The sequence below is a fragment of the Actinoplanes nipponensis genome (assembly GCF_016862275.1).
GTDB lineage: Bacteria > Actinomycetota > Actinomycetes > Mycobacteriales > Micromonosporaceae > Actinoplanes > Actinoplanes nipponensis.
Genome location: NZ_BOMQ01000085.1, coordinates 1 through 45,356 on the forward strand (window position 1 = coordinate 1; position 45,356 = coordinate 45,356).

49 protein-coding genes, 3 tRNA genes and 1 pseudogene are annotated in these 45,356 nt (G+C 72.2%); 30 read left to right on the forward strand and 23 right to left on the reverse strand.

Annotation, left to right across the window (positions count from 1 at the left end):
* Positions 1-298: 298 nt before the first annotated feature.
* The gene (locus tag Ani05nite_RS34970) at positions 299-1,153 is read right to left on the reverse strand and encodes a Rieske (2Fe-2S) protein (RefSeq protein WP_203775564.1); all 855 of its coding nucleotides are present in this window, start codon (positions 1,151-1,153) and stop codon (positions 299-301) included.
* Between the two features lie 90 nt (positions 1,154-1,243).
* Between Ani05nite_RS34970 and Ani05nite_RS34975 the strand changes: the two genes are divergently transcribed.
* A complete protein-coding gene (locus Ani05nite_RS34975) occupies positions 1,244-2,101 on the forward strand; it encodes an MEDS domain-containing protein (protein WP_203775566.1) in 858 nt (285 codons plus the stop codon).
* Positions 2,088-2,558 (forward strand): ATP-binding protein, encoded by a 471-nt coding sequence (locus tag Ani05nite_RS34980; protein WP_203775568.1) that lies wholly within the window; start codon positions 2,088-2,090, stop codon positions 2,556-2,558. The genes Ani05nite_RS34975 and Ani05nite_RS34980 overlap by 14 nt, the downstream gene beginning before the upstream one ends.
* Here the strand turns inward: Ani05nite_RS34980 and Ani05nite_RS34985 are convergent.
* The gene (locus Ani05nite_RS34985; RefSeq protein WP_203775569.1) at positions 2,555-3,916 is read right to left on the reverse strand and encodes a dihydrolipoyl dehydrogenase family protein; all 1,362 of its coding nucleotides are present in this window, start codon (positions 3,914-3,916) and stop codon (positions 2,555-2,557) included. The two genes, Ani05nite_RS34980 and Ani05nite_RS34985, sit on opposite strands and share 4 nt — an antisense overlap.
* 39 nt (positions 3,917-3,955) lie before the next feature.
* Between Ani05nite_RS34985 and Ani05nite_RS34990 the strand changes: the two genes are divergently transcribed.
* Together Ani05nite_RS34990 and Ani05nite_RS34995 are read left to right on the forward strand one after the other, a co-directional pair.
* Complete coding sequence (locus Ani05nite_RS34990) at positions 3,956-5,047, forward strand: serine hydrolase domain-containing protein (protein ID WP_203775570.1); 1,092 nt, start codon at positions 3,956-3,958, stop codon at positions 5,045-5,047.
* A 91-nt stretch (positions 5,048-5,138) separates the two neighbouring features.
* Entirely contained in the window at positions 5,139-5,972 is an 834-nt protein-coding gene (locus tag Ani05nite_RS34995; RefSeq protein WP_203775571.1) for a hypothetical protein, read from the forward strand.
* A 149-nt stretch (positions 5,973-6,121) separates the two neighbouring features.
* On the opposite strand, the gene Ani05nite_RS35000 is transcribed toward Ani05nite_RS34995, so the two are convergent.
* The gene (locus tag Ani05nite_RS35000) at positions 6,122-7,456 is read right to left on the reverse strand and encodes a cryptochrome/photolyase family protein (RefSeq protein WP_203775572.1); all 1,335 of its coding nucleotides are present in this window, start codon (positions 7,454-7,456) and stop codon (positions 6,122-6,124) included.
* Position 7,457: 1 nt separating this feature from the next.
* Positions 7,458-8,363, reverse strand: coding sequence for a phytoene/squalene synthase family protein (locus Ani05nite_RS35005; protein ID WP_203775573.1), 906 nt, complete (start codon positions 8,361-8,363; stop codon positions 7,458-7,460).
* A gap of 65 nt (positions 8,364-8,428) precedes the next feature.
* Between Ani05nite_RS35005 and Ani05nite_RS35010 the strand changes: the two genes are divergently transcribed.
* From Ani05nite_RS35010 to Ani05nite_RS42000, 9 genes and pseudogenes are all read left to right on the forward strand, one after another.
* Positions 8,429-9,586 (forward strand): polyprenyl synthetase family protein, encoded by a 1,158-nt coding sequence (locus tag Ani05nite_RS35010; protein ID WP_203775574.1) that lies wholly within the window; start codon positions 8,429-8,431, stop codon positions 9,584-9,586.
* Between the two features lie 29 nt (positions 9,587-9,615).
* Positions 9,616-11,121: a phytoene desaturase family protein gene (crtI, locus tag Ani05nite_RS35015; protein WP_203775576.1), complete on the forward strand. Its 1,506-nt coding sequence runs from the start codon at positions 9,616-9,618 to the stop codon at positions 11,119-11,121.
* Positions 11,118-11,732 carry an isopentenyl-diphosphate Delta-isomerase gene (gene idi, locus Ani05nite_RS35020; protein WP_203775578.1) on the forward strand — a complete coding sequence of 205 codons (615 nt, stop codon included), beginning with the start codon at positions 11,118-11,120 and terminating at the stop codon, positions 11,730-11,732. The genes crtI and idi overlap by 4 nt, the downstream gene beginning before the upstream one ends.
* A pseudogene (locus Ani05nite_RS42475) lies at positions 11,722-12,081 on the forward strand (MerR family transcriptional regulator); the annotation flags it as partial. The gene idi and the pseudogene Ani05nite_RS42475, both read left to right, overlap by 11 nt.
* A gap of 909 nt (positions 12,082-12,990) precedes the next feature.
* Positions 12,991-13,875 carry a B12-binding domain-containing protein gene (locus tag Ani05nite_RS35030; RefSeq protein ID WP_239130962.1) on the forward strand — a complete coding sequence of 295 codons (885 nt, stop codon included), beginning with the start codon at positions 12,991-12,993 and terminating at the stop codon, positions 13,873-13,875.
* A 140-nt stretch (positions 13,876-14,015) separates the two neighbouring features.
* A tRNA-Glu gene (locus tag Ani05nite_RS35035) sits at positions 14,016-14,088 on the forward strand.
* Between the two features lie 49 nt (positions 14,089-14,137).
* Positions 14,138-14,211, forward strand: a tRNA-Asp gene (locus Ani05nite_RS35040).
* A gap of 36 nt (positions 14,212-14,247) precedes the next feature.
* Positions 14,248-14,321, forward strand: a tRNA-Phe gene (locus Ani05nite_RS35045).
* 173 nt (positions 14,322-14,494) lie between these two features.
* A complete protein-coding gene (locus tag Ani05nite_RS42000; protein ID WP_275410694.1) occupies positions 14,495-14,620 on the forward strand; it encodes a hypothetical protein in 126 nt (41 codons plus the stop codon).
* Between the two features lie 429 nt (positions 14,621-15,049).
* On the opposite strand, the gene Ani05nite_RS35050 is transcribed toward Ani05nite_RS42000, so the two are convergent.
* Complete coding sequence (locus tag Ani05nite_RS35050; RefSeq protein WP_203775580.1) at positions 15,050-15,823, reverse strand: DUF3800 domain-containing protein; 774 nt, start codon at positions 15,821-15,823, stop codon at positions 15,050-15,052.
* A 200-nt stretch (positions 15,824-16,023) separates the two neighbouring features.
* Here Ani05nite_RS35050 and Ani05nite_RS35055 point away from each other — a divergent pair, with 200 nt between their 5' ends.
* The 3 genes from Ani05nite_RS35055 to Ani05nite_RS35065 are packed head-to-tail and all read left to right on the forward strand — an operon-like array spanning position 16,024 to position 19,716.
* The gene (locus Ani05nite_RS35055; protein WP_203775582.1) at positions 16,024-16,947 is read left to right on the forward strand and encodes an ABC transporter permease; all 924 of its coding nucleotides are present in this window, start codon (positions 16,024-16,026) and stop codon (positions 16,945-16,947) included.
* Positions 16,944-17,942: an ABC transporter permease gene (locus Ani05nite_RS35060; RefSeq protein WP_239130953.1), complete on the forward strand. Its 999-nt coding sequence runs from the start codon at positions 16,944-16,946 to the stop codon at positions 17,940-17,942. The genes Ani05nite_RS35055 and Ani05nite_RS35060 overlap by 4 nt, the downstream gene beginning before the upstream one ends.
* Positions 17,943-17,973: 31 nt before the next feature.
* The gene (locus tag Ani05nite_RS35065) at positions 17,974-19,716 is read left to right on the forward strand and encodes an ABC transporter substrate-binding protein (protein WP_239130954.1); all 1,743 of its coding nucleotides are present in this window, start codon (positions 17,974-17,976) and stop codon (positions 19,714-19,716) included.
* A 13-nt stretch (positions 19,717-19,729) separates the two neighbouring features.
* Here the strand turns inward: Ani05nite_RS35065 and Ani05nite_RS35070 are convergent, their stop codons facing one another.
* Positions 19,730-20,692 carry an ArsR/SmtB family transcription factor gene (locus tag Ani05nite_RS35070; RefSeq protein WP_203775584.1) on the reverse strand — a complete coding sequence of 321 codons (963 nt, stop codon included), beginning with the start codon at positions 20,690-20,692 and terminating at the stop codon, positions 19,730-19,732.
* 403 nt (positions 20,693-21,095) lie between these two features.
* Between Ani05nite_RS35070 and Ani05nite_RS35075 the strand changes: the two genes are divergently transcribed.
* The 8 genes from Ani05nite_RS35075 to Ani05nite_RS35110 all read left to right on the forward strand — a co-directional run bounded on the left by Ani05nite_RS35075 (position 21,096) and on the right by Ani05nite_RS35110 (position 27,944).
* Positions 21,096-21,869 carry a YbaB/EbfC family nucleoid-associated protein gene (locus Ani05nite_RS35075; RefSeq protein WP_203775586.1) on the forward strand — a complete coding sequence of 258 codons (774 nt, stop codon included), beginning with the start codon at positions 21,096-21,098 and terminating at the stop codon, positions 21,867-21,869.
* 2 nt (positions 21,870-21,871) lie between these two features.
* Positions 21,872-22,192, forward strand: a complete 321-nt coding sequence (locus Ani05nite_RS35080; protein WP_203775588.1) for a hypothetical protein — start codon at positions 21,872-21,874, stop codon at positions 22,190-22,192.
* A gap of 14 nt (positions 22,193-22,206) precedes the next feature.
* Positions 22,207-23,007 carry a hypothetical protein gene (locus tag Ani05nite_RS35085; protein WP_203775590.1) on the forward strand — a complete coding sequence of 267 codons (801 nt, stop codon included), beginning with the start codon at positions 22,207-22,209 and terminating at the stop codon, positions 23,005-23,007.
* Positions 23,008-23,032: 25 nt separating this feature from the next.
* On the forward strand, positions 23,033-23,506 hold the full coding sequence (locus tag Ani05nite_RS35090; RefSeq protein ID WP_203775592.1) for a hypothetical protein: 474 nt from the start codon (positions 23,033-23,035) through the stop codon (positions 23,504-23,506).
* Between the two features lie 85 nt (positions 23,507-23,591).
* The gene (locus Ani05nite_RS35095) at positions 23,592-24,980 is read left to right on the forward strand and encodes a hypothetical protein (RefSeq protein WP_203775593.1); all 1,389 of its coding nucleotides are present in this window, start codon (positions 23,592-23,594) and stop codon (positions 24,978-24,980) included.
* Positions 24,981-25,100: 120 nt separating this feature from the next.
* Positions 25,101-25,472 carry a YciI family protein gene (locus tag Ani05nite_RS35100; RefSeq protein ID WP_203775594.1) on the forward strand — a complete coding sequence of 124 codons (372 nt, stop codon included), beginning with the start codon at positions 25,101-25,103 and terminating at the stop codon, positions 25,470-25,472.
* Positions 25,460-26,704, forward strand: a complete 1,245-nt coding sequence (locus tag Ani05nite_RS35105) for an RNA polymerase sigma factor (RefSeq protein ID WP_203775632.1) — start codon at positions 25,460-25,462, stop codon at positions 26,702-26,704. Before Ani05nite_RS35100 ends, Ani05nite_RS35105 begins: the two co-directional genes overlap by 13 nt.
* Positions 26,705-26,870: 166 nt before the next feature.
* Positions 26,871-27,944 (forward strand): SGNH/GDSL hydrolase family protein, encoded by a 1,074-nt coding sequence (locus Ani05nite_RS35110; protein ID WP_203775595.1) that lies wholly within the window; start codon positions 26,871-26,873, stop codon positions 27,942-27,944.
* A 1-nt stretch (position 27,945) separates the two neighbouring features.
* Here the strand turns inward: Ani05nite_RS35110 and Ani05nite_RS35115 are convergent, their stop codons facing one another.
* Both Ani05nite_RS35115 and Ani05nite_RS35120 read right to left on the reverse strand, forming a co-directional pair.
* A complete protein-coding gene (locus Ani05nite_RS35115) occupies positions 27,946-28,248 on the reverse strand; it encodes an STAS domain-containing protein (protein ID WP_203775596.1) in 303 nt (100 codons plus the stop codon).
* A gap of 38 nt (positions 28,249-28,286) precedes the next feature.
* Positions 28,287-28,715, reverse strand: a complete 429-nt coding sequence (locus Ani05nite_RS35120) for an ATP-binding protein (RefSeq protein ID WP_203775597.1) — start codon at positions 28,713-28,715, stop codon at positions 28,287-28,289.
* Between the two features lie 184 nt (positions 28,716-28,899).
* Here Ani05nite_RS35120 and Ani05nite_RS35125 point away from each other — a divergent pair, with 184 nt between their 5' ends.
* Positions 28,900-29,217 (forward strand): hypothetical protein, encoded by a 318-nt coding sequence (locus Ani05nite_RS35125; protein ID WP_203775598.1) that lies wholly within the window; start codon positions 28,900-28,902, stop codon positions 29,215-29,217.
* Positions 29,218-29,241: 24 nt separating this feature from the next.
* On the opposite strand, the gene Ani05nite_RS35130 is transcribed toward Ani05nite_RS35125, so the two are convergent.
* Both Ani05nite_RS35130 and Ani05nite_RS35135 read right to left on the reverse strand, forming a co-directional pair.
* Positions 29,242-29,634, reverse strand: a complete 393-nt coding sequence (locus Ani05nite_RS35130; protein WP_203775599.1) for a hypothetical protein — start codon at positions 29,632-29,634, stop codon at positions 29,242-29,244.
* 37 nt (positions 29,635-29,671) lie between these two features.
* The gene (locus Ani05nite_RS35135) at positions 29,672-30,070 is read right to left on the reverse strand and encodes a PaaI family thioesterase (protein ID WP_203775633.1); all 399 of its coding nucleotides are present in this window, start codon (positions 30,068-30,070) and stop codon (positions 29,672-29,674) included.
* Positions 30,071-30,272: 202 nt separating this feature from the next.
* Here Ani05nite_RS35135 and Ani05nite_RS35140 point away from each other — a divergent pair, with 202 nt between their 5' ends.
* Complete coding sequence (locus tag Ani05nite_RS35140; RefSeq protein WP_203775601.1) at positions 30,273-30,521, forward strand: hypothetical protein; 249 nt, start codon at positions 30,273-30,275, stop codon at positions 30,519-30,521.
* A gap of 5 nt (positions 30,522-30,526) precedes the next feature.
* On the opposite strand, the gene Ani05nite_RS35145 is transcribed toward Ani05nite_RS35140, so the two are convergent.
* From Ani05nite_RS35145 to Ani05nite_RS35160, 4 genes are read right to left on the reverse strand one after another with little or no spacing between them, the layout of a single operon-like run.
* Positions 30,527-31,822 (reverse strand): PrsW family intramembrane metalloprotease, encoded by a 1,296-nt coding sequence (locus Ani05nite_RS35145; RefSeq protein ID WP_203775603.1) that lies wholly within the window; start codon positions 31,820-31,822, stop codon positions 30,527-30,529.
* Positions 31,819-32,388 carry a hypothetical protein gene (locus Ani05nite_RS35150; RefSeq protein ID WP_203775605.1) on the reverse strand — a complete coding sequence of 190 codons (570 nt, stop codon included), beginning with the start codon at positions 32,386-32,388 and terminating at the stop codon, positions 31,819-31,821. Before Ani05nite_RS35150 ends, Ani05nite_RS35145 begins: the two co-directional genes overlap by 4 nt.
* Positions 32,389-32,444: 56 nt before the next feature.
* Positions 32,445-33,008, reverse strand: a complete 564-nt coding sequence (locus Ani05nite_RS35155; RefSeq protein ID WP_239130958.1) for an RNA 2'-phosphotransferase — start codon at positions 33,006-33,008, stop codon at positions 32,445-32,447.
* Entirely contained in the window at positions 33,005-33,781 is a 777-nt protein-coding gene (locus Ani05nite_RS35160) for a class I SAM-dependent methyltransferase (RefSeq protein ID WP_203775607.1), read from the reverse strand. The genes Ani05nite_RS35155 and Ani05nite_RS35160 overlap by 4 nt, the downstream gene beginning before the upstream one ends.
* A gap of 18 nt (positions 33,782-33,799) precedes the next feature.
* On the opposite strand from Ani05nite_RS35160, the gene Ani05nite_RS35165 reads away from it, so the two are divergent.
* Positions 33,800-34,171 (forward strand): PPOX class F420-dependent oxidoreductase, encoded by a 372-nt coding sequence (locus Ani05nite_RS35165; protein WP_203775609.1) that lies wholly within the window; start codon positions 33,800-33,802, stop codon positions 34,169-34,171.
* A gap of 78 nt (positions 34,172-34,249) precedes the next feature.
* Here the strand turns inward: Ani05nite_RS35165 and Ani05nite_RS35170 are convergent, their stop codons facing one another.
* Both Ani05nite_RS35170 and Ani05nite_RS35175 read right to left on the reverse strand, forming a co-directional pair.
* Positions 34,250-34,459, reverse strand: coding sequence for a BldC family transcriptional regulator (locus Ani05nite_RS35170; RefSeq protein ID WP_014687221.1), 210 nt, complete (start codon positions 34,457-34,459; stop codon positions 34,250-34,252).
* Between the two features lie 303 nt (positions 34,460-34,762).
* Positions 34,763-35,602: a DUF8083 family protein gene (locus Ani05nite_RS35175; RefSeq protein WP_203775611.1), complete on the reverse strand. Its 840-nt coding sequence runs from the start codon at positions 35,600-35,602 to the stop codon at positions 34,763-34,765.
* Between the two features lie 168 nt (positions 35,603-35,770).
* Between Ani05nite_RS35175 and Ani05nite_RS35180 the strand changes: the two genes are divergently transcribed.
* Together Ani05nite_RS35180 and Ani05nite_RS35185 are read left to right on the forward strand one after the other, a co-directional pair.
* On the forward strand, positions 35,771-36,850 hold the full coding sequence (locus tag Ani05nite_RS35180; RefSeq protein ID WP_203775613.1) for a Glu/Leu/Phe/Val family dehydrogenase: 1,080 nt from the start codon (positions 35,771-35,773) through the stop codon (positions 36,848-36,850).
* Positions 36,851-37,028: 178 nt separating this feature from the next.
* On the forward strand, positions 37,029-37,247 hold the full coding sequence (locus Ani05nite_RS35185) for a DUF3073 domain-containing protein (RefSeq protein ID WP_203775615.1): 219 nt from the start codon (positions 37,029-37,031) through the stop codon (positions 37,245-37,247).
* 136 nt (positions 37,248-37,383) lie between these two features.
* Here Ani05nite_RS35185 and amcA read toward each other — a convergent pair whose 3' ends face one another.
* From amcA to Ani05nite_RS35210, 5 genes are all read right to left on the reverse strand, one after another.
* Positions 37,384-37,608, reverse strand: a complete 225-nt coding sequence (amcA, locus tag Ani05nite_RS35190) for a multiple cyclophane-containing RiPP AmcA (RefSeq protein ID WP_203775617.1) — start codon at positions 37,606-37,608, stop codon at positions 37,384-37,386.
* Positions 37,577-38,680, reverse strand: a complete 1,104-nt coding sequence (gene amcB / locus Ani05nite_RS35195; protein ID WP_203775635.1) for a cyclophane-forming radical SAM peptide maturase AmcB — start codon at positions 38,678-38,680, stop codon at positions 37,577-37,579. The genes amcA and amcB overlap by 32 nt, the downstream gene beginning before the upstream one ends.
* A gap of 160 nt (positions 38,681-38,840) precedes the next feature.
* Positions 38,841-39,989 (reverse strand): phosphoribosylformylglycinamidine cyclo-ligase, encoded by a 1,149-nt coding sequence (gene purM, locus Ani05nite_RS35200; RefSeq protein WP_203775619.1) that lies wholly within the window; start codon positions 39,987-39,989, stop codon positions 38,841-38,843.
* Between the two features lie 107 nt (positions 39,990-40,096).
* Positions 40,097-41,707 (reverse strand): amidophosphoribosyltransferase, encoded by a 1,611-nt coding sequence (gene purF / locus Ani05nite_RS35205; protein ID WP_203775621.1) that lies wholly within the window; start codon positions 41,705-41,707, stop codon positions 40,097-40,099.
* A 76-nt stretch (positions 41,708-41,783) separates the two neighbouring features.
* A complete protein-coding gene (locus Ani05nite_RS35210) occupies positions 41,784-42,146 on the reverse strand; it encodes a sterol carrier family protein (protein WP_239130960.1) in 363 nt (120 codons plus the stop codon).
* A 160-nt stretch (positions 42,147-42,306) separates the two neighbouring features.
* On the opposite strand from Ani05nite_RS35210, the gene Ani05nite_RS35215 reads away from it, so the two are divergent.
* The gene (locus Ani05nite_RS35215) at positions 42,307-44,394 is read left to right on the forward strand and encodes a carboxypeptidase regulatory-like domain-containing protein (RefSeq protein WP_203775623.1); all 2,088 of its coding nucleotides are present in this window, start codon (positions 42,307-42,309) and stop codon (positions 44,392-44,394) included.
* Positions 44,395-44,482: 88 nt separating this feature from the next.
* On the opposite strand, the gene Ani05nite_RS35220 is transcribed toward Ani05nite_RS35215, so the two are convergent.
* Both Ani05nite_RS35220 and Ani05nite_RS35225 read right to left on the reverse strand, forming a co-directional pair.
* Positions 44,483-45,073, reverse strand: a complete 591-nt coding sequence (locus Ani05nite_RS35220) for an HAD family hydrolase (protein ID WP_203775625.1) — start codon at positions 45,071-45,073, stop codon at positions 44,483-44,485.
* Positions 45,074-45,165: 92 nt separating this feature from the next.
* On the reverse strand, positions 45,166-45,356 hold a 191-nt coding region (locus Ani05nite_RS35225), incomplete at its 5' end, for a hypothetical protein (protein ID WP_377882273.1).

The window sequence follows — 45,356 nt, forward strand, 5'->3', positions numbered from 1 at the left end:
AGGTCTTCCAGGCCCTGTCAACCGGTATCTCCCGGTTCGTGCCGTTCGTCCCTAGCGCACCCTTCGTCCCGGGCTCGGGGCTCCGCTGCGCAGGGCAGCGTTGCTACGATCCCGAAGTTCGAAGGATTTGGCAGGACGGCCGGTAGCTGAACTCCCTGACCGGTGTCGCTTGGTCAGTTCGTCTTGCTTGCCTCGCCCGTTTCCCTGCCGGCTCGCAAAACATTACTCGCTCGTTTCCTGGGCTCCAAATCGGCCCCCCGTGTCCCGCGCCACAACGCGGTGACCTGCGAGAACGGGATCAGGGCGTGGCGATGCTCAGCACTCCGTCACAGATGCGGGTACGCAGCGTGGGCTGATCCCCGCCGGCCGGCCCGTGCACGACGAGCCCGTCCTTGAGGCGGAACGTGCTGCCGTGCCAGGGGCAGACCACGCAGGCCTCCTCGCCGGAGCCCACCACGTCGCCCTCGCCCAGGGGTCCGCCCTGGTGACCACAGCGCTCCACCATGGCGGTGACCTCGTTGCCCAGGCGGTACAGCAGAACCCTGACGTCGCCGATCGTGCGTACCGTCGGTTTGCCCTCGGGCAGCGCGGCGACCTCGCCGACCTCGGCCCAGTCCTCGGGCAGGCGCAGCACCTCGGAGGAACCGTGGTTCATCTGGGCACCCTGCTGGTACGAGAGATGCCCGCCCAGGTACGCCCCGGCGCCGGCGATGCTCAGGCCGGCGTACCCCAGGATCTTGCCCAAGCCCCGCCGCCCGGACAGGCGCGCCGCGAGCGACCCGGCATAAAGGCCCAGGGCCACCGTGTTGGCCGTCGCGTGCACCAGGCCGACCCGGCGCTGGTCGCGCGACAGGGACGACCAGTCCACGAAGCCGGCGGCGATCGCCGGGGTGGCGCCGGCCGTGCCCACGGCGATCAACGTCGTAGCCGCCCTGTCCTGCCCCGGCAGGGCGTCGAGGACGGCGGCGCTCATGAAGGCGCCGACCGGGAGCTGCACGAGCACGGGGTGCAGCGGATGGCCGAGCCAGGTGCCGTGCAGCAGGTCGCGGAGCCGCCGGGACTTGATCACGCTCTGCACGACGCCCTGGAGGCGGTCGCTGACGGCGTCCAGCGCCGATGCCTGTTCCAGCCGGGAGATCGTCTGCCGCACCATGTCGTCCTGGTTACCCCGGCACAGGTGAACAAACCTGCTTGAGGGCACCGGCTATCGGGTACCTTTCCAGCCCCGGCCTCAGGAGGAAGCATGGTCGCCACGACACCGGTGGATCGGCTCACCCCTGGCGACCACGCCTGCCTGACCTTCACCGATCCCGAGGAACGGCTCGACATCCTGGCCGCCTTCGTCGCCGCCGGGCAGGCCCGGAACGAGCGGATCATCTGCTTCACCGACGCCCCCGACGCCGACGGGCTGCGCGCCGAGCTGCTGGACCGGGGGCTGGAGGCGGGCGGCGAGCTCACCGTGGCGGGCAGCGACCGGCTCTGGGGCAGCGGCACCGGCCCGGACGCCGGGACCATGGTGGAGCTGCTCGCCCGCGAGCTGGCCCAGGCCGACCGGGACGGCCGGGCCGGCCTGCGGATCACCGCGGACATGTGCTGGGCCGCGCGGCCGCAGGCGAACGCCGAGCAGCTGCTGGTCTTCGAGTCGGAGGTGGGCCGGCTCTTCGCCGCGGGACGGCTGACCGCGATCTGCCAGTACGACCGGGAGAGCTTCGACCCGGTCACGCTCGCCTACGCCGCCCGGGTCCACCCGCGAACCGTGGCGGCAACCGTCTACCACGAGGACCCGGTGCTGCGGATCTGCCGGCAGCACGTGCCGCCGGGGGTACGGGTGGCCGGCGAGCTCGACTACGCGCGGGCCGACGTGCTGAGCGACGCCCTCGCCGAGGCCGTCCGGCTGGACCACGACGTGCATCTCAACCTGAACCACCTGCGCTTCATCGACGCCGGCGCGGCCGCGGTGATCCTGCGGACCGCGGCCCACCTGCCGGAGTCGCGCCGGATGATCGTGGTCTGCCCGGAGCCCATCGAACGCACGTTGACGGTCGCCGGCGCGGCCGAGGTGCCGACGCTGCGAATGCTGGTGCGCAATGGCGAACGGTGAGCGCACCGGCACCTCCATCGGGCCCCGGCCGGCTGACCAGCCGTCCCGGCCCGCCCCCGAGGCGGCGCCCCGGAAAGACCCGGAGGTCCTGCTCGAGCAGGGCTTCGACGAGGACAGCTTGTACGGCGTTCGGGCCGCCGTCGCCGCGCATGTCGCGACCGTGGCGGGCGAGCGGACCGTCGACACCCTGGTGCTGATCGCCCACGAGCTGGCCAGCAACGCCGTGCGGCACGGCGGCGGCGCCGGGCGGCTGCGGCTCTGGCTGGCCGACGGTGCCCTGCACTGCCAGGTCAGCGACGGCGGCGCCGGGCTGGAGGACCCCGAACTCGCCGGCCAGTGCCTGCCCGCACCGTCGTTGCCCGGCGGACGGGGCCTGTGGATCGCCCGCCAACTCTCCGACCTGCGCATCGACGCCTCCGCCGGCGGCACCACCATCACGTCGACAGTGCTTCTCTAGAGCGATCGCAGGGCGTCACCGATCGCCCGGTGGAACGTCGGATAGGCCCAGATCGTCGCCTGCAGCGTGGCCACCGGAACCTCCGCCTTGACCGCGACGCTCAGCGCTCCAAGCATCTCGCCCCCGGACGGGCCGGCGGACGTCGCGCCCACCAGCACGCCCCGCGACCGGTCGACGACGAGCTTGATGAACCCCTCGTTGCCGGGGCCGTGCACGAAGCCGCGCGACGACGACGGCAGGCTCGAGAAGCCGATCTGCACGTCCAGGCCCTGGTCGCGGGCCTGGCGCTCGGTCAGCCCGACGGCGCCGATCTCCGGGTCGGTGAAGGTGACGCGGGGCTTGGCGTGATAGTCGGCTCCGGGGCCGCCCTGGCCGAGGATGTCGCGCACGGCGACGTCGGCCTCGTACATCGCCATGTGGGTGAAGGCGCCGTTGCCCGTCACGTCGCCGACCGCCCAGACGCCCTCGGCCACGCGCATCCGGTCGTCGGTGGTCAGGAAGCGGGCGGAGGGGTCGAGCCCGATCGTCTCCAGGCCCAGGCCGGCGAGGCGGGCGGCGCGGCCGGTGGCGACCAGCAGCCGCTCGCCGGTGAGCGTCGAGCCGTCGGACAGCCGTACCGTGAAGCCGCCCTCGGCCTGGGTGACGTGCTCCGCGCGTACCCCGGTCAGGGTTTTGACGCCGTCGGCGGCCAAGGCCGCGGCCGCCGTCTCGGAGGACTCGGGCTCCTCCATCGCGAGCAGTCGATCGCTGCCCTCGACGACCGTGACCTGCACGCCGAAGCGGGCCATGACCTGCGCGAGCTCGAGGCCGATGGCGCCCCCGCCGAGCACCAGCAGGGTTTCCGGCAGGGTCTCGGCCTCGACGGCCTCGCGGTTCGTCCAGTACGGCGTGCCGGCCAGCCCGTCGATCGGCGGGATCACCGCCGTCGTGCCCGTGGCGACGACGATGCCGCGGCCCGCCACCCACTCCTGCTCGCCGACCCGCACCCGGCCCGGCCCCGTGACGGTGGCCCGGCCCCGCACGAACTGGCCGCCGTGCCCGGTGAAGCGGTCGACGGCGACCTTGTCGTCCCAGGTGTCGGTGGCCTGCTCGCGGATCCGGCGGGCGACCGGCGCCCAGTCGGGCTGCACCTGGGCCGCACCGGCCAGCCCGGGGATCCGGCGGGCCTCGGCGAGCGCGTTGCCGGCGCGGATCATCATCTTGGTCGGGATGCACCCCCAGTAGGGACACTCGCCGCCGACCAGGGTGTGCTCGACGCCGACGACGGAGAGGCCGGCCTGCGCGAGCCGCCCCGCGACCTCCTCGCCGCCGACCCCCAGGCCGACGACCACCACGTCCACTTGCTGTGCTTCGCCCATGGGCACCAGCTTTCCACCATCTGCGGGTACCGTGCGCCCATGTCAGCGGACCGTAATATCGACGGCTTCGTCGCGCCCGGCTACGAACCGGTCCGGGACGCCTTCGCGGCGCAGCCCCGCGGCGGATCGGCCCTGGCGGTGCACCGCCACGGCGAGCCGGTCGTGGATCTGCGCGAGGGCTGGGCCGATGCCGCGCGCACCCGGCCCTGGGGGGCGGACACCCTGGTCAACGTCTATTCGGTCGGCAAGCCGGTGGTCGCGCTGGCCGTGCTGCTGCTGGTCGATCGCGGCCTGATCGCGTTGGACGATCCGATCGCGCGGCACTGGCCCGGGTTCCGGACCGAAGCCTCCGTGCGCCAGCTGCTCACGCACACGGCCGGGCTGCCGTTCTTCCCGGTGCCGCGGGATGCCGCCGCGTGGAGCGACTGGGATCTGCTGTGCGCGGACCTGGCCGCGGCCGCGCCCGAGTGGCCGCCCGGCACGGTGGCCGCGGAGCACGCCCTGACCTATGGGCATCTGACCGGCGAGCTGGTGCGCCGCGTCGACGGCCGGTCACCGGAGCGCTTCGTGGCCGAGGAGATCGCCCGGCCGTGGCGGCTCGACCTGGGCTTCGGCACGACCGAGCCGCACCGGTGCGCCGACCTCGAGTTCGACGGGCCGGACCGGGCCGCCGAGCTGCTCGGCGCACCCGGCTCGGTGCACGCGCGGGCCGTCTCGAACCCGCACGGGGCGCGGGACCTCGCGGTCCTCAACAGCGATCTGTGGCGCCGGGCGGTCATCCCGGCGGTGAACCTGCACGCCACGGCGGACGCGCTGGCCCGCTTCTATTCCGGCCTGCTGGCCGGAGGCGTCCTCGACGGGCGCCGGCTGCTCAGCGCGGCGCTCGTGACCGACCTCGGGTCCGCGCACTTCTCCGGCCCGGACCTGTTCCTCGGCCGGGACACCACCTGGGGACTCGGCGTGCAGCTGGAACCGGACGGGACCTGGGGCATGGGCGGCCTGGGGGGCAACGCGGCGTGGGCCGACCCGGCGACCGGCCACACCATCGGGTACGTCACCCGCCGGATCGGCGACTTCGCCCGGGTCGAGGCCATCGACGGGGCTATTTCCTCGGTACGACTTCTCACCTGACCCCTGGCCCCGCCGATTCTGTTCCCTCGCGGAACGGAAAACACCACGGCAAAGGGGGCGGGTCATGAGGGGGCGATGGCAAGTTGGGCTGGTGTCGGCCATCCTCATGGCCGGCGCCACGGCGTTGCCCGTGGCTTCGTCGGCGGGCAGCGCGGGCCTGACCGCGGCGCCGGTCAACACCCGGGCCATGTGGCTGTGGGGCGCCGATCCGGCCGCCGAGGTGATCACCTGGGCCGTTCAGCAGAACGTCTCCGAGATCTTCGTCTACGTTGCACCCTCGGTGCTCACCGACGGCGGGCTGGGCCGGCTCCAGGAGCTGAAGGAACGGGCGGTCGCCCGGCGGATCAAGCTGCGCGCGCTCGGCGGGGAGACGGGCTGGGTGACCAACCACGCCGCGGCGCTGGCCTGGCAGCGGACCGTCGTGTCGACCGGCCTCTTCGACGGGATCCATCTGGATGTCGAGCCGTACCTGACCGACGGCTGGACCACGGACCTGCCGGCGACCGAGGCGGCGTACCTGAAGCTGCTGGACCGGATGCGCGGCGCGAGCACGTTGCCGCTGGAGGCCGACGTGCCGTTCTGGTTCGGGCAGTACCGGGTCGGCCGCAAGAACCTGGCCGACGAGGTGCTGCGGCGGGTCAACGGGGTCACGGTGATGAGCTACCGGGACACCGCGACCGGCCCGAACTCCCTGCTCGACGTGAGCAGCGACTGGCTGGCCCGGGGCAAGGCGGCGGGCAAGCGGGTGCGGCTGGCGGCCGAGACGGGCCCGCTGGCGGACTGCTCGTACTGCACGTTCCACGAGGAGGGCATGGCCGCGCTGACGCTCGAACTGGCCAAGGTGGACGCGGCGACGCGACAGACGGCGGCCTTCGGCGGCATCGCCGTCCATCACTACGGCACCTGGCGATCGCTGCCGGCCTGACTCTCCCAGCCGGCCGTGAGGTTTCCGGTGCGGCGCGGCGGGCAGTTTGTCGCGGGTCCTGCCGGCCTTCAACGGACGAACGCAACGGGTCGGCAGGACCCGCTTCCACATCCCGCCCGGCGAACCGGACGGGAAACCCACGGGCCCGGTCAAGGCCGCAACCACACCGCCTCGTCACGGTGCGATTCCAGCGGACCGGGATAGTCGAGACCTGAGCGAACCGTATCCGGTAGCCGCCAGGGCTGATGCACGGCTTTTCCGGGCACCGAAGCCAGCTCGGGTACGTACCGCCGAACGTACACGCCGTCCGGATCGAAACGCTCCGCCTGCCGGATCGGGTTGAACCGGCGGTAGGGCTTCGTGTCGTTCCCGGTGCCGGCCACCCACTGCCAGTTACCCGAATTGTTCGGCACATCACCGTCGATCAGCCAGCGGAAGAACCAGCGCACCCCGGGCCGCCAGTCCACCCCGAGATGCTTGGTCAGGAACGACGCGGTGATCAGCCGGGCCCGGTTGTGCATCCAGCCCTCGGCGCGCAGCTGGCGCATGCCGGCGTCGACCACGGGCACCCCGGTCGTGCCCTCCTGCCAGTGCCGCAGCGCCTCCGGGTCGGCGCGCCACTCGCCGTCGCCCGCCCGGCGGTAGGCCTCGGTCGAGATCGCCGGGAACGCCGCCGTGACCTGGTAGTAGAAGTCGCGCCAGCCGAGCTGGCGGACGAAGGCGGCCGGCCCCGGGCCGTCCAGCGCCCGCACCGCGGTCGCCACGGCCAACGGCGACACACAACCAAAACGGAGGTACGCGCTCAGCCGCGAGGTGCCGTCGGCCGGCATGTCGTTGTGCAAATCGTCGTACGGCCCGACGTGCCGCAGCCACGTCGTCAGCCGGCGCCGGCCCTCCGTCTCGCCACCCGCGGCCGCCGCAGGCGACTCCCCCGCCGGCGCTTCGGGCAGCTCGCCCGGGCTGACCTCGGGCGGCAGCACGACGCGCGCGGGGGTCGCCACCTCGTCGCGCCACTTGGCCGATTCCCACGCCCGGTAGTACGGCGAGAAGACCTTGTAATGGTCGGCGCCGCCGCCCGGGCGGACCTCGCCCGGCGGCACGACGGTGGTGCCGGGGAACAGCCGCAGAGAGATGCGGTGCTGTTCGCACTCCTGCTCGAGGCGCTGCTGCCGGCGCCGCGCGTAGCCGCTCACGTCGGCGCTCAGCGCTATGCCCTCGGCGCCGACCTCGGTGGCCAGCTTGATCGCCTCGGCGACCGGATCACCCGTGCGGATGACCAGGTCGCCGCCCAGCCGCCGCAGCGTCTCGCGCAGGTCGGCCAGGCTCTGGTGCAGGAACCGGGCGCGGTTGGCCGAGAGCCGCTGCAGGTGCGGGTCGAGGACGAAGAGCGGGACGACCTGCTCCGCGTTGGCGCAGGCGGCGGCCAGGGCCGGATGGTCGTGCACCCGCAGGTCGCGGGTGAACAGCACGATGGCGGTGTGCATGTCAGCTCCGCGCGAAGGCGGTCGCTGGGGTGCCCGGGCGGGTCAGCAGCGACCGGGCCACCACCGCGGCGCGACGCTGGTTGGGCACGGTCGCGCGCCGGGTGAAGACGTCGTAGTCCTCGGCGGCCACCTCGTCCAGGATGCCGCCGTACAGCTCGTAGGCCGTGCGCATGCACGCCTGGGAGCCGGGCAGCAGCAGCGGGATGCCGGGCGCGGCGGCCGCATAGTGCTCGTCGGCCCGGGCGACCTCGGCGCGGATCAGGGCCTTGATCTGCGGGGTGGACCGGCCGGCGGCGCGCGCCGCGAACAGATCGGCGCGGGTCACGCCGAACTCGGCCAGGTGGGAATCCGGCAGGTAGGTGCGGCCGCGGTCCAGATCCTCGGCCACGTCGCGGATGAAGTTGGTGAGCTGGAAGGCGAAACCGAGCTGGCGGGCCGGCTCACGGGCAGCGGCCGGGTCGGTCGAGCCGAGGATCGGCAGCATCATCGTGCCGATGACCGCGGCGGAGCCCTCCATGTAGTCGAGCAGGTCGTCGTAGGTGGCGTACGAGGTGACGGTCAGGTCCATCGCCATGCTGCGCAGAAACGACGCGAAGTCGGCGCGGTCCAGGTCGAAGACCGCGATGGTGTGCAGCACCGCCGGCAGCAGCGGGTCGTCGGTGGGCGCCCCGGCCAGGCCGGCCACGAACTCCTCGGACCAGGCGGTGAGACGCGCGGCACGCTGGGCGGGCGGGAGGTCCTCCGTACGGTCCACGATCTCATCGGCATATCGGGTGAACCCGTACAGAGCATGCACATGGCGACGCTTCCACCGCGGCAGCAGCCGAGTTGCGAGATAGTAGGTGCGGCCATGCCGTTTGTGCAGCTCACGGCACTTTTCGTAGGCCGCTGCCAGATCGACCTCCACGGGCCCTCCCAATTAAATCGACGCAACAATCGACGCAACTCGCAGCCTACGGTACTGTCGCCTTCGTGGCCAACGACATCCTCGAGGGAAGCCCCCGTATCGGGATACCTCGCCAGACCGTCCTCGCGGACGGATTGACGACGGCTGTCGAGGGCACTCTGGCCGAGTTCCTCAGCGGCCAGACCGCCGCGCTGGACGATCTCGACCCGGCGCTCGGCCGCTTCGCCCGCACGACACGGGATCTCGTGCTGGCCGGCGGCAAGAGGCTGCGCCCGACGTTCGCCTACTGGGGGTGGCGCGGCGTCGTGGCCGCGCGAGAGCCCGTCGAGCCGGTGCTGCCGGCCCTCGCCGCGCTCGAGCTGATGCACACCTTCGCGCTCGTCCACGACGACGTGATGGACGACTCGGCCACCCGGCGCGGCGGGCCCACCGCGCACCGCATCTTCGCGGCCCAGCACAGCAACGCCGGCCGGCGCGGCGACCCGGACCGCTTCGGCACCACGTCGGCGATCCTCGTCGGCGATCTCTGCCTGGTCTGGGCCGACCAGCTGCTGGCCCGGGCGGCGGTCTCCACCGCGACGCTGTTCGCGGTGCGGGCCTGCTACGACCGCATGCGGATCGAGGCTGTCGCGGGGCAGTATCTCGACGTGCTGGGCGAGACCGAGCCCGGCGCCTGGTCCGTCGACCGCGCCCTGCTCGTGGCCCGGCACAAGACGGCCAGCTACACCGTGCAGCGCCCGCTGCAGTTCGGGCTCGCGTTGGCCGGTCCCGCCGAGGCGGACGTGGCGGCCGTCGACGAGGCGTACAACCGCTACGGCATCGCGGTCGGCGAGGCCTTCCAGCTGCGCGACGACCTGCTCGGGGTCTACGGCGACCCGGTGCTGACCGGCAAGCCGGCCGGCGACGACCTGCTCACCGGCAAGCCAACGACGCTGCTCATGCTCGCCCACCAGCTCGCCTCTCCCGCCCAGCGGGCCGAGCTGGCCCTGAACCCCGCCGGAGCCGTCATCCCCGCCGACGGCTCCGGCGGTCTCAACTCTCCCGCCGGGCTCGCCCGCCGCGCCGAGGTCATCGCCGAGACCGGCGCGGTCGCGCGGGTCGAGGCGCTGATCCAGCAGCGGGTGGCGGAGGGCATCGAAGCATTGGCGGGCGCGCCGATCCACGACGACGCCCGCGAGGCTCTGACCAGCCTGGCAGCCTCGGCGAGCCATCGCCGGGCATGATGGACTTTTGACCCCCTGGAGCTGTTGACGTGCGAAAAGTGACCGGATCGACCGACCGGGTAGTCGTGGTGGGTGCGGGACTCGGCGGTCTCGCCTGCGCGCTGCACCTCGCAGCGGCCGGGCGGCAGGTGACCGTCGTGGAACGGGAGGCGGTGCCGGGCGGCCGGGCGGGCCGGCTCTCGATCGACGGGTACGACTTCGACACCGGCCCGACGGTGCTGACGATGCCCGAGCTGATCGCCGAGCCGCTCGCCGCCGTCGGGGAGAAGCTCTCCGACTGGCTCGAGCTGACCCCGCTGAACCCGGCGTACCGCGCCTTCTACCCCGACGGTTCCACGCTCGACGTCAAGACGGACACCGTGCAGATGGCCGCCGAGATCTCCCGCGTCTGCGGGCCCCGGGAGGCGGACGGCTACCTGCGCTTCGTGGACTTCGCCCGGGAGCTGTGGCGGCTGGAGCGCAACAACTTCATCGACCGCAACCTGGACACCCCGCTCGACCTGATGAACTCCAGCCTGCTGAAGCTGCTCGGCATGGGCGGTTTCCGGCGGCTCCAGCCGAAGATCAACCAGTACTTCAACGACCCGCGGACCCAGCGCATCTTCTCCTTCCAGGCCATGTACGCCGGCCTGGCGCCGCACGACGCGCTCGCCATCTACGCCGTCATCGCGTACCTCGACTCGGTGGCCGGCGTGTTCTTCCCGCGCGGCGGCATGCACGCGGTTCCCAAGGCGATGGCCGGCGCCGCCGAGAAGCACGGCGTCCAGTTCCGCTACGAGACGACGGTGACCCGTGTCGAGACCGCGAACGGCCGGGCGACCGGGGTGATCACCGACAGCGGCGAACGCATCCCGGCCGACGTCGTGGTGCTCAACCCCGACCTGCCGGTGGCCTACCGCGACCTGCTGCCGGAGTCCCGCCGCCGCCGCAAGCTGACGTACTCGCCGTCCTGCGTCGTGCTGCACATCGGGTCGAGCAGCAGCTATTCGAAGATCGCCCACCACAACATCCACTTCGGGGCCGCCTGGAAGGGCACGTTCGACGAGGTGATCCACCGGGGTCTGCTGATGAGTGACCCCTCGCTGCTGGTCACCAACCCGAGCCACAGCGACCCGAGCGTGGCCCCGGCCGGCCGGCAGACCTACTACGTGCTCGCGCCGACGCCGAACCTCGACGCCGCGCCGCTGGACTGGACGGGCGGTCTCGGCCGCCGCTACGCCGACGAGATCGCCGGCGTGTTGGAGCAGCGCGGCTACGTGGGCTTCCGCGACGGCATCGAGGTGGAACGCATCATCACGCCGGATGACTGGGCAGCGCAGGGCATGGCCGCCGGCACCCCGTTCGCGTCGTCCCACACCTTCACGCAGACCGGGCCTTTCCGCCCGAGTAACCTCCACCCGACTCTGCCCAACGTGGTCTTCACGGGCTCCGGCACCCAGCCGGGCGTGGGCGTGCCGATGGTGTTGATCTCCGGCAAGCTCGCCGCCACCCGGATCACCGGAACGGCGAAGGATCTGGTGGGGAGGGCTCTGTGACGACGTCCCGCGAAACGCACCTCGTCGAGCTGGTCGACCCCGAGGGAGCGCCGGCCGGCTCGGCCACGGTCAGCGACGCGCACCGCGCACCTGGCCAGCTGCACCGGGCCTTCTCGGTGTTCCTGCGCGACCCGTCGGGCCGGGTGCTGCTCCAGCAGCGGGCCGCGGTGAAGACCCGCTTCCCGCTGCGCTGGGCGAACACCTGCTGCGGTCATCCCCGGCCGGGTGAGACGCCGGCGACAGCGGCCGCCCGCCGGCTGGTCGAGGAGGTCGGCGTCGAGGACGTGGCGCTGATCGAGGTCGGCGTGTACTCGTACTACGCCGAGGACCCGACCACCGGGCTGGTCGAGTACGAGTACGACCACGTGCTGCTCGGCGACGTGCCCGCCGACACCCGGCTGCTGGTCGACCCGGACGAGGTGGCGGAGGTGCGCTGGACGTCCGTCGACGAACTGAGCGCGGGGCTGCGGGAGGATCTGCGGTCGTACGCGCCCTGGCTGCCCGGCGTCACCGAGCGCCTGATCCGGCACCTGGCCCTCGGGCCCCAGACCACCGCCGCGGATGTCCCGCGGTCCGCCGACGACGCACCGGAGCGGTCGGGTGGCCGATGAGGCCCTGACGGCCGGGGCGGTTGCCCGCCGTCTGGGCGTCGCCGTGACCACCTTGCGCACCTGGCACCAGCGGTACGGGCTGGGCCCGAGCCACCACGTGCCGGGCCAGCACCGGCGTTACACACCCGAGGACATGGACCGCCTGCAGGTGATGCGCAGGCTGACCGCGCAGGGTGTGGCACCGGCCGAGGCGGCTGCCTGGGCGCGCCGGGTTCCTGTGCCGATCGACGTTTCCACGCCGGTTCCTCCGGCGGGAGCGCCGGGAGTGGTCGGTCGCGGAGCTGAAAGGGCTCAGCGGGTGGGCGGCGGGGAGGATGAGCCAGCCTCCCCTTCTGCGGAGCGAGTTGCTTCGGAGACGGTTTCCGGGCGGTCGCCGGGGGCCGCGGGGTCGCCGGGATCCCTTGGCTCGTCGGAAACCGCTGCCTTGTCGGGATCGGCTGGCTCTGCCGGCTCGTCGGGATCCACGGACCATGCGGATCGGGCCGTGGGAGGGTCGACCGGTCTTGACCCGTCTGCCGAACGCCCCAGTGAGCGGGAGCTTGGCCGGCCCCGCAGGCCCGATGGGCACTCGGTGCGGAACTGGGATGACTCGGCCGCGCCTGGCCCGGCCCAGGGACGGGCCTGGGCGTCCACCGAACACGACGTCGCCGCGGATCTTGGAGATCTCGGACGCGCGACGCTCGGGCGACAGGGGCCCGACGAGGCCCTCGGACAAGACGCGACCTTCGGAGAACACGGACACGACGCGGTCCTCGGTGACCGCGGACACAACGCCGTCGTCGGAGGTAACGGAAACGACGCAGCCCTCGGAAGACACGGACACGACGCGGTCCTCGGTGGGCACGCTCGGCCGGATCAAAGCGGGCGCGGTTCAGGCGATCAAGGCGGAAACGCTCCGGGCGATGGACGCCGCAGCGACCGAGCCGGCGTTGCAACCGACCAAGCCGGCGCCGCCACTGCGGAACCGGGAGCGAGGCACGGTGGGCGCGGACGCGTCGACCAGCCCGCAACGTCCACCGGCCACGCCTCCAACGGGGAAGGCGCCCACGAGCCAGGACCCGGATGGCCGCCCCACGACGAGCGGCCGCCCCGGGGCCGAAAAGCCGACCTGCCGTCACCCGCGCGAGCCGCCGGGGATGACGACCATGGATCGCCCACGGCCCGCACCCAGCGCACTCCGGCCACCGCGCACTCCCGCCCGCCGCACGATCTGCCGTGGCACGAGCCGGACGGCGCAGAGCTCGGCCTGGACGAATCGGTGCTGCCGCCGGCCATCGACGACCATCCCGGCGCCGATCCCCTCGACCTGATCGAGCGGATGGGGCAGCGGCCGGCCGCCGATCAGCCCGGTTCCGGATCCCGGGCGCTCGATGGCGCCCCGGGGACTCCTCGCCCGTCCGACGACGTCTTCTTGAGGGTGGGCAAGCGACCGCCGACCCTCGACGCGGCGTGGCCCGAACAGCAGGGACCGATGTTCGTCGCCCGGGACGGCGGGGGGCATGCCATCCGTACCGGTCGGGCCGGCCCCGCCGCCCGGGGCCTGGCCCGGGCCGCCATGCGTCTCGACGGTCCCGCCCTGCGCGACATCCTCGAGATGACCGTCACCGACCGGGGCGTCGTCGCGGCCTGGGAGGAAGTGATCATGCCGGTGCTGATCGGTGTGGGCGAGCGCTACGCGGCGACCAAGCGCTACATCGAGGTCGAGCACCTCCTCTCCCGGGGCATCACCGAGGTGCTCGGTTCGGTCAGCCGACCACCGAGCAGCCAGATCCCCCGGGTTCTGCTGGCCGCCGCCGACGAGGAGCAGCACACCCTGCCCCTGGAAGCGCTCGCCGCCGCGCTGGCTCAGGCGGGGGTGTCGAGCAGGCTGCTGGGCCCCCGAGTGCCCGCACGGGCCGTCGCGGACGCCATCGCACGGACCGGGCCGGCCGTGCTGGTGCTGTGGTCGCAGCTGCCCGGCAGCGCCGATCCCGCCCAGTGGACGCACGTGCTCTCCGGTAAGCACCGACCCCTGTTGGCCGCGGCAGCCGGCCCGGGCTGGCTGCCTGATCAACTTCCCGACGGCGTCACGCTGATCGGCAGTCTCCCGGACGCGGTCCGGCTGGTCTCGGCGGCCGCCGTCCCCGCGGACTGGTCGCATTAGTGCAGGTCAGAGGTTTTCCGCCGGCCGCGGGCATACCGGTTTGGAGCTGGGGCAGGCGATCACGTATGCTTTCCAAGCCCCAGCGGGGCCGGTTGGGGCCCACGCCGCCGGAGTTGGAAATATGCAATGATGGCGGGGTTGCCCTCATCGTCTAGTGGCCCAGGACGCCGCCCTTTCAAGGCGGTAGCACGGGTTCGAATCCCGTTGGGGGTACGAACCGACCTCGGTCGGGGTAGTGGTAAGAAGTACGTAGCAAGAGCAAGGTCCTGTGGAGCAGTTGGAGTGCTCGCCGCCCTGTCAAGGCGGAGGTCGCGGGTTCAAGTCCCGTCAGGACCGCAACAAGCCGAGTCCGCGTGAACGACAGCGCGGCAAGGCCAGGTAGCTCAGTTGGTACGAGCGTCCGACTGAAAATCGGAAGGTCGGCGGTTCGACCCCGCCCCTGGCCACTCAAGCCTCTCGCCGGGCTTTGAGCATCGCCCACCTGCGGAAACGCACGGTGGGCGTTTTGCTGTCCGGCCAGAACCGGCCACCTCACGCCGGCGCTGTTGACCGCCTTCTGTCGCTGCTTGCCGCACGCGGATCGCCCGCCGCGGTTGTGCTCGCTCCCTACGCTCGGGCAATGGAAGTAGTCATCGTGATCGCGGTGCTCGCACTCATCGCAGTCGCGCTTGGCGTGGCCCGAGACAGGGGTCTGTCCCGACGCATCGGCCGAGAGGTCCGCAAGGACGACGGCGACGACAGCTGAGCCGGGCCGGCCAGTGCCCGCTGGAAGCGCTGCGTGGATCTGAGGCGGTCGCAAGGATTGAGCCAGCGCGCCGACCGGTGCCGCGCGGTGCGGTGCAATGGTCTTGGCACAGCGCTTTGTCCTCCGTCTCATGCGGCACCCTGTGCTTGACGCCGCCTTGGGTGCCCGGGACCGTTTGTTGCCGGTAGACACGCGGCGCACAGTTCAGAAATGGGACAGCATTCGAGGCGCCAATCCTCGCGAGCCGCGAGACGCCTTCACGGACCGGTCAAGGCCGCGCCCGGTGGCGGCACGCCGGAACAAGTCACAAGAGACACGCCGAAGAGGGCTTCACGGCGCAGGGTAGGCGAGCTACGGTGGCTCTAAGCGCTGAACCGTTGCTTATGCGCGGTGTAGGCACTTTCCGCCCCCCGGTACGCCGGGGGGCCTTTAATTTTTGCGGACAACGATCCCCGGGGTTCCGCCCTTCAGATAGTTCGTTTCCGTCCTGATGGCGTTACCGATCTGTGCCCACATGGTGCGAGGACATACTGCTGCCACACTTGCGCCGGGCGGGATGGTGTCGCGAAACGCCGCGTAGGCGACGAGGTCGGCCAGCTGGATGAAGTGAGAGTGTTCCGAGCGGCGAGAGACTGGATCGTCGACCAACTTCCGAGCCGCGTTCGAAAGGCCGCCCGCCCCGAAGGCGCTTCCCGCGGTGAGGTGGCGGCGAGCCTTTCGCACCAGCTTGCGGATCTGGTCGTCCTCCCCTTCGTCATGCACGATCATGAACGGGCCATCTTCGTCATGGCCTGCGAACCGACTCGCACGCTCCAAACGCTGCAAGAGCGTCTCCCAGCCAAGATCGAAAACCTGTTCTGGAGCGACGCTCCTGGCTCGCTTATCAATCACGATGCCGAAAGCCTTGGTCTTGAGGTTGTCCAGTTCGCGCAGGTGAGCCCGAAAGATCAGCCTGCGCACCGCGGGGGCCAGGCCCAGGTCCCGGATGGTCCCGCCACCACGCAGTAGATGACTTGCCTTGATCTCGGCTCTCATCGGCACGCCGAACTTGTCCCTGATCCGTTGCCGGAAGGCCTGCAGCGCGTCGAAAGACGCCGGCCAGTCTCGCGAACGAATCAGCAGACACCCCAACGCGTACGCCGCGGACCCACCCTGCGTGATTCGACCTGTATTCCCGGATTCGTCGACATAGGCAATGAGCACCGGAGCTTCCTCACGTGTGTCAGCACAGTAATCACATATATACCCTCTGTTACCCCTGGTCGGATAGTCACGCAGCTCAATGCGACAGCTACAAGCCGTTGGCTCCGGAAAGAGGCACTTGACCAGGCCCGCCAAGGCTTGACCGGGCAGCGGACATGCACTCTGATGGATGCCACTGTGGATCGGAGGGGCCCACACCGATGCTGCGTTCGCCCGGCCTGCTCACCCTGGCGCGCCTGCGCCGCGACCGTCCGGCGATGGTCAGCGGCGTGGCGGCGTTGCTGCTGGTCGGCCTGGCGGTGGCGGCCCCGGCGGTCGGGGCGGTCTACGGCGTCGGCCCCGAGGAGACCTTCGCCGGCGACCTCGACCCGTACGGCATGCCGTACGGGGTGTCGGGCGGTGTCTCGGCGAGTCACTGGTTCGGGCTGGAGCCGGGGCTCGGGCGCGACATCTTCGTCCAGGTGATCTTCGGCATGCGGACCTCGCTGGCCATCGCGGGCACGGCGGCGCTCGTCGCGACGGCGGTCGGCGCCGTGGTCGGCGGGGTCGCGGGCTATCTGGGGGGCTGGGCCGACGCGGCCATCGGTTGGCTGACCGACGTCCTGCTGGCGCTGCCGCTGCTGATCTGCGCCATCGCCCTGATCCGCCCGCTGGAGCTGCATCTCTACGGTCCGCGCGATCCGGTCCCGGGCTGGTTCCGGGCGGTGACCGTCGCCGGGCTCTTCGGCGGGCTGGGCTGGATGCCGATCGCCCGGCTGGTGCGCGGCCAGGTCATCGCCCTGCGCGAGCAGGAGTTCGTGACCGCGGCGCGGGCGAGCGGCGCCGGTGCCCGGTGGATAGTGTCGCGGGAGTTGCTGCCGCATCTGGGTGCGCCCGTGCTGACCGGCCTGTCGTTGCTGCTGCCCGCCTTCGTCGCGGGCGGCGCCGCGCTGTCGTTCCTCGGGCTGGGCGTGCTCGAGCCGACCGCGGACCTGGGCCGGATGATCTACCGCAGCCTCGGCTATCTGCAGACCGACCCGGCGTACGTGGTCTTCCCCAGCGCGGCGCTGTTCCTGCTGGTCTTCGCGTTCTCCACCTTCAACGAGGGCCTGCGCGACGCTCTCGACCCGAGGGCGCTGCGGTGAGCGGGTCGCCGGCCGCGTTCGTGCTGCGGCGGACCGGGCGGGGCCTGCTCACCCTGGCGGCGGTCAGCGTCGTGACGTTTCTGATGTTCTTCGCGGTGCCCCGCGATCCCGCGGCGGCGATGTGCCCGAAGAACTGCGACGCCGCCCGGCTGGAGCAGATCCGCGCGCAGTGGGGTCTGTCGGACCCGGTGGCCGTGCAGTACGCCCACTACGTCCGGGGCGTCGTGGCCGGCCGGGATCTCGGCCGCGCCCAGGGCGGCTACTGTCCCGCGCCCTGCCTGGGCTATTCGTACGTCAACGGGGAGCCGGTCATCGACGCCCTGGCCCGGGCGTTGCCCGTCACGATGAGCATCGTGCTGCCGGCGGCCGTGCTCTGGCTGGCCCTCGGCATCGGGTTGGGCGTCGCCGCGGCGGCCCGGCACGGATCGCCGGTGGACCGGATGATCGGCGGGTTCTCGCTGGCCGGGCTGGCGCTGCCGCTCTACCTGCTCGGCAGCATGTTCCTCCTGCTGTTCGTCTACCAGCTCGGCGTGCTGCCCTACCCGCACTACACGGCGCTCACCGAGAGCCCGCTGGCCTGGGCGAGCGGGCTCGTGCTGCCGTGGTGCACCCTGGCGCTGCTCTTCTCCGCCGGCTACATCCGGCTCACCCGGGCGCAGGTGCGCGAGGCCATGTCCGCCGATTTCGTCCGTACCGCCCTGGCCAAGGGCCTGGCCCACCGGCGGGTGGTCCGGCGGCATGCCCTGCGGCCGGCGCTCGTCCCGCTGGTGACGGCCGCCGGCCTCGACGTGGGCGCGGCGTTGGGCGGCACCGTGATCACGGAGGTCACGTTCGGCCTGTACGGGCTCGGACAGGTCACGCTCGACGCGGTCCGGGAGGACGATCTCCCGATGCTGATGGGCGCGGTGCTCGTCGCCGCGCTGGTGGTCGTCGCGGCGAACATCGTCGTCGACGGGCTCTACGCACGGATCGATCCGCGGGTGCGCGCCCGGTGAGCGGCCCCAACACCGGAACGGGAGGTAAATCGTGCGCCATCGTTCCCCCCTGGCCCTGCTGCTGATCCTCGCCTGCCTCGGCGCCTGCACCTCCCACGAGCGCGGCACCGAGCTGCCCTCCGGCGGGCCGCAAGCGCCGGTCACGGGTTTGATCTCGACAGATCCCGCCGAGTCGCGGGGGCCGGCCGTACCGGTTCCGGGCGCGACACCCGGGGGCACCGTCACGGTCATCCGGCAGACCGAGTTGACCCGCCTGGACCCGCAGCGGATCTACTCCTTCCTGGGGCTGAACGCGTCCCAGCTCTATGCCCGCCGATTGACGACCTTCGCCGACAGCGGCGCGGGGCGCGTGACGCTGGTGGGCGACCTGGCCGAGACGCCCGGCACCGACCTCGACGGCGACTGCCGCCACTGGGAATTCCGCATCAAGGAGCATCTGCGGTTCGAGACCGGCGCACCCATCACCGCCGCGGACATCGCCTACGGGATCGCCCGGTCGTTCGACCTGTCCCTCACCGGCGGGCCGACGTACCTGCAGGAGTGGCTGGCCGGGACGCCGCACTACGAATCGGTTTTCGACTTCGCGGCCGACCGGTCCGCGCTGCCGCCCGGCCTGACCGTGCCGGACCCGCGCACCCTGCGCCTGCGCTTCGCCCGGCCGCACTGCGATCTGCCGTTCGCCGCCGCGCTGCCGTTCACCGCGCCGGTACCCGCGGCGCTGGACACCGGCCTCGACTACAACCGCAGACCGGTCTCCTCCGGGCCGTACAAGATCACGAAGGTGGTGGCGGACAAGGAGATTCGGCTGGAACGCAACCCGTACTGGGAGCCGGCCACGGACGCGGTCCGCCATCAGTATCCCGACGCGTTCGTCCTGGCGTTCGGGCCGGACCCGGCCACCCAGACGAACCGGATCATCGCCGGGCACGGCGCTGACGCCACGGCGGTGTCGTGGGACGGCGTGGACCCCTCGCTCATCGCCCGGGTCGTCAACGACCCCGCGCTCACCGACCGGCTGTTGCGTGCCCCGACGCCCAGCCACAACACCCTGACCATCAACACCCGCCGGGTGACCGACCTCGCCGTACGGCGGGCCCTCAACTACGCGGTCGACCGCGACGGCCTGGTCAAGGCGCTCGGCGGGGCCACCGTCGCCCGGCCGGTGACCACGCTGATGCCGCCGACCACCAGCGGCTGGCGCGACTACGACGCGTACCCGGCCGGGCCGACCGGCGATCCGGCCGCGGCCCGCCGCGTGCTCGGCGGGGCCACCCCGGAGCTCGTGCTCGCCTATCCGGACGACGCCGAGGGGCAGATCGTCGCCACCTACCTGCGGGGCAGCCTGGAACGGGCCGGGTTCCGCATCCGGCCGAAGGCCGTCCCGGCCACCACCTTCCTGGGCGCCACTAAGGAGGCTGACAACCCCTGGGACCTGTATCCGGGCACCTGGGCCGCGGACTGGCCGAGCGGGGCGGCGATCCTGCCGGCGCTCTACGACGGGCGCGGCATCAAGCCCGAGGGCAGCAACAACGGCACGTCCTACCTGGACGCCAGACCGCTGGACGCCGAGTTCGACCGGATCATGACCATGCGCCCGGAGCGGCAACCGCCGGAATGGGCGCGGCTCGACGAGAGGATCATGCGGGACTACGCGCCCGTCGTACCCCTGTTCGTGGAGATGGAGTGCACCCTGCACGGATCCCGGGTGGGCGGGCTCTTCGTGGACAGCATCTTCGGCAGCCCGGCCTTCGTGAACGCGTACGTGCGGAAGTAGCCGGTGCCGCCGGTCACCGGGGGTCGCCCGAGAGCAGGGAGGTCCCCAGCGGCGTGATGCTGTGCAGGACCGCCTTGCCGGCCCGGACGGTGTGGAGCAGGCCGGCGTCCCGCAGCACGGCGGTGTGCTGGCTGACCGACGCGCGGCTCACCCCGACGCGCCGCGCCAGCTCCGAGGTGGTGCGCCCGTCGGCCAGGGACTCCAGCACGGCCGCGCGGGTGGGCCCGATCAGCGCCGACAGGGCCGTACCGGTGGCGAGCGAACGGCTCAGGCAGTGCTCGATCGGATACACCAGCACCGGCGGCAGCTCCGGGTCGAACAGCACGTCCGGGGTGCCGAACGACAGGTACGACGGCACCAGCAGCAGGCCACGGCCGTTCAGGTGCAGCGTCCGGTGCTGCGGGACGTCGACCTCCAGCACCGGCCGCTCCCAGCGCATCATCGGCCGGAAGCTGTTCAGCAGGCCCTCCGCGCCCTGGTCGAGGAGCACCCGGGCGCGCCGGCCGCGGTCGGCGTCGACCTGGGCCTGCGCGTCCTTGCCGAACGGCGCCACCACCGAGTCGTGGTGCGACCGCAGCGCCCCGGCGAGCTGGCGCAAGGTGCCCGGGTCGCCCTCGGCGAGCTGCCGCATCCAGGGCGTCATGGGCGTGCCGGTACGGGCCAGCCGGGCCATGTCCGTCCGCAGCCGGGACACCGGCGTGGCCATCACCGCGTCCAGAGCGCTGGACAGACTGGCGGCGCCCTCGGCCGGGGTGAGGAAGTCCGGGAAGTAGGTCTGGTGCACCAGCCGGGCCAGCATGCTCACGTCCGACCGGCGGCTGGCCCGCAGCGCATGCCGGTGCCATCGCCCGAAGACCAGGTCCGGACCCGGCCGCCGGAGCCGGAACACGCTGATCACGGTCTCCCACAGCGGGTCGGGCTCGGCCGCCACCCGGACGCGGGCGACGTCGTCCGTCGTGAAGTGGATGCGCAACACGTCAGGCCCCCCGGTCGCCGCCGTTGCTACAACCTTGCATCGAGGCTGATCATTTTACCCGCGACGCCGCCATCCAGGTACGGATGAGCCCACTGTCCGACAGCCCGGCGCGGGCCGGCTGACCGCGGCCACCCTTTCGGCCGTACCTGAAAGGTGTTGTCCGCCGCCGCGGCCCTGACGCATGGTGACAAGGCGGGGACGGGGGGCTCCGTGACGACGCGACAGTCGGGTCCGGTGCTCGGGGTCACGGGCGGCGGCCGCAGTGACGACGGGGGTGCGGCCGCAAACGAAGTGCTCCGAACGATCACCCGGGCCCGCTAGCCGTCCATTCGGGGCGGCGGCTTCCGCTGCTGGTCCGTTACGGTGAACCCCGTCCCGTCCCGTCGAGTTCGGAGTGGTCCTCTTGGCAGAGCCAACCGGTGCGGCCCGCACCGGCTTCTTCCCCGAACTCGACGACCTCGCGCGGGACGCCGCGGTCATGGCCGGCTGGCTGGCGGCCGCCGAGGCCGCGGTGGCCGAGGCCGCGGGCCGGGACCCGTCCGAGCGCGTGCGGGTCGTGCTGGCCGCGCTGGGCCGAGTCGCATCCGTGGAGATCGATCCTCATTGGCGGACCCGGATCGACCCGGGCGACCTGCGCGCCGCGGTGCTGGCGGCCTGTCAGGAGGCCGGCCGTCGGCGGCTGGAGACCTGGGCGGCCGAGCTCGGCCGGTCCGACGGCCGTCCCGGTACTAGCGCCCCCGGCCGGACGCCCGACGCCGGGCCGAGGCCGGTCGAGGTTGCGTCCGGTCCGGCGGAGGAGTCGTCCCACGAGTCGATCCGCCGGTTGTGGGGTCTGCTCCAGGAGGCGACCGACCGGCTCGACGACGTGGTGCGAGACGCTGCCGCCCGCAGCCGGGACGTCCTGACCGGCCGGGATCCGGGTGGGCACGTCACCGCCTCGCTGACCGGCGGCGGCGAGTTGACCGACCTGACGCTCGACGAGACCTGGGCCGCGGCGGCCGGCGCCCGCGAGATCGGCGCGGCGCTGACCGCGGCGATCACCGACGGGTACGCCGCCGTGGACCGGCGTGCTCGCGAGGCCACGAGCCAGTGGCCGTTCCCCGATCTGGAACGGCTCAGCGGCAGCCCGGCGGCCCTGCTGGCGACGCTGGGCCTGCGCAACGAACGGGAGGGCTGATCGTGCCACCGACGGAGCAGCAGATCCAGGTCGCGATCCAGGCGCTGCGCAAGGACGCCGCCGCCTGGGCCGCGGGCAAGGACAAGCTGGTCGACGCGGCGGCAGTGGCCGCCCGGCTGGAGCTCAGTGCCCTGCACTTCTCCTACATCGCTGACCAGCTCGGCCTGGCCGAGGTGTACCAGCAACTGCAGCAGCGGCTGTACACGCTGCTCAACGAGGGCGCGGCGAACTTCCTCGCGCTGTCCACCGCGTTGCACGACGCCGCCGACGGCTACGAGCAGGACGAGGCCGACGCGGTCCATCGCATGACGGGCATCTACTGACCGGGGGTACGGGTATGGGAGTCGCGCTGCCGCTGTCGGAGGGCGAGTTCGACGACGTGCTGCGCCGGGTCGACGACGGGCTGCAGAAGGTCGTCGATCTCAGCAACAAGATCGTCGACGCCTGCAACCGGATCGGCCAGTGGCTCGGCCCGCTCTGGGACGACGTGGTCGATCTGCTCAACAAGTTCGTCGACCTGGTCCAGAAGCTGCTGTCGGAGATCGGGAAGTTCTTCACCCGGCCCGGCGTGCCATGGTCGCTGTGGAACCACGGCACCGACTGGGTCAAGGAGGTGGGCGGGCCGGTCAGCGACCTGATCTCGCAGGCCACCACGGGGCAGACCGACATCGACGAACGCTGGCAGGGGCCGGCCGCTACTGCATACTTGGGGACGCTGCCGGACCAGGGCAAGGCGCTGGCGGCGATCGTGGCCGCGACCGCCGACATCGACGACGCGCTCACCAAGGTCGCCGGCGGCATCATCGCGTTCTGGCTCGGGGTGCTCGCGGCGATCGTCCCGTTCATCATCGAACTGACCGGGTGGGGGGCCGCCGCATCGACCGGCGTGGGCGCACCGCCCGCGGCGGCCGGGGCCGGCGCCTCCACGCTGAAGGCCCTCGGCATCATCACCGCCGTCGTCACCGCGGCCATCACCTATCTGACCGCCATCTCCAGCCAGTACAAGGATCTGCTGCAGCGCGTGGAGAACAACGACGGCTTCCCCGGCGGGCACTGGCCGCGCTCCACCAACGACGTCATCGCCGACGGCAGCCTGACCGGCGACCAGACCACCAACTGGCACCTTCGCACGTCATGACCGCCGTCCGGGCCGAGGAGCTGCCGTGAGTGACCGCGTCCACGTACCCGATCCCGCGCTGATGCGGCGGGCCGGCCGGCGGATGACCGTCGCCCTGGTCATCCTGCTGATCCTGACCACCGTGCTGACCGTCGGCGGCATCAGCCTGCTCGTCGCCGGTGAGCTCGCCGGGCTGCCGCTGGCGGTCGGGGGAGCCGTCCTGGAGGTCGCCGCCGTCGTCCTCGTCGTGACGACCCTCCGGATCCGCCGCACCCTCAACGCCCAGACCGTGGCGCGGTCGGCCCTGCTGACCGCCAGTCGCACGGCCGGCCGGGTGCGGCTCGTCGTTCTGGTCACGCTGCTCGCCCTGGTCGCGTACGGCGTCGCGAGGCTCCTGGCCGGCGATCGCTGGAGCCTGGTCACCGCCGGCATCATCGGGATCGGGCTGTTTCTGCTCGCCCGGGGCAGCAAAGCCATGCGCGTCGCCCAGGACCAGGCGTTGAACACCCGCGAGACCTGAGCGCCCGGCGGAGGCGACGGGGCAGCGGCCCGTCCCGTCGATCTTTAAGATCACGCAGCATCCACCCCTCTCAAAAGGATGTTGCATGAACCTGGCTCACGCCGGGCGGCGCCTCGGCCGCCTCGCAGTGGCGGCCACCGCCGTCGCCGTCGCCTCCGCAGCCGCGCCCGCCCACGCCGCGACCGATCCGGAGGAGCCCGGGCCCGGTGCCGGCGCGCGGGTCTGGGCCTTCGTCGAGGACATGACGGTGGCGCCGGCCGGCGCCCCGGCCAAGGACCTCCACATTGAAGTGATCACGAGCGGGGCCGTCAATCCGCGCCTCGTGCTCGACGTGAGCGAGCTGGCCGGGCTGGTGACGTTCGCCTGGCCGGCCGGCTGCACCACGGCCGGCCCGGTCGCCACCTGTCCCGCCCCGGCCGGGTCGGTGGACAACAACGCGCCGTTGCTCATCCCGGTCCGCGCGGTGGCCGGGGCGCCCGCCGGCGCACACGGCACGCTGTCGGTGCGGGGCGACGCCGACAATCCCGGCGACGGCAACGACCTGATGAGTGACGACGCGGTCATCACCGTCTCGGGTGACGGGCCCGACCTCGCGGCCCTCGTCGAAGGGTCGATTCCCGACGCGCGGGTCGGCGACCGGGTGCACGCCCCCATGACGGTCACCAACCTCGGCAACCGTGCCGTCCAGGGCATCCGGGTCACCGTGGAGTTCAGCCGGCCGTTGACGCCCACGCCGTACGCGAACTGCCGGTACGGCTTCCGCGCGGGCTTCCCGGAGCGCGGCACCGTCGCGGTCTGTGACTTCCCGCAGCGGATCGACCCGGGTGCGGTGTTCAAGCTGCAGCGCGGGTTCGGCGCCCTCGTCACCGAGGCTGCCGTCGATCACCAGGTCATCGAGTACACGGTCGCTCCGCAGGCCGGCGCCGGCCTGCCGACGGGCGTGACCCTGGAGGGCCGGGGCGGGTCCCGGCTGTCGCTGGTCCGGGTCACCGCCGCGCCCGCGCGGGCCCGGGTGAGCAGCGCCGCCGACGTCGACTCGGCCAACGACTCCCGCTACTGGGGTTTCGAGGTGGACAACCTGCTGGACGTCGCGGCGGTCGGCGCCACGGCTTCCGGCGCGATCGGCGAGACCGTCCGGGTCGAGGTGGGCGCGCGCAACATCGGCGGGGCGATCGACTTCACCCGGTACGGCTCCAGCGCCGCACGCTTCCGGTTCCAGCTCCCGGGCGGTACGGAGGTCACCGACGTGCCGGCCAACTGCGCGCTCGACGGGGATTCGCCGGCCACCACGTACGTGTGCAACCTGCCGTCGCTGTACTTCGACCGGGGTGCCACCTTCCTGCGTACCTTCGCCCTGACCGTGACCGGCCCGTCCTACGACGCCGGGCAGGTCTACGCCGACATCGACGGTCCCGCCGCCGACGAGGACTTCGCCAACGACCGGGCCGACGTCAGCCTCACCGTCACCGGCTGAGCCCGGCCGGCCGTTCCCGCGCCACCCCGCGGATTTTCGGCGCGCCCGGATGGCGAAGCCGGGCCGGCGGCTTCGACGTCTCCGGTGGAAGAATTTCCGCCTGAGGTCCGGGAGGCCCCGATGAAGTACGTGATCCTGATCCAGTCCAACGAGCGTTCGCTGGCGGTCTGGGAGACGTTGAGCGACGAGCAGCGCACCGAGTTCGGCCGCGGGCATCTGCAACTGACCGAGGAGATGGCCAAGGCCGGCGTGCTCGTCGTCTCCGAGGGGCTCGGCGATCCGTCGCTCGCCCGCCGGGTGTCCGTCCGCGACGGCCGGACGGTCACCTCCGACGGCCCGTTCGCCGAGGCCAAGGAGCACCTGGCCGGGTTCTACCTGATCGACTGCGAGGACCTGGACGAGGCGACCGGCTGGGCGGCGAAGGTGCCCGACGCCGCGTACACCCAGGTCGAGCTGCGGCCGGTGCTGGACATGAGCGGCTGGGAGTTCTGAGCGCCCCGGCCGGCCTCGAGGACCTGCTGCGCGAGTCGGCGCCGCAGGTCCTCGGGGCGGTCGTGCGCCGGTTCGGCGACTTCGACACCTGTGAGGACGCCGTCCAGGAGGCGCTGCTCGCCGCCGCGCGGCAGTGGCCCGTCGAGGGCGTGCCGGTCAATCCGCGCGGGTGGCTGATCACCGTCGCCGCGCGGCGCCGGATCGAGCTGCTGCGCAGCGAGACGGCCCGGCGCCGGCGCGAGGAGGCGATCCGGTACGACCCCCAGCCCGCCCCCGCCTCGGCGGTGGACGACTCGCTCACCCTGCTGCTGCTCTGCGCGCACCCGGCGCTCAGCACGGCCTCGCAGGTGGCGCTGACCCTGCGCGCGGTCGGTGGGCTCAGCACCGCCGAGATCGCCCGGGCGCTGCTCGTGCCGGAGGCGACCGTCGGGCAGCGGATCAGCCGGGCGAAGCAGCGGATCCGCGACAGCGGGGCCACGTTCAGCCTGCCCCCGCCGGGTGAGCGGGAGACGCGGCTGGTCGCCGTACGCCAGGTGTTGTATCTGATCTTCAACGAGGGTCACACGGCGAGCTCGGGGGCGCGGCTGCACCGGCCCGAGCTGAGCGCCGAGGCCATCCGGCTCACCCGGCTGCTGCGCGCGCAGCTGCCCGGCGACGGCGAGGTGGCCGGGCTGCTCGCGTTGATGCTGCTCACCGACGCGCGGCGGCCGGCGCGCACCCGGGACGACGGCGCGCTGGTGCCGCTGGCCGAGCAGGACCGGTCCCGCTGGGACGCGGCGGCGATCGCCGAGGGCGTCGCGCTGATCACGGCGACCCTGGCGGCCGCGCCGATCGGGCCGTATCAGCTCCAGGCCGCGATCGCGGCGGTGCACGACGAGGCGGCGCGGGCCGAGGAGACCGACTGGCCGCAGATCCTTCGGCTGTACGGCATGCTGCACGCGCTCAGCCCCGGCCCGATGGTCCAGCTCAACCGGATCGTGGCCCTCGCCGAGGTGCACGGGCCGGCGCCCGCGCTGGCGCAGCTCGACCGGGCCCGCGACGACCCGGCGCTGCGCGGGCATCACCGGCTGGCCGCGGTCCGCGCCCACCTGCTGGAGAAGTGCGGCGACCGGCCGGCCGCACGGGCCGCCTACCTGGAGGCGGCGCGGCTGACGCTGAGCGCCCCCGAGCAGCGGTACCTGGCGGGGCGGGCGGCCGCGTTGCGGTCGGCCGGGGACGATCGCTCTTCGTGAGCGCGGGCGTCCGGGCGCGGGAGCCGACCCCGGGATCTTCGGGGCGGACCCCCTGCACCGTGATCACAACCCACGGCTACCGGCCGGATCTCCGATGCCCGCGCGGGCACCCGATCTTTCGGACGTCTTTGCTGACGGAACCGGGGGGCTGGTCGTGGGAGCTGCGATGCGCAAGTCGACGGGGGCGCGGCGCCTCGGCATCAAGGTCGGCACCGGTGTGCTGGCCGCCGGCCTGGTCGCGGGCCTGGGCCTGGGCGCGCCGGATCCGGCGCGGGCCCAGCTCGCTCCGGTCACCGCGCCCGCCGGTGGCGCCCCGGTCACCGCGCCCGCCGCGGACGCGCCGGCCGACGCCCGGATCCGGGAGTTCCAGGCCCTGCGGGTGCTGCCGCTGGGCGACTCGATCACCCTCGGCACCGGCTCGCCGACCCGCAGCTCGTACCGGGTGGCCCTGGCCGAGCGCCTGCTGCGCGGCGGCCTGCAGATCGACTACGTCGGCTCGCAGAGCACCGGCGCCGGCGACGACACCGACCACGAGGGCCACGGCGGCTGGGACATCGACGAGCTGGCCACCGAGGTCGACGGCTGGCTGGCCGACGCGAGCCCGGACGTCGTGCTGCTGCACGCCGGCACCAACAACATCACCAAGGGCGACGGACCGTACGCGACCAGCCGCAAGCTGTCCGCGCTGATCGACCGGATCCGGGCCGCCCGCCCCCAGGCGTACATCTTCGTCGCGCAGATCATCGGCTCGCGGGTGCCGCGGGAGCTGGCCCACGACCGGATCTACAACCGGCTCATCCCCGGCCTGGTCGCGGCCAAGCGGGACCCGCTGATCACGGTGGTGAACCAGTCCTCGGTCGGCGGCATCGACCTGCACGACCTGCACCACCCGAACGACTTCGGCTACGCGAAGATGGCCTGGAACTGGTACCGGGCGATGGCCGGGGTGTTCGGCACGTCCGGCGACACCGGCGCCAACCCGTACGCCCAGCAGTCGGCGTACCGCTGCCTGGCCGTCAAGGTGGTGGCGGACGGCCGGGTGCGCCACCGCACCGAGTGCCGCACCTGGAAGTTGCGGACCGTCGTCACCCGGACCGACGGCGTGACCCGCCGGGTCCGCGCCTGGCAGACGCTGCGGACGGTGAAGCAGACCTACCGCGTCCGGGTGGCGGGCGGGGTGCGCACGCGGACCCGGCTGGTGAGCAAGTGGACCGGTCCGGGCGACCTGCTGCACGTCTGAGCTAGCCGTTGAAGAGCTCGAGCACCCCGGAGACGTCGAGGACCCGGTGCACGATGCCGCGGGCGTTGACGATGCGCAGCGGCACGCCCGCCTCCCGGCCGGCGTTCAGACCCTCGATCAGCGCACCCATCGCCTCGCTGTCCAGGAACGCCGCGCCGGCGAAGTCGACGACGACCTCGGCCGGCGCGGACCGCACGGCCTCCAGGAGCGCGGCACGCATCTCGTCGCGGGCGTTGATGTCGAAGTCGCCGGACAACCGGACGACGGCCGCCTCGCGGACGATCTGATAACTGGGCTGGGTCACGGACACCTCTGACGGTCAATGAATCCCGTGATCATAATTCAGCTCGGCACCGGGAACTCGGCCCACACGTGCTTGGTGTCGTCCTCGATGTACCAGCCCAGGTCGAGGGCGAACTGCTTGGCGAGGTGCAGCCCGAGCCCGCCCGCGCCGGGCGGCCGGTCGTCGGCGTAGCGGGGCACCACGTCCGGGCTGTGGTCGGCGACGTCCAGCACGAACACGTTGTCGTGCCGGCCGAGCCGCACGATGGTCGGCGGCAGACCGTGCCGCAGGGCGTTGGTCGCCAGTTCCGTGGCCACGAGCACGACCTTCTCCGGGATCTCGTCCAGTTCGGCGCCGGCCGGCAGCGGCTGCCCGGTGATGGCCTCGTGCAGGGAGGCCCGCAGGCTGCGTAGCTGCACCGGGCTGTCCAGCACCCACTCGTGCTGCGGCGTCATCGCGGGCGGGGACTGTGCGCTCAGGAACGGCATGGCCGGGATGCTTGCCCAGCCGGGGCCGCGATCATGTGCGATTTCCCCCGCCGGCGGGCCGGACCGGGCCCGTCCCGCGGTTGATCAGCCAGTTTGACCTTTCTTGCAGTCTGCGTCGGGGCCTGGCGCGGCGGCCACGCGTTCCGTACAGCTAACCGGGAACAAGGTTCACGGGAGGAACGACGTGCTCAAATTCAAGAACGCGGCGGAACAGGCGGCCTGGACGATGGCGGAGGCGCTGAGCGAGAAGGGGTTCGCCTGCATGCGCCAGGCGGAGGAGGCCGCGGAGAATTTCCGGGCGGGCAAGATGCAGATGCGGCGCAACTTCAAGGCCCGCGGGCTGTCCGAGGTCGACGCGGACATCCGCTGGTCCGGCATGACCGCGGCCAAGAAGGCGCTGGCCGACAACGGCTGGTACATGTCGCAGGCGACCATGTACAACGAGGCCGCTGCGGCGCAGTACGCCAAGGCGCTCTACCTGAAGAACTGCGACGAGTTCTGATCGGGCCGGCCGGTCCCGCGACGGTCAGGCCGCCCGGTGCCGCAGCGTCGCCACCGTCGAGCCGGCCAGCGCCAGCAGGCAGTCCGGCAGCTGACCGTCGGCGATGGCCGCGCCGAACAGGGCCTCCCCCGTGGGGATGTCGCCGTTCACGTACGCGCTCACGAACCGGGCGACCCAGCGCTTGTCGTACCGCGCGTCGTCGATACCCGGGAAGTCGAGCGTCCAGGCCCCGCCCCTGGGCACGTTCTGTCCCACCATCGTGGCAGCGAGACACCACGCGACGTCGTACGCCCCCACGACGCCCGACCGGTCGACCACCGCGTCGAAGGTGCCCACCACAGCGTCGCTGTCGCCGCTGAGCGCGCAGTGCAGCACCTGCGTAGCGTCGTCCAGGGCGTGCTGTGGTATGTCCGTCACGTGGGAAAAGGTACGCGGATCCGTCAAGAATTGCCGCTCAGGCGCCCCGGAGCAGGCAGGTCAGCCGGGCGGTGCAGACCCGGTCGCCGTCGCCGTCCGTGATGACGATCTCGTAGGTCACCGCCGTCCGGCCGCGGTGCACCGGCGTGGCCACCCCGGTGATGGTTCCCGAGCGCACCCCCTTGTGATGGGTGGCGTTGATGTCGACGCCGACGGCGAACGGCCGGTCCACGGTCGCGCCGTGCAGCACGGCGCCCACCGAGCCGAGCGTCTCGGCGAGCACGCACGAGGCACCGCCGTGCAGCAGGCCGTACGGCTGGGTGTTGCCCTCGACCGGCATCGTGGCCACCACCCGCTCGGGAGTCGCCTCGGTGATCCGGATGCCCATCCGCTCGCCCAGGGCGCCGCCGCCCCCGCTGCCGAAGAGCTGCTGCATGCCGTCCGCCGCTGTAGTCACGTCGGGCTACGTTACCGGCGAGTTCCCGGCGGGCCAGCGACATCGGTCACACCCGTGGCCCGGTCCCGGGGCCCGGGCTGGCGCCGGATCTCTACCGTCGGGGATTGGTCCGGGTCGCGAGGGGGCAACCCGGACCCTAGGTTGGTCAGATCCGGTTCGACGCATCACCTGAGGAGAGATCATGAGTGAGCCCAAGGAGATCGTCGAGACCCGCGGCGACGACCGCGTGGACCTGCTGGCGACCGACACCAACGGCGACGGCAAGCCCGACGTGTGGGTCTCCGACACCGACGGCGACGGCAAGGCCGACCTGTTCCAGTTCGACACCGACGGTGACGGCCTGGTCGACATCACGATGGCCGACCTCGACCAGGACGGCACGCCGGACACGGTCGTGGACGGCGACGGCGGGCTGCCGCCGACCATCTGATCCGGTCAGCGGCCGCCGAGCAGGCTGATGGCCGCCCACAGCACGGCGATGGCGAGGGCCGTGGTGAAGACCGCCGAGGCGGTACGCCGCCACGGCCCCTGGCCCGCGGGAGCGACCGCCTCCGGGTGGCCCAGGGCGGCGAGGATGCGGCGCTGCCGGCGTACCTCGTGGAGCCACCGGCTCAGGTCGGTGGTGCCGCGGCTCAGTTCCACCGCCAGCCGGGCCTGCGCGCGTTGCAGCCGCCGTACGGCCGCCCGGGCCCGCAGGCCCGCGCTGGTCCGCGCGTGCCAGCGCGCGGTGGCCCGCCGCGCGCCGGAGCGCAGGGCGGCCAGCTCCGCGGGCGTGATCAGCTCGGGGTCGTCCAGTTTGTCGAGCTGGGCGGCGTAGTAGTCCGCCTCGCGGTCGTGGGCGGCCCGCACGAGCACGAGGATCAGCAGCAGCGGCGGCAGCCCCTTGAAGACCAGCACCACCAGCAGCGCGAGCGCGCCGTTGCCGAGGCCGTCGCGGAACAGCGGCGAGTTCCACAGCACGTGCGAGGCCCACGCGCCGAGCAGGCCGAGCATGGCGACGCCCAGCCGGCTGCGCCAGGTGCGGTCGGCGCGCACCACGAGGTAGCCGATGCCGGCCCCGGCCAGCGCCCCGAACAGGGTGTGGCTCCACACCCCGGAGAGAAAGCCGCGCAACAGGAACGTGGTCACGACCGGCTCGACGTGGTCGCCCCGGCCGGCCAGCGCGACCGCGCCCAGCGCGTACACGATGTCCTCGATGATCTGGAAGCCCAGCCCGACCATCGCGCCGTAGACGACGCCGTCCAGCACGCTGTTCACCTGGGCGCGGGCCACCAGCACGATGGCGACGACCCCGAGGGCCTTGGCGATCTCCTCCACGGTCGGCCCGGCCAGCGCGGCGCCCCAGTCGGCGGCCAGGTGCGGCGAGCCCAGCTTGGCCACGAGATCGTCGAGGGCCGCGCCGGCCGGGATCGACACGGTGGTGGCCACCACGCCACCCCAGGCGAAGGCGAGCGCGAGCAGGGCGGGCGGCTCCCGCTCGAGGAAGTCGAGCTCGCTGACGACGAACCAGAACGGCACGGCGAGCAGCGCGAACAGGGCGATCGCGGTCAGCGTGGCCAGCGGGTACGTGCCCGCGAACCGTCCCGTGATCAGCGCCATCCGCACCGCCCCGCCCACCACCAGCGCGAGCACCACCCAGAACGCGGGCAGCCGGATCAGGGCGGCGCCGGGGTCGGCGCCGGGCTGCACGGGTGCGGTGCGATCGCTGCGCAACCGGGACTCCGTGGTCATTCCGGCTCGGCCGGGTCGTACCGCAGGGTCCGGGTGCTGGCGTCGATCGTCGGCAGCGTGCGCCCCAGGTCCAGGTCGGCCCCGCTGACCGTGACCTCGATGGTGCAGCCGCCGGCGACGAAGACGGCGTAGCGGCCACCCCGCCCGGGCGCGGTGTAGCCGCCCTGCAGGCCGGCCAGCCCGGAGCCGGTGGCCACGGTCAGCTCGACGCCGGTGACCTGGTAGCCCGGGGTGCCGGTGATGCGCTGGCGGAGCCGGTCGGCCGCGGCGCTCAGGTCGCCGTCGAAGGGGCGGACGGTGATCAGGTAGCGCACCGGGCCGAGCCGGAACAGCGCGGTGCCGGCGTCGTCGGTGGGCCGCGTCTCGGTGACGTCGACCCGGGAACCGGGCGGTGGGACGACCGTGACGCCGCCCCCGACGGCGTACGGGCGGTCGCTGGGCACCGGCCGGTCGGCGGGCAGGGCCGCGTCGAGGGCGGGCAGTCCGAGGGCGAGCCCGGCGAGCACCAGAACCAGGCAGAGCGCACCGAGGAGGTTCGTCAGCTGACGCCGAGTAACCCACCCCATACCGCTACGCTAACCGGCCCCCCGTAAGGTCTCGCGGCTCAAGCCCTTTTGTCCGATTATTCCGAACGTTCGCGCAGGAAAGCCGCCGGCACCGCGGCGATCAGCCAGACCCCGTTGCCGCTGCGGTGGAACACGTGCCCCGCCTCGGCCATCGCCCCCGCCCGGACCTCGAGGACCGCCACGTCCCGGGCCCGGCGCCGGCCGACCACCAGGGCGGTCGCCACGTCCGGCGAGAGATGGACGTGCTGACGGCTGCGCGGCAGCAGGCCCTCCCGCATGATCGAGGCGACGTTCGGGCGCGGCGTGCCGTGGAAGAGGATCGCCGGCGGCCGGGCCGGCGGCAGGCCGAGATCGACGTTCACCCGCCGGGAGTGGCCCTGGTGCGCCCGGATGCGCTCGACCCCGTCGGGGCCGGTCGCCGTCACGAAGCGGGACTTGTCGTTGTGGGCCACCACCGCGTCGAGTTCGGCCCGGTCGATCCGCAGGGCGGTGAGCAGGTCGGCGACCGGCACCCAGCCCTGCGGATCGAGGGTCAGCCCGGCCGTCTCGGGCCGGTGGCGCAGCACGAGGGACAGGCGCTTGCTCAGCCGCACCTGCTCGCGGCTCAGCTCCGTGGTCACGGCTGGAGCTCCATGACGGCAAGGTAGTAGGGCCGGTCCTCGGTGTCGACGGAGGCGAGCCGCCACCGGGTGCCCGCCAGCAGGCCGGCCAGCTCGGGCACCGAGCAGTTGAGGTAGTCGAACCACTCGGTGGCCAGCATCCGGTAGCGCAGCCGCAGCCGCAGCTGGCCGCCCAGCCGGCCCCGGTCCCGGTTGCGCCGGTGGTAGGCGACGTGCACGGGGTCGGTGGTGCCGTACGGGTCGGTGCCCTGGGCGATGATCCGGGCCCCCGGGCGGGCCAGTTCGGCCAGCGCCGCCAGGAAGACCGGCGCCCGCTCGGGACCCTCGATCAGGCCGAGGTTGTTGCCGAGCAGCAGGAACGTGTCGTAGCGGCTGCCCGAGCGCGCGTACGCGTCGACGGTGTTGAGCACCGTGTCCCGCAGTCCCCGCTTGCGCGCCACCTCGATCGCGCCCGCCGAGGTGTCCAGGCCGGTGACCGCCATGCCGCGGTGCTGCAGCACGAGCGCCGTCCGCCCGGCGCCGGCGCCGATGTCCAGCACGGCCCCGCGCACCAGCCGCAGCGCGCGGTGGTCGTGCGGCTGCCACTCGGCCGGCTCGGCCAGGTAGTGGTCCGCGGGCGCGCCGTTGATCAGGCCGTCGTCGCGTTCGATGATCTCGATGACCGGCCGCGGCACCCGGCCGCCGGCCAGCGGCCGGGGCCCGATCCCGGTCCGTACGGCGTACGCGTCCCTGATCATCTCGCCGAACACGTCACCGATCGCAGGTTGATCCATTGCCACTACTCTTGAGGGATGGCGACGCTGGAGCAACTCGGTGCCGAAAAGTACGTCCTGCTGACGACGTTCCGCCGGGACGGGCGCGCCGTGCCGACCCCGTTGTGGGTCGTGCCCGACGGCGCGGGGCTGGCGTTCTGGACGCCCGCGGGCACCGGCAAGGTCAAGCGGATCCGCAACGGCGGCCGCGTCACCCTCGCGGCCTGCGACATGCGCGGCAACGTACGCGGCGAGGCGGTCGAGGCGCAGGCGCGCATCGGTGACGCCGCCGACCGGCGCCGGGTCGGCGAGGGGCTCAAGCGCAAGTACGGCCTGGTCGGCCGGCTGTCCCTGCTGGGCAGCAAGCTGCGCCGCGGCACGGACGGCACGGTCGCCATCCTGGTCTCCTGAGCGAGCCCGGGGGACGAAGAAGGGGCGACTGCCGGCCTGGCATTCGCCCCTTGATCGATCTCTCGGTCGACTGCGGTATCAGTCGCCCTGACGCTGCGTGGGAATCTGCCCCTGCAGCAGGGCGCGAACCTCCGACTCACGGTAGCGACGGTGCCCGCCCAGGGTGCGAATTGCGCTGAGCTTGCCCGCCTTGGCCCACCGGGTGACGGTTTTCGGGTCGACACGGAACATCGACGCCACCTCGGCCGGCGTGAGTAGCGGCTCAGGATCATGCGTACGCGATGCCATCGGTCACTCCTCCACAGGTACCTAAAGACATCGGCCGGGGTCCCGCCGGCCGGTGCGTCTCTCATGGTCCGGCTAGTCCCCGATGTCCGACATGGGCCGAACGGCCGAACGTCCCTAGATAGACGGTTGAAGCATGCCCGATTAATACCTGTTTTCTACGCCAGAAAGTGTCTTGTTTGGACCGATTATCACGCTTCGCGGGTCACCGATCACGAAGAGTGTTCGCCTAGAGAGCGCTTCCCAGCGCAGCGTTCCGTGCCCGTTCGTCCTGTTTTCGCTGGTCAGGACGCTGACGGCGGTCGATCAGTTGCAGCGCTCGAGCAACTGCACCGCGCGCCAGCGAGCGACGAGCTTCTCGTACGCCTCCGTGGCGGCGTCCGCGTCGCCCCGGGAGAGTGCCGAAATACCGGCCGCCACCAGTCCGGGTGAATCGTCCTCGGCCAGGGCGTCTGGGCTCAGCAGCCCGGTCAGGCCGCCGTAGTCCAGCTCCACGATCGACCGCGGGTGGAACTCCTCCAGCCACCGCGTGCCCTCCTCCACCGCCTCGGTGATCGGAGCGTCGCCCAGCGACTTGCGCAGCACCGAGACGGCCCGGTGGGCCCGACGCCGGGCCTTGGAGATCTCCGTGCGGTAACGCAGCGTGCGCCGCTCCGGCGTCAGGCTGATCTCCCGCTCGTCCAGATCGACGAACGCGAACCAGCGCAGCGGCACCCCCCACGTCGCGATCTGCTCGTGCACCCGGGGCACCCCCCGCTCGAGCACCTTCGCGCCGCTGCGCCAGTCCTCGACGATCGCCTTGGCCTGGCCGGCCAGCACCGGGGGCACGAACGCGTCCGCCAGCACACTGGGCACGCCGTCGCGGGCGTTCAGGGCGGCCTCGGCGACGCGCAGGCGCAGATTCCAGGGGCAGACCAGCAGCGTGTCGCCCCACTCCAGGACGTACGCCTCGTCCGGCAGGTCGGGCAGGCGGGTCCAGCCCGCACCCAGCGCCTCCAGGACGGCGGTGCGCTGGCGGACCGGGCCCTCCACCGGACCGAGCGCCCGGCCCTCCCGCGCGTATCGACGCCAGAAGACCTGGCGGTCGCGGTCGAAGGCGGTCAGCGGCTCGTAAACCCGCAGGTAAGACGCGAACAGTGACGGCACGGCGCGATCCTTTCACGAAAACCCGCCCGGCTGCCTACCGCCGCCACTGTTGTTCCTCGGTTGCGCGGGCCCGGCGGCGGCGGCGCCCGGTCTAGGCTCGGTCGTATCCGGCCGACCCCGCCGGCCCCAGGCCTCACGAGGGCCCCGTCACAACCAGGAGAGCCAAGGATGAGTGTGTTCGACACCGAGGGCAGCGACGCCAACGGACACGAACAGGTCGTCTTCTGCCAGGACCGGCAGACCGGCCTTAGGGCGATCATCGGTATCTATTCCACGGCCCTCGGGCCGGCACTGGGCGGCACCCGGTTCTACCCGTACGCCTCCGAGGCGGAGGCACTCACCGACGTGCTCAACCTCTCCCGGGGGATGGCCTACAAGAACGCCCTGGCCGGGCTCGACCTGGGCGGCGGCAAGGCCGTGATCTGGGGTGACCCCGCGCAGATCAAGAGCGAGGGGCTGCTGCGCGCGTACGGGCGCTTCGTGGAGTCGCTGCACGGCCGCTACTACACCGCCTGCGACGTCGGGACGTACGTGCCGGACATGGACGTCATCGCCCGCGAGACCCGCTACGTGACCGGCCGCAGCATCGAGCACGGCGGCGCCGGCGACTCCTCCATCCTCACCGCCTGGGGTGTCTTCCAGGGCATGCGCGCCGCCGCCGAGCACACCTGGGGCAGCCCCACCCTGTCCGGGCGCCGGGTCGGCATCGCCGGGCTGGGCAAGGTCGGCAAGTACCTCGCCGGTCACCTGATCGAGGACGGCGCGACGGTTGTCGCCACGGACGTCAACGAGGCCGCGCTGAGCTGGGCCCGGACGACGTACCCGCAGATCGACCTCGTGGCCGACACCCGGGCGCTGATCACCGCCGACATCGACGTGTACGCGCCCTGCGCGCTGGGCGGCGCGCTCGACGACGACACCGTGGCCGACCTGCGGGCCAAGGTCGTCACCGGCGGCGCCAACAACCAGCTCGCCCACCCGGGCATCGAGAAGCTGCTGGAGGAGCGCGGCATCCTCTACACGCCCGACTACGTGGTGAACGCCGGCGGCGTCATCCAGGTGGCCGACGAGATCGAGGGCTTCAACTTCGAGCGGGCCAAGCTCCGGGCGACGAAGATCTTCGACACCACCGGGCAGATCCTGCGGCTGGCCGACGACGAGGGCGTACCTCCCGCGGTGGCGGCCGACCGGCTCGCCGAGCGCCGGATGGCCGAGGTAGGCCGTTTGCGTAATATCTACCTGAGCTAAGCGTTTGTACCCCATCGCGCGTCGGGTCGAGGACAAGTGACGACGCGCGATGGTGGTACACGTAACCCGAGGTGCCGAAGCGGGCATCGCCCATGTACCGTAAGACCCACGAGAGATGCCTGACGTCATCGGGGCCCGCCTTCGGGCTGCCCCGAATTCTGTGCGAGGGGGTCGAGCCATGGGGCGCGGCCGTGCTAAGGCCAAGCAGACGAAGGTGGCCCGGGAGTTGAAGTACCACTCCCCGAACACCGACCTCACCGCCTTGCAGCGCGAACTGGCGGGTGCCGGTGGTAAGTCCGACCATCAGTTCGTCGACGACGATGATCAGTTCGTCGACGACGATGACGAGGACGACGCGGACGACGACCAGGATCCCTGGTCGCCGACAAGGCGCTGACCCGAACGAGGATCATTCTCGATCGCACAGAGCACGCGGCTTACCGCGTGCTTCCGTGTGTCGTGGTCGTTCCGCAGTCATTCCGACGGGGATGAAGCCCACGCGGTGAAGGTCGCGTGGGCTTCGGATCCCGTCCTCAACGGGGGCGGTTGTTCCAGTTGTAGAACGTCGGGATGTTCTCGAAGTGGTTCCAGGCGCACACCGCCGAGCCGTCCTTCGTCGTGCTCTCCGAGCGCCGTTCCCGCGCCTGTTCCGCCTCCTCGATGAGGGCGGCCAGCCCGGACCGGGTCTCCTGCACCCGTGCCGTCACGGGATCCGTCTCCACGCGGTCAGACAGCCGTGGGCTCGTGATCTCGGGCATGGTCCAGCACTCCCTCCAGTAGGCGAATCTTGCTGTTCCGGCAGTGTTCCGTCGTAGTGACGTCGAACCGGCCGTGCTCGAAGTAGCGGTTCGCCGCGTGCGCGCCACCGCAGAAGCCGAAGTACGGGCACTGGGCCCGGCAGCCCTCGACACCGTCCAGGAACTCGCGGATCCACGGCGTCTCGGTGGCCCGGTCCAGGATCTCGGCCAGTGGGGTGGTCAGCACGTTACCGCTGGAGAAGTCGCCGTACCGGGGATCGGAGAAGCCCGCCAGCTCCGGCGAGAGCAGCACGACCGAGCCGTCCTGCGCCACCGTCGGGATGGGATCGAGCCGGCGGGGCAGCACGGAGTCGGCCGTGCCGTCCAGGACCGCGGCCGCGTACCGCAGCGACCACTCGATCTCGCGCAGGTGGATACGGGGGTCCCGGCGCCAGGCGCCGACCAGCTCGGCCCAGAAGGCCGTCACGTTCCCGGCCGGATGCCGGTTGTCCCGCAGGTTGACGCCCTCCAGCTCCTCGATGTTGATGCCGAGGACGTCGCAGCCCAGCTCGAGGAAGTACCCGTACAGCTCGGTGGCCAGGCCGGGCTCGGGGCGGGCGACCACGCAGAGGGCGGAGAACGCGATGCCGTGCCGGCGCAGCGCGTCGATCCCCCGCATGATCCGGTCGTAGGCCGGCTTGTCGCCGCGGGTCACCCGGTCGCCGTTGCGGGCCTCGGGGCCGTCCACGCTCACGCTGACCCGGATGCCGTGCTCGGCGAAGAACTCGCACCAGGCGTCGTCGATCAGCGTCGCGTTGGTCTGCACGTGGTGCTCGACGCCCTCGGCGAACGGCGCGAGCAGCGCGGCGAAGTGCTCCCGGCCGGCCGCCAGCGGCTCGCCGCCGTGCCAGACGACGGAGAACCGGCCGGCCGCGGACCACGGATTCACCGACGCGGCGACGGCCGCGGCGACCTCGACGGACATCCTCCGGTCGACCTGGCGGAACGGGAGGTAGCAGTAGGAACAGTCGAGGTTGCAGAGCGTGGTGGGCTGCATGACGACGTAGGTGGGAACCGTCGAGATGCCCCGCATCCCGCTCCACAGCTGTGCCACCGGTGCATCCACCCCCGTCCGTCGTCAGGCTATGCGGCGTCGTCCACCTTCCCGGCAAAAAAGGATCCGCGGTGCCGACGTATCGACACACGCGGATCATTTCATACCAAGGGGCAGCGACGCCGCCGCCGGGCGTTACTCATCCTCGGGTGTACTGGCCCATCATCCGCACCTGGCCGGAGCCCTCGATGACCTCACCGACCTGCCAGGCCTCCACGCCACGCCCGGTCAGATAGGCCATAGCCCGGTCGGCGTCGTCGGCGGAGACGATGGCGAACATGCCCACGCCCATGTTGAACGTGGCCTCCATCTCGACGTCGTCGATGCGGCCCTTGGCCTGGATCAGATCGAAGATCGACTGAGGCCGCCAGGTGGACCGGTCGACCACCGCGTCGACGTGCTCGGGCAGGATCCGCACCAGGTTGCCGGGGATGCCACCGCCGGTGACGTGCGAGAACGCGCGCACGTCGGTCTCCTCGATCAGGCCCAGGCAGTCCTTGGCGTAGATCTTGGTCGGGGTGAGCAGCTCCTCGCCGAGGGTGCGCTGCTTGCCGAAGTCCTCCACCACCGTGTCCAGCCGCATCCGGCCGGCGCCCAGCAGCACGTGCCGCACCAGCGAGTAGCCGTTGGAGTGCAGGCCCGACGAGCGCATCGCGATGACCGCGTCACCGATCTCGACGCGGTGGGCGCCGAGGATCTCGCTCTCCTCCACCACGCCGACGCCGGTCGCCGAGACGTCGTACTCGTCCGGGCGCAGCACGCCCGGGTGCTCGGCCGTCTCGCCGCCCAGCAGGGCACAGCCGGCGTACCGGCAGCCGTCGGCGATGCCCGCGCCGATCTCCGCGACCTTGTCCGGCACGACCTCGCCGCAGGCGATGTAGTCGAGCAGGAACAGCGGCTCGGCGCCGCAGGCGACCAGGTCGTCGACGACCATCGCGACCAGGTCGATGCCGATGGTGTCGTGGATGTCGAGCTGCTGGGCGATGACCAGCTTGGTGCCCACGCCGTCGGTCGACGACGCCAGGATCGGGCTCTTGTACTTCTGGGTGTTGAGCTTGAACAGGCCCGCGAAGCCGCCCAGGTCGCCCATGACCTCGGGGCGGGTGGTCTTCTTGACCTTCGACTTCAGCAGCTCCACCGCGCGCTCGCCGGCGTGGATGGAGACCCCGGCATCCGCATACGTCACCGTGCGCTTACGGCCGGGCCGGCCGGCACCCGCCGACCATGGCTGGTCGGCGCCCTCAGCGCCGTTGGATCCGGCACTGTTGCGCTCGGACACGTGCGTCACGGTTCTCCCCTTAGTGCGCGGCTACCCGCGCGGTTGCAGCTTTCGGTGCCGCTGGCTCACGACGTCTGTTGGTGGTGCCGGCGGTTCCGGCAGGAACCGGCCGGCGGTTACGGGCGACTCAGGGCGTCGACGCCGCCCGGGCTGCCCACCAGGGGCTCGGCGGTCTCCCGCTCGCCCTCGGCGTACTGCTCGTCCTCATAATCCTGCTCCAGCCCGGCCACCGCAGCGGCGGCGGCCTGCGGGGAGGCGGCCGGCATCGCCGCCCGCTTGCCCACGCCCTCGAGCAGGTGCTTGCCGATCAGGTGACCGGCCGGCAACTCGATCGGATACTGCCCATCGAAACAGGCCATGCAGAGTCGTGTCTTCGGCTGCTCGGTCGCCTGGACCAGACCGTCCAGCGAAACGTAACCGAGCGAATCGGCACCGATGGAGCGGCGGATGCCGTCGATCTCCAGACCATTGGCGATCAACTCGGCGCGGGTGGCGAAGTCGATGCCGTAGAAGCAGGGCCACTTCACCGGCGGGGACGAGATGCGCACGTGCACCTCGAGGGCGCCGGCCTCGCGGAGCATCCGGATCTGGGCGCGCTGGGTGTTGCCGCGCACGATCGAGTCGTCGATCACCACGATCCGCTTGCCGCGGACGACCTCGCGCAGCGGGTTCAACTTGAGCCGGATGCCCAGCTGGCGGATGGTCTGTGAGGGCTGGATGAAGGTGCGCCCGACGTACGCGTTCTTCATGAAGCCCGCGCTGTACGGGATGCCGGACGCCTCGGCGTAGCCGATCGCGGCGGGAATGCCCGACTCGGGCACACCGATGACGAGATCCGCCTCGACCGGATGCTCCTTGGCGAGCTTGCGGCCCACCTCGACCCGCGCGGAGTAGATGTTGCGGCCGGCGATCGTGGTGTCCGGACGGGCCAGGTAGACGTACTCGAAGAGGCAGCCCTTCGGCTCCGGCGCGGCGAACCGGGTGGAGCGCAGGCCGTGCTCGTCGATGGCGATGATCTCGCCGGGCTCGACCTCGCGGACGAAGCTGGCCCCGACGATGTCGAGGGCGGCGGTCTCGCTGGCCACGGCCCAGCCGCGCTCCATCCGGCCCAGCACCAGCGGGCGGACGCCCTGGGCGTCGCGGGCGGCGTACAGGGTGCTCTCGTCCATGAAGACGAAGCTGAACGCGCCCCGCAGCCGCGGGAGCACCTCCAGGGCCGCGGCCTCGACCGACAGGTCCGGGCGGCTGGCCAGCAGGGTCGTCACCAGCGCGGTGTCGGAGGTGCCCATGTCGGCCTCGAGCCCGCGCTCGGCCACCTCACGGGAGAGCTCGGCGGTGTTGACCAGGTTGCCGTTGTGGGCCAGCGCGATCGTCGTGCCCGCGGTGGTGGCCCGGATCGTCGGCTGGGCGTTCTCCCAGTTCGAGCCGCCGGTGGTCGAATACCGGGTGTGCCCGATGGCCAGGTGTCCGCGCAGGCTGGCCAGGGCGGGCTCGTCGAAGACCTGCGAGACCAGGCCGAGATCCTTGTAGACCACCACGCCCGAGCCGTCGCTGACCGCGATGCCGGCCGCCTCCTGCCCGCGGTGCTGAAGTGCGAAAAGCCCGAAATAGGTGAGTTTCGCAACCTCTTCCTCCGGGGCCCAGACGCCGAAGACGCCGCAGGCATCCTGGGGTCCGCGGTCCTGGGGGTCGAGATCGTCGGTCAACCGGCCGTCGCCTCGGGGCACGCGCTTGCTCCCTCATGCTGTCTGCTGGACTTGCTGGTCTGTTCCGACGGCCCAGTGTACGCGAGACGGAGACCACTCAACTCCGGTGCACAGGGAGGTACGGCGTGAGATCTGTGCGTATTCCACTGGCCCGTACCCGCCCCGAGGCGACCGCGTCCGACCAGGTCAACCGGCCGGTGGCGACCAGCAGCCAGGTCATCGGATCGGTCTCCACCACATTGGGCGGTGTGCCGCGGGTGTGCCGGGGACCGGCGACGCACTGAATCGCACCGAAAGGTGGAATACGGACCTCCACCGATCGGCCGGGCGCGGTCCGCGCCAGCTCGGCCAGCAGCGCGCGGACAGCGTCACGCAGCACTGATCGTTCCGGTTCGGCGCCGGAGTCGAGCGCGTCCAGCGCGGCGCCGACGGACTCGGATTTATTGTGCGCAGGAGACACGCCGGGACAATACGACGCCGGACGCGACAAGAACCCGGCGGCCCTGGGTCGCGCAGAAGACGTACGACAGGGCATAGTGGCCGACGGTGTGTACTCGTCGCGGGATCCAAGGGCACTTCTCCGGCAGCCCCGGAACCGCGCGACCCGGAAGGCGGTGGACGTGACAACGCACCTACGAGCCAGGGCACTCCAGGCCGGTGCGTTCCTGGCACTGATCGGTGGCGTCCTCGTCGCCGCGCCCTCGCCGGCCCTGGCCGCCGATGAGCCGGACGTGTCCGTCACCAGTCTCGAGCCCGCGGACATCTCGTCGGGTGGCTCGACCACCATCGGCTACCGGATCAGCAACACCAACGTCGGCAACAGCAACGTCACCGTCGAGATCAGCGCCGGGGACCTCAAGTGCAGCCCCGGGTGCAGCTTCGAGCGGGAGATCCCGGTCGGACCGCCGCAGCCGTTCACGACCAGGCTGACCGCCGGCAACCTGGCCCCGGGCGAGACCAAGCGGATCACGGTCACGATCACCGCCTCGGTGGGCGGCAAGAGCGACAGCGACAGCCGGCAGGTCATCCTGCGCGGCCCGGACAAGCCGCAGACCGTGCGTCAGGTCAGCGGCCGGGTCAAGGACCAGGACGGCAAGGCCGTCTCCGGCGCGCTGGTCGGCCTACGCGACAGCCAGAACCACCAGTACCAGACCAATACCAACGGCGACGGTGGCTACTCCTTCACCTCCTCCGACAGCAACCCGATCGCGGTCGGGGCCATGGCGGTCGGCGCCACCAAGGACGGCTACGAGATCGCGTCGGTGAACGCCCAGGGCGCCGCCGGCAAGTCGATCACCGTGCCGCTCACCCTGAAGTCGAAGACCGCCGCGTCGCCGTCGCCCAGCCCCTCGCCGTCGCCCAGCGTCAGCACCGAGCCGACCGCCGACGCCACCGAGGCCAGCGAGCCCGCGACCGACGAGTCCGCGGCGGCGCTCGACGCCGCGCCGAAGTCCGACACGGACAAGGACTCCGGCTCGATGCTGTTCATCATCCTCGGCGGCCTGCTGGTGGCGGCCGGCATCGGCGCCATCGTGCTGGTGGTGATGCGTCGCAAGTCCAACGAGGACGCCGACGACCTGGACGGCGCAGCCGCCGGCGGCGCGGTCCCGGCCGCCCGGTACGGCGGCGCCGACCAGACCCGCCTCGCCGCTCCGGTGGGCGGCCGGGCGGCCGACGCCACGATGATCGCGCCGCGCTCCGGGGCGCCGTCCATCGCGGACGCGCCGACGATGATCCACCAGACGGCCCCGCCGGTCGACGAGTTCCCCGACCCGTACGGCGCGCCGATGCCCCCGGGCGGCGGCTACAACGCCCCTGGCGGCTGGGGCACGGCCGGAGCCGCTGGTGCGGCCGGCGCGGCGGGTGCCTACGGCGCCGCGCAGAGCGGACCGGCCTACGGTGCCACCAGCCAGTACGGCGGCGCCCCGGCGCCGGCGCAGCACGGTGGCTACGCCGACCAGGACGACCACGGGTACGCCGGCAACGACTACGCCCCCGCCCAGCCCGGCTACGGCGACCAGGCCGGATACGACGAGGCCGGATACGGCGCCGCGGGCGGCTACGAGCAGCCGGCGCAGCGCTACGACGAGCCGACCGGGATGTACAGGCCGGAGCCGGCGGGCGGCTACCCGCCGGAGGCCGGCTACCCCGACCAGGGCGGGTACGGCGCGCAGCCGGGCTACGGCCAGGGCGGATACGCCCCCGCCGGCGACGAGTACGCCGACCCGGGTCACGCCGCGCCGTACCAGGGCGGCTCCTACGGCACGCCCGCCGGCCAGGCCGGTTACGGCGACGGCTGGGACGGCGCGGCCGGCGGCATCGACAACGGCAACGCGTACGGCCCGCCCGCCGGTGGCGGTGGCACGTACGGCGCTGCCGGCGGCTACGGCGCTCCGGCCGGCAACAGCTACGGGGCCGGCGGCGCGGGCGGCGGCTACGGCGGCGACCCGGCCGGTTACGACCCCCGGGCGACGTACGGGCGGCCGGAGGGTTACGACCAGCCGGGTGCGGGCCGGGGCCAGCCGGCGCCGGGCGGTTACCCCGACCAGGGCTACGACCAGGGTGGCTACGCCGGTGGCCCGGCCGACCAGGGCGGTTACTACGGCGGCCAGGAGCAGCCGGGTGGGCGCCACGGCGGTCAGCCGCGGCAGCAGCCGCCGGAGGCCGGGCGGCCCGGTCAGCGCCGGCCGAACGAGTGGGAGGACTGACCCCGGTCCCCCAGCATCAACCAGCCGAGAGGCCGGCCCGTCCGTACGGGTCGGCCTCTCGCGTTTCCGGTGCGCGATCGGCCGGCCCTCAGCGCTCCCAGGGCGGCGGCACCCGGACCGCCGCCATGCCCGCCGCGGTGGCCGCCTCGATGCCCAGGTCGGTGTCCTCGAAGACGAGGCAGCTCCGCGGGTCCACCCCGAGCAGCTCCGCGGCCAGCAGGAAGGCGGCCGGGTCGGGCTTGGGCCGCGCGTAGTCGCCGGCGCACACCAGCACGTCGAAGCGGTCCAGCAGGCCCAGCGCGGTCAACGAGGCGGTGACGGACTCGCGGGTGCTGCCGGACACCACCGCGGACGGGATCCGCCGGTGGGCGTCCTCGACGTGCTCCAGCACCCCGGGCACGGCGCCGACGGTCGGCAGCAGCTCCTGGAACAGGACCTCCCGGCGGGCGGCGACCGCCTCGACCGGCATGCGCAGGCCCTGAAGGCGGTTGAGATCGGCGATGATGTCGACGACGGGCCGGCCGCCCCACGCGTAGAAGAGCTCCTCGCTCAGCTCGCCGCCCCACTCCCCCAGCGCCCGCTGCCAGGCCACATGGTGCACGGGCATGGAGTCCGCGATGGTCCCGTCGCAGTCGAACAGGTAGGCCCGGAAGTCGCCGGCCGGCAGGGGAAGCAGCACCGCAGCAGGATATAGATCCGCCGACGACAGCGCGCCACGTCCGGGCGGGTGCCCAGCCGTGGCGCGCTGATCGGTGCTCGGTGCGGTGGCCGTCAGGCCTTGGACTCCGGCTCGTCGTCGTCCGCGAGGGCCGGCGGCTCGGGCTCCGCCGGCGCGGCCTCCGCCTCGGACCCGCTCGGCACCTCCGCGACCTCGTCGGCCGGCCCGGAGGCCGGGTGCTCGGGCTCGCTGATCTCCAGCGTCACCGACGGGCCCGTGGGCTGATCGTCCTCCGACGCCGCGG

Excerpts from the sequence above, each read along its gene's own strand:
- Ani05nite_RS34970 (WP_203775564.1), bottom strand. The coding sequence starts at position 1,153 with ATGGTGCGGCAGACGATCTCCCGGCTGGAACAGGCATCGGCGCTGGAC.
- Ani05nite_RS34975 (WP_203775566.1), top strand. The coding sequence starts at position 1,244 with ATGGTCGCCACGACACCGGTGGATCGGCTCACCCCTGGCGACCACGCC.
- Ani05nite_RS34980 (WP_203775568.1), top strand. The coding sequence starts at position 2,088 with ATGGCGAACGGTGAGCGCACCGGCACCTCCATCGGGCCCCGGCCGGCT.
- Ani05nite_RS34985 (WP_203775569.1), bottom strand. The coding sequence starts at position 3,916 with ATGGGCGAAGCACAGCAAGTGGACGTGGTGGTCGTCGGCCTGGGGGTC.
- Ani05nite_RS34990 (WP_203775570.1), top strand. The coding sequence starts at position 3,956 with ATGTCAGCGGACCGTAATATCGACGGCTTCGTCGCGCCCGGCTACGAA.
- Ani05nite_RS35000 (WP_203775572.1), bottom strand. The coding sequence starts at position 7,456 with ATGCACACCGCCATCGTGCTGTTCACCCGCGACCTGCGGGTGCACGAC.
- Ani05nite_RS42000 (WP_275410694.1), top strand. The coding sequence starts at position 14,495 with ATGGAAGTAGTCATCGTGATCGCGGTGCTCGCACTCATCGCAGTCGCG.
- Ani05nite_RS35055 (WP_203775582.1), top strand. The coding sequence starts at position 16,024 with ATGCTGCGTTCGCCCGGCCTGCTCACCCTGGCGCGCCTGCGCCGCGAC.
- Ani05nite_RS35085 (WP_203775590.1), top strand. The coding sequence starts at position 22,207 with ATGGGAGTCGCGCTGCCGCTGTCGGAGGGCGAGTTCGACGACGTGCTG.
- Ani05nite_RS35095 (WP_203775593.1), top strand. The coding sequence starts at position 23,592 with ATGAACCTGGCTCACGCCGGGCGGCGCCTCGGCCGCCTCGCAGTGGCG.
- Ani05nite_RS35100 (WP_203775594.1), top strand. The coding sequence starts at position 25,101 with ATGAAGTACGTGATCCTGATCCAGTCCAACGAGCGTTCGCTGGCGGTC.
- Ani05nite_RS35110 (WP_203775595.1), top strand. The coding sequence starts at position 26,871 with ATGCGCAAGTCGACGGGGGCGCGGCGCCTCGGCATCAAGGTCGGCACC.
- Ani05nite_RS35120 (WP_203775597.1), bottom strand. The coding sequence starts at position 28,715 with ATGCCGTTCCTGAGCGCACAGTCCCCGCCCGCGATGACGCCGCAGCAC.
- Ani05nite_RS35135 (WP_203775633.1), bottom strand. The coding sequence starts at position 30,070 with ATGCAGCAGCTCTTCGGCAGCGGGGGCGGCGGCGCCCTGGGCGAGCGG.
- Ani05nite_RS35140 (WP_203775601.1), top strand. The coding sequence starts at position 30,273 with ATGAGTGAGCCCAAGGAGATCGTCGAGACCCGCGGCGACGACCGCGTG.
- Ani05nite_RS35145 (WP_203775603.1), bottom strand. The coding sequence starts at position 31,822 with ATGACCACGGAGTCCCGGTTGCGCAGCGATCGCACCGCACCCGTGCAG.
- Ani05nite_RS35150 (WP_203775605.1), bottom strand. The coding sequence starts at position 32,388 with ATGGGGTGGGTTACTCGGCGTCAGCTGACGAACCTCCTCGGTGCGCTC.
- Ani05nite_RS35160 (WP_203775607.1), bottom strand. The coding sequence starts at position 33,781 with ATGGATCAACCTGCGATCGGTGACGTGTTCGGCGAGATGATCAGGGAC.
- Ani05nite_RS35165 (WP_203775609.1), top strand. The coding sequence starts at position 33,800 with ATGGCGACGCTGGAGCAACTCGGTGCCGAAAAGTACGTCCTGCTGACG.
- Ani05nite_RS35170 (WP_014687221.1), bottom strand. The coding sequence starts at position 34,459 with ATGGCATCGCGTACGCATGATCCTGAGCCGCTACTCACGCCGGCCGAG.
- Ani05nite_RS35180 (WP_203775613.1), top strand. The coding sequence starts at position 35,771 with ATGAGTGTGTTCGACACCGAGGGCAGCGACGCCAACGGACACGAACAG.
- Ani05nite_RS35185 (WP_203775615.1), top strand. The coding sequence starts at position 37,029 with ATGGGGCGCGGCCGTGCTAAGGCCAAGCAGACGAAGGTGGCCCGGGAG.
- amcA (WP_203775617.1), bottom strand. The coding sequence starts at position 37,608 with ATGCCCGAGATCACGAGCCCACGGCTGTCTGACCGCGTGGAGACGGAT.
- amcB (WP_203775635.1), bottom strand. The coding sequence starts at position 38,680 with ATGCGGGGCATCTCGACGGTTCCCACCTACGTCGTCATGCAGCCCACC.